This window comes from Comamonas sp. GCA5, assembly GCF_036541385.1.
Classification (GTDB): domain Bacteria; phylum Pseudomonadota; class Gammaproteobacteria; order Burkholderiales; family Burkholderiaceae_C; genus Comamonas; species Comamonas aquatica.
Map to the genome: position 1 here is coordinate 1 of NZ_JAZHFR010000021.1, position 46738 is coordinate 46738.

Sequence of the window (46738 nt, forward strand, 5' to 3'; positions counted from 1 at the left end):
CGACGGGTCTTGTTCTGGGCTTCGGTCATGGTGTCCACCTATCTGGTTTGGTGGACACCATCGTTGCCGCTTACGCCGCCGCCCTCAAGGGTGGGATGACCGTGCGCTTACGTCTAGTTTGCAGCGATTGCGGAGGTTCATGTTGGCTGCCCGAACTGCCGGTTTCAGCCAGATAGCAGTCATCCCGAGTACATCGTCAGCTAATCCTCACTGGCTGGTTTCTGGTGTGTAGCTGACAGTGAGGGCAAGCAGCCAAGATGGAGCTCAAGGTCCGCTCTCATCTGATATGAAGGGGCGTTATCGACCCTCAGGAGCCGTTGGTGCTGTAGTAGAGCGGTCATTCAGGCGTCGAGCTGTTAGCGCGACGCCCGCGGTTGCCATGGGCCCCTGACACATGAGGGCTTGCCGACCTGATGCTCGTCGCTGACGACGCCTGCACCAGTTCGTTCAGGATGCCGCACTTTGCCGCCTCACGAACGCCGGTGCACTGGTCCCGAAGCTTTTTCAATTGCTTCTCCAGCTGCCGAAGTTCGCGGATGCGCTTGGCGACATGACCGATGTGCTCATCGAGCAGCACGTTGACCTCCCCACATTCCGCTTGCGGTTCGTCCTTGAACCGCAGCAGCACACGGATCTCGTCCAGCGTCATGTCCAGCGACCGGCAGTGGCGCACGAAGGCCAGCCGCTCGACATGCTCAGGCCCGTAGATGCGGTAGTTGCCTTCGCTGCGCGGCGCCTGCGGCAGCAGGCCTTCGCGCTCGTAGTAGCGGATGGTCTCGACTTGGGTCTGCGCCGCCAGCGCCAGTTCACCGATCTTCATGCCCGTGTCCTTTCCTCAGCTTGCTGCCCTGGGCTGCAGGGCAATGATCGCCATGCCGACCAGGCAGATGCCTCCACCGACAAGGTCCCATCGCGTCGGGACCACACCGTCGACGCGCCACAGCCAGATCAGGGCCACGACGACATACACACCGCCGTAGGCCGCGTAGGTTCGGCCTGCGGCACTGGGATGCAGCGTCAACAGCCACGCGAACACCGCCAGCGATACGGCCGCCGGCAGCAGCCACCAGACCGGCCGACCTTGCGTGAGCACCAACCAGGGCAGGTAGCACCCGACGATTTCGGCAACAGCGGTGACGAAGAACAGTCCGGTGACGCGAAGGAAGTCGAACATGGATCGAAGCTCTCTACGTTTATGACGGGGGGCGCCCAACACTCGGCAGCATAGCCGCTTGACTCTGGAGCCGCTACAGGGTTTCAAATGCCGGCATCGACATTCGAAAGCCCCTCATGAGCGACTCCTGCGGCAGCCACGGCTGCGCCACCCCTGCGGCCAGCCAGAGCCCGCGCTACCGGCGCGTGCTGTGGGCGGCGCTGATCATCAACCTGGCCATGTTCGGGGTCGAACTGGCCGGCGGCCTGAGCTCGGGATCGGTGTCGCTGCTGGCCGACGCCGTGGACTTCTTCGGCGATGCGGCCAACTACGGCATCTCGCTGCTTGTGCTCGGCATGGCGCTGACCTGGCGGGCTCGGGCTGCGCTCTTCAAGGGCCTGACCATGGGCGCCTTCGGTATGTTCGTTCTCGGACGGGCCGCATGGTCGGCCGCTTCCGGCACCGTGCCCGAGCCGGTGACGATGGGCGCCATCGGCGCCCTGGCGCTGCTGGCCAACGTGTCGGTCGCCGCAATGCTCTACGCCTGGCGCGAGGGCGACGCCAACATGCGCTCGGTGTGGCTGTGCAGCCGCAACGACGCGATCGGCAACGTGGCGGTGATGGCCGCCGCGCTGGGCGTCTTCGGTGCCGGAAGCGGCTGGCCCGACCTTGCGGTCGCCTCAGTCATGGGCGTGCTGGCGCTGACCGCCGCGCGCTCGGTCATTCAGCAGGCAAGGGCTGAGCTTCGCCCCGTGCCGGCGCACGCCTGACAGGAGCGACACCATGTCCGACGCAATGCACACCCTGCTGGCCGCGACCCCGCTGCTGGATGTCCACCACCCCGACATCGAGGCGCTCGTCGCCGCCCGTGGCTGGCGCGCCCTGCGCCCCTACGACCGCATCGGTGCCGCCTACGAATTCGTCCGCAACGAGGTCGCCTTCGGCTACAACGAGGGCGACGAGCTGCCGGCATCCAGCGTGCTGGCCGACGGCATCGGCCAGTGCAACACCAAAAGCACGCTGCTGATGACCTTGCTTCGCGCGGTGGGCATCCCCTGCCGCTTCCACGGTTTCACCATCGACAAGACCTTGCAGAAGGGTGCAATCACGGGACTGGCCTACTGGCTGGCCCCGCAACGCATCATCCACAGCTGGGTCGAGGTCAGCCTCGAAGGCCGCTGGATCGCGCTGGAAGGCTTCATCCTCGATGCGACCTACCTCGCCAGCCTGCAGCGCCGGTTTCCGCAGGCCCGCCGCTTCTGCGGCTACGGTGCTGCCACGGCCGACCTGTCGGCGCCCGGCGTCGAATGGCGCGGCCAGGACACCTACATCCAGAAGGAAGGCATCGCCGACGACTTCGGTGTTTTCGACAGCCCGGATGCCTTTTACGCGCGCCACGGCTCCAATCTCTCCGGCCTCAAACGCTGGCTGTACCGGCGCGTCATCCGCCATGCGATGAACCGCAACGTCGCCCGCATCCGCGAGTCAAAGTGGTGAAACCCCACGACCTGCTCGCCTTGCATGCGCCTGGACAAACCCTGTAGCAGCTATACTCTCGGTGATGCGTCGCTTCCTCGCCATTTTCCTGCTCACCATGCTTCCGCTCCAGTTCAGCTGGGCAGCGGTGGCGACTTATTGCGGGCATGAGAGTCAGGCGAGCACGGGACACTTTGGTCACCATGACCATGACCATGAGCACCACGCCGACGCCGGCAGCGATGCCGGGCCGGCTGTTGATGCGGGTGCAGATCTGACCTCGTCCCCGGACGAGGTCGGTGGCGCGAACGGCGACAAGGCGCCAAGCGCCATGGACCTGGACTGCGGTCACTGCCACGGCACCTGCAGCGCGATGCTGACATTGCCTATGGGTCTGCCGGGTGCGCTTTCGACCGCGCTGCCCAGCGTCACCGTCGACAAAACGGGTGGTGCACACGCACCGACCCGACCCGAACGCCCTCAGTGGCTGCCCCTCGCCTGATCGGCGAGGCGGGTCTCTTCCCTTTCTGACGCCCGTTCGCGCCTGAGTGCGCGCCGCAGCCCGCGGCGCCGTCGGGCACGGCGCGACCTGTTGGTCGCCGCTTGCCGATCTCCCGTGGGTTGTTTTCAACACTGGAGCATTGGATGAGAAATCGAACTCGAACGAAGGTCTGGCTGTTGCGCGCCAGTGTGGCGGGCGCTGCGACCCTGTGCGGCACGGCCGTGGTGGCGCAGGCAGCTGCGGATGCCGCAAATGCCGCTGTGGCGCCCGCAGCAGGCAGCACGGAAGCCGCTGCAAGCCCGTTGAATCTGCGACAGGCATTCGACGCTGCCTGGTCACGCCAGCCTGAGGCGATGGCGCTGCAGGCGCGACGTGACGCCACCCGCGCCAAGCAGACAGCCGCCAAGGCCTGGACGCCGGAGCCGGCGGCACTGGAAGTCTCGAACAGGACCGACCGCCTGGGCAGCAACCAGGGCGCGCGTGAACTCGAAGTTGGCATCGCCGTGCCGCTGTGGCTGCCCGGTGAACGTGGCCGCAGCGCAGCGCTGGCCGACGCCGAGGGTGCAGCCCTCGAAAGCCGGGCCCACGCAGCGCAACTGCGCGTGGCTGCCGCGGTGCGCGATGCATGGTGGCAGTGGCAGCGTGCGCGCATCGAGGTGGCCACGGCCCGCGCGCAGCTCGACAGCACCCGCCTGATCGCCGCCGACGTGGCCCGGCGTGCGAAGGCCGGCGATCTGGCCCGCGCCGATCAGCACCAGGCCGAGGGCGCGGTGGCCAGCGGAGAGGCTGCTGTTGCGCAAGCTGAAGCAGGCCTTGCGGCGGCTCGTCAGCATATGCGAGCACTGGCTGGCGTCGCCCCGGCCTTGTCGGGTGCTGACGACACGCCGGCAGAGCCGGACCCCGGCACCACGGCAACTGAAACCGAAGCGCATGCTGCTCTGCAAGAGCTCAAGGACCGTGCCGCCATGGCGCAGCGTTCCGTCGAACTCACTGCCACCCAGTCTCGCGCCAACCCTGAGCTGACGCTGACGACCACGCGCGACCGCGGTGCGCGCGGAGACGCGTCCCAGCAGACCATCACGCTTGGCATCCGCATCCCTTTCGGCGCCGGCCCGCGTTTCGATGCCCGCAGCGCCAACGCACGCGCCGAAGCTGCCGAGATCCAGGCCCTGCTGGCCCTGGAACGTGAGCGGCTCGCTGCAGAACGGGAAGCGGCGCGCGCGCGGGTCGAGGCCTCGCGCACGCAGCTGATGGCCGCCGAACGGCGCGCGCAACTGGCCCGCGAGTCGCGCGACTTCTTCGACAAGTCCTTCCGGCTGGGCGAAACCGATCTGCCGACACGCCTGCGCATTGAGGCCGAAGCCGCCGAGGCAGAGCGCCAGGCCGCACGCACCCGCATCGAGCTCGCTTCGGCGATCTCTGCGTGGCGCCAGGCCCTGGGCCTTCTGCCCCAGTAACCGCCCGTGACGCCATTCAACGAATCCTTCAGGACATCCCCATGAACTTCCCGAATCTCCCGGCTGCACTGTGTGCTGCGGCCATCCTTGCTGCATCCCCGGCCTGGGCCGGCCCAGGCCACGACCACGGTGACGCGGCGCCCGCGGCCGTCGGCCAGGCGCTGCCGCGCTTCTCGGCCGTGTCCGAGACCTTCGAACTCGTCGGCGTGCTCAGCGGCAAGCAGATCACGCTGTACCTCGATCGCTTTGCCGACAACAGCCCCGTGCGCGGCGCGCAGATCGAGCTCGAGATCGGCGGGGCCAAGTTCAAGGCTGAGAAGCATGGCGACGACGAATACGAGGTCGTGCTGCCCGAGGCCCCCAAAGCCGGCGTTTTGCCGGTGACCGCCACGGTGACCGCCGGCAACGAGGCCGACCTGCTGGCAGGTGAACTCGACCTCCACGAGGCGGCGCACACCGAGGAGGCTGCACACGCGCACTCGTGGACGGAATACGCGGGATGGGCGGCGGCCGGCATCGCCGCACTGGCGTTGCTCGGATGGGGCGGACGTCGTGTGATGAATGCGCGCAGCGCCCGCGCAGGAGCTGCAGCATGAAGCGCACCCTGATCGCCTCCAGCTTGGGGCTGCTGATCGCCCTCACAGGGCTGGGCTCCGCCCATGCCGGCCCAGGCCACGACCACGGCGACGCCCCCGCCGCGCCCAGCGCCAACGGACCGCAGCGACAGCCTGATGGCAGCGTCTTCCTGCCCAAGCCCGCGCAGCGCCAGCTGGGTGTGCGAACCGTCGTCACCGAAGCGGCCGAACTGCCCCGCACGGTGGAACTGGGCGCCAAGGTGCTGATGGACCCGAACGCCGGTGGCAAGGTGCAGCCGCTGAACGCGGGCCGCATCGAACCCGGGCCGCGTGGCTTGCCCAACCCCGGGCAGACGGTGCGCAAGGGCGAGGTGCTCGCCTACGTCGTGCCATCGGCGGCGCCCATCGAGCGCTCCAACCAGACCGCGCAGCTCGCCGAGCTGCGTGCCGCGAAGGCCCTTGTCGACAAGCGCATCGCGCGTCTGCAGGAACTGGCCGACACCGTGCCGCGCAAGGAGATCGAAGCCGCCGAGAGCGAAGCCGCCAGCCTGTCGGCGCGGATCGCAGCGGTGGGTGGTGGCTTGTCCACGCGCGAGGCGCTGCTGGCGCCCGTATCGGGCGTGATCGCCTCGGCCAACGTCGTGGCCGGCCAGGTGGTGGATGCACGCGAACTCGTCTTCGAGATCGTTGATCCCTCGCGCCTGCGCATCGAGGCATTGGCCTTTGATGCCACCATCGCTGCCAACGTCGGCACCGCGACGATGGCCCTGGGCAACCAACGTGTGCCGCTCAGCTTCATCGGGGCCTCGCGCAGCCTGCGTGAGCAGGCGCTGCCCCTGGCCTTCCGCGCCCAAGGCGCTGCACTCAACCAGCTGGCCGTCGGCCAGCCGGTGCGCGTGTTCGTGCAGACGAAGGACAAGGTCAAGGGCATCCCGCTGCCAGTGGCCGCGCTGATGAAGAACCCGGCCAACCAGACGGTGGTCTGGGTGAAGACGGCGCCGGAACGCTTCGAACCCCGAACCGTCACCACCGAGCCCCTGGACGGTGTCAACGCCGCAGTCACCTCCGGGCTCGAACCCGGTGACCGTGTCGCGACACAAGGCGCCACCTTGATCAACCAGGTGCGCTGACATGTTCAAGTGGCTACTCGAAAACAGCCTGGCCAACAGGCTGCTGGTGCTGATCGCGGCCGTCGTGCTAATGGTCTATGGCGCGTTCACGCTGACGCGCACGCCGGTGGACGTGTTCCCCGACCTCAACAAGCCCACGGTCACGATCATGACCGAGGCCGGCGGCATGGCCGCCGAAGAGGTGGAGCAGCTGATCACCTTCCCGCTGGAGACGACGATGAACGGCCTGCCGGGTGTGGAGAGCGTGCGCTCCACCTCGTCGGCTGGCCTGTCCTTCCTCTACGTTACCTTCGACTGGAGCGTGGACATCTATCGCGCCCGCCAGCTGGTCGCCGAGCGCTTGTCGGCGATGGAAGAAGGCCTGCCCGAAGGCCTGGTGCCGCGCATGGGGCCGATCAGCTCGATCATGGGCGAGATCATGCAGATCGCGATACCGGTCGACGAGAAGAAGATCAGCCCGATGGCCGTGCGCGAGTACGCCGACTGGGTGCTTCGGCCCCGGCTGCTGGCGGTGCCCGGCGTCGCGCAGGTCATCCCCATCGGCGGCGAGGTGCGGCAGTTCCAGGTGCAGCCGAACACGGCACGCATGGCCGAACTCGGTATCACGCACGACCAGCTGGCGGCGGCGCTGCGCGGCTTCTCGGCCAACACCTCAGGCGGCTTCCTGGAGCTCAACGGGCGCGAGTACCTCATCCGCCACCTGGGCCGCACCTCGCGGCTGGAAGACCTGAGCAACCTGGCCGTGGGCAGCAACCGTGGTCAAGCGATCCTGCTGCGGCAGATCGCCGAGGTGACTTTCGCCGCGGCCATCAAGCGCGGCGAGGGCGGCTTCGAAGGCAAGCCGGCGGTCATCCTGGGCATCCAGAAGCAGCCCACCGCCGACACCATCGCGCTCACGCGCACCATCGAAGAAGCGCTCACAGGGCTGAAGGCTTCGCTACCCGCGGGCATGGAAGCACCGCGCGTGACGTTCCGGCAGGCCAGCTTCATCGAGGCCTCGATCACCACGCTGCAAGGCAAGCTGATCGGCGCGTCGGTTTTCGTCGCGGTGATCCTGTTCTTCTTCCTCGGCACGGTCCGGCCCACCGTGATCGCGCTGACGGCGATCCCGGTGTCGATCTTCATCACCGCGCTGGTCTTCCGCTACTTCGGCCTGTCGATCAACACGATGACGCTGGGTGGCCTGGCGATCGCCATCGGCGGCCTGGTGGACGACGCCGTGGTGGATGTGGAAAACATCATGCGCCGGCTGAAGGAGGACCGGGCGCGCCACCCACAGCACCGCCTGCACCCGCTGCAGCTGGTGGCCAAGGCCTCCATGGAGGTGCGTTCGGGCATCCTGTACGCCACCGTCATCATCGTGCTGGTGTTCCTGCCGCTGTTCGCGCTGCCAGGCATTGAAGGGCGGCTGTTCGTGCCGCTGGGCGTGGCCTTCATCGCCTCGACGCTGGCGTCGCTGCTGGTGTCGGTGACGGTGACGCCGGTGCTCAGCTACTACCTGCTGCCCCGCCTGAAGACGCTGGACCACGGTGACACGCGCGCCCTGGCCTGGTTGAAGAAGCGCTACCGCGGCGGCCTGCAGGCGGTGCTGAACCGCCCCAAGGCTGCCCTGACAGCCGCCGGCATGGCGGTGCTGGTGGCGGGTGCCGCCGTGCCCTTCTTCCCCACGACCTTCCTGCCGCCCTTCAACGAAGGCACATTGCTGGTGGGCATCCGCCTGAACCCCGGTGTCACGCTCACCGAGAGCTCGGCGTTGGCGCGGCAGGCCGAGGTGCTGATCTCGCAAGTGCCGGAGGTCACGCACGTCGGCCGGCGCAGCGGTCGGGCTGAACTCGACGAACACGCCGAGGGTGTGCACGTCAGCGAGCTCGATGTCGGCATCGTTCCAGCGGAGCAGCTGACGCGCACCATGGACGAGGTCCGGGCCGACATCCGCAGTCGACTGGTCAACCTGCCTGCTGCCATCGAGGTCGGCCAACCAATCTCGCACCGCATCGACCACATGCTCTCGGGTGTGCGCTCGCAGATCGCGATCAAGATCTACGGCGAAGACCTGGACGCCCTGCGCGGCCAGGCTGATGCACTGCGTGCCAAGCTGGCCACCATCCCGGGCATTGCTGACCTGCAGATCGAGAAGCAGGTGCTCGCGCCACAGATCAAGGTGCGCGTGGACTACGCGGCCGCGGCGCAGTATGGCGTGCCGGCGCCGCAGATTCTGGCCACGCTGCAGGGCCTGGTGGAAGGTGAGCGAGTGGCGCAGATCGTCGAGGGCAACCGCCGCTTTGCGCTCGTGGTGCGGCTGCCGGAGTCGGCGCGTTCGATCGAGGGTTTGAGCCAGATCCTCATCGAGACCCCCAGCGGGCGGATCCCGCTGTCGAAGGTGGCGAGCGTCGAAGACAGCGACGGCCCCAACCAGATCAGCCGCGACGACGGCAAACGGCGCATCGTGCTGTCGGCCAACGCCTCGGGCCGGCCGCTGTCGGAGATCGTGGCCGACATCCGCAAGGTGGCCGCCGAGACGAAGCTGCCCGAGGGCATGTTCATCACGCTGGGTGGGCAGTTTCAGGCGCAGGAGGAAGCATCGCGACTGATCGGATTGCTGTCCATCGTGTCGCTGACGCTGATGTTCGTGGTGCTGTACACGCGCTACCAGAGCGCCGTGCTCTCGGCTTTGATCATGGTGAACATCCCGCTGGCACTGGTGGGCGCGGTGATCGGGCTGTGGTTGTCGGGCCAACCGCTCAGCGTGGCCGCCATGGTCGGCTTCGTCACGCTGGCCGGCATCTCGGTGCGCAACGGCATCCTGAAGGTCAGCCACTACATCAACCTGATGCGCTTCGAGGGCGAGCACTTCGACCAGAAGATGATCGTGCGCGGCTCGCTGGAGCGGCTGAGCCCGGTGCTGATGACGGCGCTGGTCACGGCCTTTGCGCTGGCACCGCTGCTGTTCGAGGCCGAACGTCCCGGCACAGAGGTGCTGCACCCGGTAGCCGTGGTGATCTTCTCCGGGCTCATCAGCTCGACCCTGCTCGACACCTTCCTCACGCCCGCCATGTTCTGGCTGTTCGGCCGCAAGCCGGCAGAGAAGCTCATGGATGCCAAGGACGCCGAAGCGCTGTGAGCGCGATCTCAACGATTCCCTGTTCCCACTCCACTGAAAGGAAACTCATGAAAGCCAAGCTCTACGCTGCCGCCGTCATCGCTCTCGCCTTGGCCAGCGCCGCCCATGCCGGAGGCGCACACGATCACAGCCCCAAGCATGGCGGCGTGGTCACCGAGGCCAAGGACATGGACTACGAACTGGTCGCCAAGCCGGCTGCGATCCAGTTGCACCTGCGTGACCACGGCAAGCCGGTCGACGTGTCCAAGGCCAGCGCCAAGCTGACACTGCTCAGCGGCACCGAGAAGCAGGAGGTCGAACTCAAGCCGGCCGGCGACAAGCTGGAGGCCACGGGCAGCTTCAAGGTGGGCCCTGGCACCAAGGTGGTCGCCATCGTCACGATCGCCGGCAAGCCGTCAGGAACCGTGCGGTTTGCGCTGAAGTAGGGCGGGCTCGAACATGAGCAAAGCCCAACTCCCCCAGCGCAGGACCCTGCTGATCGGCCTGGCGGCAGCGGGCCTCGTGCCCCTGTCCGGTTGCATGACGAAGCCCCTCCGCCCGGTCAATGCCGACGGCACCTACTGCTATCGCATCGGCAAGAGCTACCGCCCCAAACTGACCTGCACACCGACGGCGGTTCCGACCGATGCCGTCGAAGCCGATGCCAAGCGCTTCGAGGCCGATCCGGCGTCCCTGACCGTGTACGTGCTGCGCCGCCGCTGGGCGGATGCCAGCCTGATGGTGCCCGTGACGGTGGACGGCGCGGCCAGCATCGCAACCATTCCCGAGTCTCTGGCCCGCCTGCGCCTGAAGCCGGGCGAACACCGCCTGTCGGCGCAATGGGAGGGCCGAAGCGTGGACATCAGTGTCCAGGGACGAGCCGGTGACCTGCGCGTCGTCGAACTCATTGGTTCGGGTTGGACCTGGGGAACGAGCTTCAGCTGGGAGGCCGCTCAGACCGATGAGGTCAAATCGCGGGCGCAGGCGTCGAAACTCGTGGCCGATCTCGACCTCCGGCGTTGACGCGAACGCATCCCGACACCTGACACCACCGTGACCCCCACGATCCGAAGCTCCTTGTTTCATCCGGGTGTCGCCGCAGCGCTGGCGGCTGCGGCGCTGTTTGGCGCCGGCACGCCGATGGCCAAGCAGCTGCTGGGCACCGTGGATCCCTGGCTGCTCGCGGGACTGTTGTACCTGGGCTCCGGCGTCGGGCTGGCGCTGTGGCGCCTTTTCACGCGCGCTGAACCGGTGAAGCTAGCAGCCAATCAACGGGGCTGGCTCGCCTGCGCTGTGGTCGCGGGCGGGGTCGTAGGCCCGCTGTTGCTGATGTTCGGCTTGTCGCGCATGCCCGCGTCGGGCGCATCCTTGCTGTTGAATGCAGAGGGCGTGTTCACGGCCTTGCTGGCGTGGTCTGTCTTCAAGGAGAACTTCGATCGGCGCATTGCACTCGGGATGGTGGCCATCGTCGCCGGCGCGCTGGTGTTGAGCTGGCCCGGCGAGGCGCGCATCGGCGAGGCCTGGCCTGCGCTGGCCGTGCTGGGCGCCTGCGCGGCCTGGGCGGTGGACAATAACCTGACCCGCAAGGTGGCGCTCGCCGAGGCGACGTGGATTGCGTCGATCAAGGGGCTTGTCGCGGGCAGCGTGAACCTGGCACTCGGACTGGCCGTCGGCGCGTCCTTGCCGCCAGTGCCGTGGCTGGCCGGTGCGTTGCTGCTCGGACTCGGGGCCTACGGCATCAGCCTGACCCTGTTCGTGGTGGCGCTGCGGTACCTGGGTACCGCCCGCACGGGAGCGTACTTTTCGGTGGCACCCTTCTTTGGCGCAGCGCTTGCGGTGGCTTGGCTTGGCGAGCCGGTCACGCCGGGTCTGCTGTTGGCGGGTGCCTTGATGGCCGCTGGGGTGTGGCTGCATCTGACCGAGCGTCATGACCACGCGCATGCCCACCATGCCGAGGAGCATGACCATGAGCACGAGCACGACGAGCACCACCAGCACGAGCACGCAGAGGGTACCGTCGCTGGCCGCCACTCACATCCCCATCGGCACGAACCCCTGACCCACGCGCACGCACACTTCCCGGACGCGCACCATCGGCACGGCCACTGAGTCTGCGGGTGCACCAAGCCTGGATCGTGAGGCTTGTGGACTGACTGCTTCAGGTGATCGAGGCCTCCGTCCGCTTCTGGCCGAGAGCGCCATTTCGCTCAAGACCCCGAAAGCAGTCGCTGGTTGGTTTGCTCCTGCCAGTGGTTGACAGCTTTGGGGAGCCACGACGATCACGTGCTTCCGGCCAGAAGCAGTCCTTGCAGGCTTTCCCACAGTCGGCTGAGTCAGGCTGGTTGCCTGACGCCGCTGTCGCTCCAGTCAGGGAGTCGCGATTAGCAGGACCTGCCACTGCCGTAGCCGAGAGACTGTGGCAAGTCTTCCTATGAAATGCCGGTGTGCAGCACAAACAAGATGCGATTGAGTGCGGTTTTATTGCTCACGCCGAGCTTGCGTGAGCCGCCTTTGGCGGAAGGAGTGAAGGGCGAAATCAGGGGCTGCAGTTGTCGCCACAGCTCTTTGCCAACGGTTTGTTTGCCATGAGGGAGCGATGCATAAATGCTTCGCATCGGTCTCAAAGGAAAGTGGTGTTAGGTTCTGAAAACATCGCTTTTGCGGCTAACACCATGCGATGGTCAATAAATTTTAATTTTTTATTCTTTTTTGAGGCCGATTTCCTGGACAAATGGACAAGCCAACTTTGAGAATCATGGGCACAGAAGGAGTCCTTTGATGGCCGCATATTATTTTTCCACTCAGCCATCCGAAACTATTGCCGTGCTACTGGCCAGTCCCCGCGCGCAAGCCGCCATGGCAGTGCGTGGTATACAGCTTGCTGCCCAGCAAGCACCTGCCGTTTTCCTGCGCCCTTGCGTCCGCGATGGCGTTGTGGTCTGCGAAAGCATACAAACGCCGCGCACGGCTTACGACCTCCCTGCTCTGGCCCAGCTAACCACCAATTGGCTGCTGTTGACCGACCAACACACCGAGGTGCCGCTGTCTGGGCAAGCGGTAAAAACGGTGCACATCGATGGGATTGCCGATGCCGATATCGCGCAATTTATCGATTTTTTGCTGCGCCACTACAACTTTGACGTGCAGTCCGTGCTGACCGAAGCCGATCTGGACGACTTCTTTGCGCAGTCGCGCATACGCTACGGCTCTGCCGCGATTCGCTGCGACAGCCCTGAGCAGTTCCAGGCCGATATCGACCAGGCTTTTGCAACCATGGCCCCGCTGTTGCGGACGGCAACGAAATATGCCCATATCGTTTTGGAAGGCGAAAAAGCAAAGTTACGACTTTCCATGGGTAGGTATATTCAACAACGGCTGAAGGACTACCCTATCAGCTCCCCCGCATTTTCCAGCACCTACAGCGAACATACGGCTCCCGCCATCCACTGCCATTTTTTACTGTCCCACTGAAACTGCCCCAATGTCTGTCATCACTCCTGCCCACACGGTTCTAGATATTCTGCAGCCTTGGTTTGCACAGAAATCCCACACCTTGCATGCGTTCAGTGCCAGCACGGCATCGTATGAAGAATGGCTGAACTGGGAGCTGTTTGCTGCTTTTCTGCAGCATGGATACCACTGCGAAGGCCGCCCCAGTTACCAACAACTGGGCGATCACTGTCTGAAATCCTTGAAAGGGGATTTGCTCGCCACCCGCCCAGACACACAAGATAAATATCTGATCGAAGTGGCGTTGGTGGGCGCTGGCACGCAAAACAAATGGCGCGAAAAAATACAGCGCGATCATGAAAAATTGCAGCAACTGCAATTGCGCGATGCCAGCCAAAAACTCCACCGCATTCAGCTGGTGTTCCTGGCCTCTTGCGAAGAGCAGGATTTGGTGCACAGCTGGGATGAATGGCTTCAAGGCATCACGTTTTACCGAGACCACCGCGCCCACTGCGCTGCAACCATTGCCCTGAACCACCCCGGTATGGCAACGCAAGGCGAAGCAGCACTGCTGCTGTGGAATGTATAGCGGCTTAAACAGAGAAAACAGCGGTCCTGACCTAACCACCGCGCCTTAGAGACGACTCTAAACCGCTCACGCGGTAGTCCGGTAAGAAGGCCATGAGCGGCAATATACATCGTGCCTCGCCGGACATGGCCATCGTTGAATATCTGCGCAGCTTCCAGCTCTACTTGGTGGATGCTGGCACCTCCCCGATGCCCCAGGGGGGCTATCTCAAGCTGAGGACAGCCATATGGTGTCCAAGATTTATGCCACATCTCTGGTGTGGGGCAGTTTTGCGTGGAAATCAACAGTGCAAAGAGCGCGTGGAATGTATGCAAGCAACCATCAGCACAACCGCGCTGATGGCCGTCCGCTACTCAACGCGGCCTTTACCTGTTGGCAGAAAACTCAAGCCAGGCTTGGGCCAAAGCATCCATCACCGCCTCCGATACCCACTTGCTTTCCAAGTAGCTGCGCGTTTGTCGCAGTGAAGCCTCTATCGGGAAGCCTTTGTCATGTGTGATGTCATAGGCCAAATCACCCACAGGGTCATCACGGCTGGCCTGCTTTTCCAGCCAGCGATAAAAGCGGCTGCGGCTTGCTGCACTTGCTTTTTGCTCTGCCACCAGTGCGGCCAGCTCGGCGGCAAATAGGTTGTGTGCACTACGGGGCGGTAACTGCGTCGTGCCGTATCAGCGGGCCACTTGGCATACGCCTGCAGCTTTATTTGTAGCTGCTCGGCGTGGTTGCGTCGCAAAGTGGTCTGGGCTGGCAAAAATATCGCACATTGAGCAGTAGTACAGCGTGCGGTCTTCTTCATAGCAGTCGCCATGCGCATACCATCGTACTTGTTTGATGAAGTTTGGAATGATTTTGTAGAGATCGCTACAGCATTGCAGCATTCATGACGGTGCTCTAAGCTGCTGCCATGACTCTCACTTCGGACTCCTGGCTGGCTCTGATCATCAGCCTCCCCGCCTCAAGCGCTACGCCACGCATGCGGATTTGGCGCGCCGTGAAGGCATTAGGCTGTGCTGCCTTGCGCGACGGTGCCTACCTGCTTCCAGCGCAAGTTGAGCAAGCTGCGCAATTGCAAGCCCTTGCCGACGATGCGCTGCAGGAAGGTGGCCAAGCCTGGCTGCTACAGGTGCGAGCGCGCGATATAGCCGAACAAGCCACTTTCCAGGCGCTCTTCGACCGAACGGTCGACTACACCCCCTGGCTGGAAGAACTGGCCCAAGCGCGTCAGACACTTTCTGGCCTGAGCGCGACCGAGTTGGGCCGTGTGCAGCGCAAGCACGCGCGGGCCTATGAAGCCATCCGCAGGATCGACTTCTTCCCTGCAGAAACCTCGATCCGCGCCGAAGCCCAGTGGCGGGACTTCAACAACGCCATCGAAGCCCTGCAGTCGCCGGGCGAACCACAGGCCACTGCTGGACGCATAGCCCGGCGCGATCGCATGCAATACCAAGGACGTCTCTGGGCGACGCGCCGCAATCTCTGGGTAGATCGCGTGGCCAGTGCCTGGCTCATCCAGCGCTTCATCGACCCGCACGCACGCTTCCAGTGGCTGGAGGCACCGGCCGACTGCCCTGCAGATGCGCTGGGCTTCGACTTCGATGGCGCGACCTTCACTCATGTGGGCGAGCGCGTGACCTTCGAGGTGCTGCTCACGAGCTTTGGCTTGGAAGGTGACAGGGGTCTCTCGCGCCTCGCGGAGATGGTTCATGCGCTCGACGTAGGCGGTGCGACCACGCCCGAGGCCTGCGGCTTCGAGGCTGTTCTGGCCGGAGCGCGCAAGCGCTGGCCGGATGACGACGCGCTGCTGGTCGACATCGGCGGCGTACTCGATTCGCTCCACGCCCATTTCTCCAGCCCGCGCAAGCCGTAGGCATCAACAACTGCAAAGACCCATATGAACGACCTCAACACAACAACGGCGCCCGAAGCCAGCGCCTCAAGTTCCCCCGGCTACACGCTCTGGCAGCTCGTGCGCTACATACTGGCCCTGGGCACCTGGGGCTTTGGCGGTCCCGTGGCCCTGGCGGGCTATATGTACCGCGATCTGGTGGAAAAGCGCCGATGGATCACCGAAGCGGACTACAAGGAGGGCTTGGCCCTCGCCCAACTGATGCCAGGGCCGCTAGCCGCACAGCTGGCCATCTACCTGGGCTATGTCCATTACCGGTTTCTGGGCGCGTCCCTCGTAGGGATCGCCTTTGTCGTCCCGTCCTTCTTCATGGTCGTGGCGCTTGGCGCGGCCTATGTCGCCTACGGCGGCATCGGCTGGATGCAGTCGGTGTTCTATGGCGTGGGCGCCGCAGTGATCGGCATCATCGCCATGAGCGCCTACAAGCTGACGACCAAGAGCATCGGCAAGGACAAGCTGCTGTGGCCTATTTTCCTGATCAGCGCAGCCGTCACGGTGATCACCAAGTCGGAAGAGGTCTGGCTGTTCCTCGGTGCTGGCGTGCTGGTGTGGTTCTGGCGTGCACCCCCTGCATGGCTCAAGCGCGGCGGCAATTTGAACGGCGTGGCGGCCCCACTGGTCGGAATGTTCGCGCTCAGCACCATCGACTGGACCAAGCTCAAGCAGATCGGTCTGTACTTCGCTTATGCCGGCAGCTTCGTTTTCGGCAGCGGCCTTGCGATCGTGCCCTTCCTCTACGGCGGTGTCGTCAAGGAGTACGGCTGGCTGACCGACCAGCAGTTCGTGGATGCAGTGGCGGTGGCCATGATCACGCCGGGCCCGGTGGTGATCACTACGGGCTTCATCGGCTACCTGGTCACAGGCTTCTGGGGCGCCGTGGCAGCGGCAGCCGCCACCTTTGTGCCTTGCTATCTGTTCACGGTGATCCCCGCGCCGTACTTCAAGAAATACGGCAAGCGCCCGGATGTCATCGCCTTTGTCGATGGCGTCACGGCCGCCGCCATCGGCTCCATCGCGGGCGCAGTGATCGTCATCGGTCAGCGCTCCATCTCCGACTGGATCACCGCAGCGCTGGCAATCGCGACCGCAGCCATCTTGTGGCGCTTCAAGAAGCTCCCTGAACCCGTCATCGTGGTTGCGGCAGCCCTCATCGGCCTGGTCGTCCACCCGCTGGTTACGCACGGCTGATTGGAGAGTACCATGCAACGCATCTTGATTGGTATCACCGTGGCTGCGCTGGCTTCCAGTGCGAGTGCGCTGGCTCCAGGCTTCGATGGCACTGTCCTTGGCGCATCTCCTCACTATTGGAGCTGCGGCGTCACTGGCGGAGGTACACCCCATTGGGTCATCACTACCGAGCCCGGCTCCACTCACTCTGACAGGGTGTTGCTGCAGGATGGGCGTGGCACCTATCCCTGGTGCGTGAAAGTCGGAACCTCGATCACCGACGGCTTTGTCGAAACACGGTTCAAGCCCCTGGCGGGCCGGGAAGACCAGGCAGGCGGCGTCGTCTGGCGCTGGAAAAACGCCGACAACTATTACGTCGCCCGCGCCAATGCTCTGGAGAACAACGTCTCGCTGTATTACGTCGAGGGTGGCAGTCGCAAGACCATCAAGTACATCGATGCGCCAGTGGCCCCTGCCTCCTGGCACACCCTGCGAGTCGAATTCTCCGGAACGCATATCGCGGTTGCGCTGGACGGCAAGCTCTACATCGAGTTGGACGACAGCCATATCTCCGGCCCTGGCGCTGCTGGCGTCTGGACCAAGGCCGATAGCGTGACCGCCTTCAGTCGCTTTCACGCGGGTTCAAGCAACTAACGACATCCCCACACAGGAGCATCCCATGGATATGCAACCCCGCCCCCTTGCCCTGAACCCGGCGACCCTCAACGGCCTGTCGGAGACTCTGATCGTCAGTCACCACGCGAACAACTACACCGGGGCCGTCAAGCGCCTGGGCGCCATCCGCCAGCAGTTGACCCAACTGGACTGGCCAAGTGCGCCGGTGTTCACGGTCAATGGACTGAAACGCGAGGAGCTGATCGCCGCCAACTCGGCTTGGCTCCATGAGCTGTACTTCGACTCGTTGGGCGGTGACGGCGCCTTGCCAGATTCGGGCCTGACCGTAGCCTTGGCGCGCGACTTTGGCAGCACCGACCGCTGGCGCGCGGAGTTCACCGCACTGGCCAAGGCCATGGGCGGCGGCTCGGGCTGGGCACTGTTGTCCTGGTCTAACCGAGAGTCACGGCTGATCACCCATTGGTCTGCCGACCACACGCATCTGCTCGCCGGGGCTACGCCGATCCTGGCGCTGGACATGTACGAGCACGCCTACCACATGGACTTCGGCGCCAAAGCGGCCTCCTATGTGGATGCCTTCATGCAGAACATCCGCTGGAAGGAAGTTGCGCGGCGCTACGGTACGGCCGTCGAGGCCGACGCGCTGCCCTGGTCGGTGCCTCCCGAGGCCGTTCGAGGCAGCGTGCAGCTCATCGACGTGCGCAGGGCCGCAGGCTACGCAGGGGCCGCCGACCGCGTGGCTGGGGCCACGTGGCACGACCCCGCCCGGTTGGCCGAATGGAGCGCTGAGCTCGATGTATCCCAACCCGTCCTCGTGTACTGCGTGCACGGCCATGAAGTCAGCCAGTCCGTGGCGCTCGCGCTGCGGGCACGTGGCTTCGATGCGCGCTATGTGGCAGGTGGCATCGAGGCCAGTCGCGCTGCCGGTGTGGCGCTGGATGCGAAGGAGTAAACCATGCAATGGATCACCCGCGAACGGCCAAAGATCGACCGCATCGCCTGCCCCTGGCTGATCGCACGTTTCATCGACAAGGCTCCCGAGTTCCTCTATGTGCCTGCCAGCGAGGTGCTGAGCACCGCCAAGGCCACTGCCGCCATCCCCTACGACATCCCGAATGTCGAGTTGAGCCACGTGGGCGAGTTGTGCAGCTTCGACGCCTTCCTGGCGAAGTACAAGCTTGACGACCCGGCGCTGCTCCAATTGGCTTCCATCGTGCGCGGTGCTGATACATCGCAACTCGACCTGACACCGCAATCCGCAGGGCTCTACGCGCTGTCGCTGGGCCTTTCCCACAACTTCAGCGACGACCACGAAATGCTCCAGCACGGCATGGTGATGTACGACGCGCTCTATGCGTGGTGCCGCTCTTGCCAAGCCGAGACGCACAACTGGCCGCCGACCATGACTGCCTAGTCACCTAGACCGAGACCATCAAAATGTTTGCCTTCTCCCTACAACCCCAGGCCCGTCATCGAGCCTTGGTCTCCCGGCTCGTGCTCGCCGTATGTGTTCAGGCTATAAGCCTGACTGCCGCTTCAGCCGCAGTTGGGCATGGCGAGCTCACCGGCTCGCAAATTCACGCCGCAATCGTCGGCAAGTATGTGACCGATGACCACCATTGGGGGCACAAGTATTTCCCTGATGGGCGCGTTGAGCGGCTTGAGAACGAGCGATTGAAATCAGCTCACTGGTCTATCAAGAACGACCGGCTGTGCTTGCTGCAACCAGAGATCAGCAAGGTCGAACCGATCTGCTACCGAGTGGTGCGTGACGGGAAAGAGTTGCAGTACGTGGATGACAGCAACTATGTGGTTTTCCGAGGCCTGGTGAGGCCCATGCCCAAGCGGGGGTAAGGGACGCGAAGGGGCATACATGCGCTCCATGTCTTCCGCTTCATGAACGGTGACTACAAGCTTTGAGCGGCCACAAGGATCACTGTAGCCCTCTCTTTTCTCTCTCAGTTGAGGCCACAGTCAAACTCAGTGCTCGGAGGACTGCTATAGAGTGGTCTCGTTAGAGGAATCTTGACTGAAGCAAATAGTGCTGATGTTCAAGGTGTATGAGTGGAAGCAGGTGTTCTTGCCCAATAGTTAAGACCAATACAGCAAGTCTGAAAGGGCTAGGTCTCAGCGATAAAAACTGATGACGGTACTTTTGACGGTAAGGCCATTTTTCATAGAAACTCTAGTCAGTCCAGCGTAGCGTATTGAAGTGCGAAGAAGACCGACATGTTGTTTCAATTGACAATTGAGTGGGAGTGACGGGCACTGGCTGGCAATGTCTAGCAACGGCAGGCATTTCGGCTGAGGGTAAAAGAACTTTCCGCTAAGCGATAGACTGTATGTAAACACAGTATTGCAAGGACGCGGAACATGCCTCATGTGGCGGCCAGGACGGCCAGCCGGGATCGGGATACTGGTCGTTACCAGAGCCACCGACCCGAGCAAACCCTTCTCTATCAGATCGTTGACGAGTATTACCCGGCATTCGCTGCGCTTATGGCAGAGCAGGGAAAGGAATTGCCGGGCTATGTGCAACGGGAATTTGAAGAATTTCTCCAATGCGGGCGGCTGGAGCATGGCTTTCTACGGGTTCGCTGCGAGTCTTGCCACGCCGAGCACCTGGTCGCTTTCAGCTGTAAGCGTCGCGGTTTCTGCCCGAGCTGTGGGGCGCGGCGGATGGCCGAAAGTGCCGCCTTGCTGGTTGATGAAGTACTGCCTGAACAACCCATGCGTCAGTGGGTGTTGAGCTTCCCGTTTCAGCTGCGTTTCCTGTTTGCCAGCCGGCCCGAGATCATGGGGTGGGTGCTGGGCATCGTTTACCGCGTCATTGCCACGCACCTGGTCAAGAAAGCGGGCCATACCCACCAAGTGGCCAAGACGGGCGCGGTCACCCTGATCCAGCGTTTTGGATCGGCGCTCAATCTGAATGTTCACTTCCACATGCTGTTTCTCGACGGTGTGTATGTCGAGCAATCCCACGGCTCAGCGCGTTTCCGCTGGGTCAAGGCGCCGACCAGCCCAGAGCTCACCCAGCTGACGCACACCATCGCCCACCGGGTGGGTCGCTATCTGGAACGGCAAGGCCTGCTGGAACGGGATGTCGAAAACAGCTATCTGGCCTCGGATGCGGTGGATGACGACCCGATGACACCCCTGCTGGGGCACTCGATCACTTACCGTATCGCTGTCGGTTCACAGGCGGGGCGAAAGGTGTTCACTTTGCAAACTCTGCCGACCAGTGGTGATCCGTTCGGTGACGGGATTGGCAAGGTAGCCGGGTCCAGCCTGCACGCCGGCGTGGCGGCCAGGGCCGATGAACGCAAGAAGCTCGAACGGCTGTGCCGGTACATCAGCCGCCCGGCGGTATCCGAGAAGCGGCTGTCGTTAACACGAGGCGGCAACGTGCGCTACCAGCTCAAGACGCCGTACCGGGACGGCACCACGCACGTCATTTTCGAACCATTGGATTTCATTGCAAGGCTGGCCGCCCTGGTACCGAAGCCCAGAGTCAACCTAACCCGCTTCCACGGGGTGTTCGCACCCAACAGTCGGCACCGGGCGTTGGTCACGCCGGCAAAACGGGGCAGGGGCAACAAGGTCAGGGTGGCTGATGAACCGGCAACACCAGCACAACGGCGAGCGTCGATGACATGGGCGCAACGGCTCAAGCGTGTTTTCAATATCGACATCGAGACCTGCAGCGGCTGCGGCGGCGCCATGAAAGTCATCGCCTGCATTGAAGACCCTATAGTGATCAAGCAGATCCTTGATCACCTGAAGCACAAAGCCGAAACCAGCGGGACCAGGGCGTTACCCGAAAGCCGGGCGCCACCGGCTGAGCTGCTCCTGGGTCTGTTTGACTGACGAGCCTGAAGGCCAACGATACCAATCAAAATGCTGCGTTCACAGCGCCGCGGCAGGGATCCGCCGTGCTGGTTGTCGGAAAAGGAGCCGCTAGTGGGAAAGAGGAGGGTAAATTTTCAGCGTTGCTGGCTCCCCGTCAGCCGGATTGGGTTGCATCGCAGGGGTGTCGAAAGAGTCAACTGCGGTCCAAAGCTGTTGGACTTGGGTGAAAAGGGCGTTTATTCTTCCTATACGTTGTCGGCAGCGGGCCAAAAAGGAATACGTCCATGCCCATCGAGGTGAAACCGGCTGTGAGCGCGGGTTCAAGCATATAGCCCGACAGGCGCGTATCCTTGCCGATCACGACACGATGGCGGTGGTCACCGCGACGAAAGACACGGCCAGCCGCCATGCCGACGCGCAAGGCGGTTTCCGCCGTCATCGCGCCTTCGTTGGCTTTGCCACGAATACCGTCTGTGCCGAAATATTTGCGCACCATAAGGTCGATTATCCTGTCGTCGGGTCGCCCTCAAAGGGGACATGCCTGCTGAACCGCGAATATAGAGAAATATCCCGAATGTGCAGTTAACGAATTCTTGCGGTTTCTTTCAGCGCCGCCAATACCGCCAGCCCGTCGCGCAAGGGGCGCGGCTCGTGTGTGCGGATGAAGTCAGCTCCACCTGCGGCGGCGGCAAGCTCTGCAGCGAGTGTCGCGGCCCCGACATCCCCCGGACCACGGCCTGTGAGCGCGCGCAGAAAGGATTTGCGCGAAACAGACAGAAGCACCGGCAAATCGAAGCGCAGCCGCAATTCATCGAACCGCGCCAGCACCGAGAGCGAGGTTTCGGGAGCAGCCCCCAGAAAAAACCCCATGCCGGGATCAAGGACAAGGCGGTTGCGTTTGATACCGGCACCCGTCAGCGCCGCGATGCGCGCGTCAAAGAACGCCGCAATGTGATCCATGATGTCGCCAGCGGGTGCCTCGCGCCGATCTGCCTGCCCGTCTTGCACCGAATGCATAACGACGAGTTTGGCAGATGATTTCGCCAATTGCGGATAGAACGCAGCGTCTGGAAAACCGCGAATATCATTGAGATAGGCCACACCACGCGACAAGGCATAGGCTTGCGTCGCGGGTTGATAACTGTCGAGCGAGACGGGAATGCCATCTGCCTTGAGCGCGTCCAGCACCGGCGCGATACGCGCGATTTCTGTGTCGGACGAAACAGGCGCGGCGTCGGGATTGCTGGATGCCGGACCGAGGTCGATCACATCTGCCCCCTCGGCCATCAGCTTACGCGCCTGCGCAATGGCTGCGTCTGGCGCCAGATACCGGCCTCCATCGGAGAAACTGTCCGAGGTTATGTTGACGATGCCGAAAATGATGAGCGATTTATTCATGGGGGCTTCTATAATAATAATAATCGAGCATGAGTCTCATACGGATGCTCGGGTCGAAAGGGAATCCCCAGGCGAGTAACCTGTTTGCGGTGATCCATTAGCTGCAGGAGCAGAAGAGCATACATCTGGAAGCAAAGCCAGGAAAGCGGCCTATGGAGCTGTGCGGCAGCGCTCAGTAGGCAATTTTTCAAAATATTGTTAAGCCTTTTCTGAGCATGGTATTTTTCATGGTATTACCAATTAGCAGGAAAATAAGCCATTGAATATAAAAGATAAAAATGTCTTGTTTACAATAGAGTGGGAATGATCCCGCGTCCGGCACTGCCCGGCACGATCTAGCAAAAAATGCCCTGAAGCCCGCGTAATTGCGGGCTTTTGGCTTTTTGGGTTTGGCAAATTCGGGTAGCGTTCTGCATCGCCAAGCACGGTGTTTGTGTGGCATGGTACGGGGTATTGACTGCATCTAATGCCATGCATGACGCTCAATACCATGTCCCTTGCCTCAGTGTTGGCATGGTATCGAGTTGGCCTAAAGGCCCCGGTTTTACTGGGGATGGGCGTTGTTGCATAAAACCAGCGGCAACAGCTGGTAGGCTGACGTCATGAGTGAAAGTAAGCGCCCGCGTGGCAAGTACAAGACGACAAACTGGGCGGACTACAACGCCTCACTCAAGGCCAGAGGTTCGCTGACAGTTTGGCTGGACAAGGACATGCAGTGGTACGCCACTGTCAGCGGCAAACGTGGTCGTCAACGCACCTTCTCCGATGCGGCAATCCAGTTCTGCCTGAGCATCAAATGCTTGTTCGGACTGGCCCTGCGTCAAAGCTTGGGGCTGGTCGAAAGTCTGTTGCGCTTGGCGGGCCTGGACTGGCGGGTGCCAGACTTCAGCACCGTGTGCCGGCGCCAGAAAGACTTGAGCGTTAAGCTGCCTTACCGACCCAGCACAACGGCACTGGATTTGCTGGTCGACAGCACCGGCATCAAGTTCCTGGGTGAAGGCAAATGGAAGTGTAAAAAGCACGGTGCCGAGTACCGGCGCCAGTGGCGCAAAGTACACTTGGCCATCGATGCCCGCACGCTGGACATCCGTGCCATCGAGGTCACTGACAACGGCACGGGCGATGCGCCCATGTTGCCGGAACTTCTCAGCCAGATACCGCCAGATGAACCCATTGCCAGTGTCGGCGGCGATGGTGCTTACGACACCAAGGCATGCCATGCAGCGATAGCGCTGCGCGCTGCGCAATGCGCAAGCCATCATCGCGCCACGCAAGAATGCGCGAGCATGGAAGGGCACGCAAGCCGGGGCGAGCTCACGCAACGAAGCCCTGCGTGCCTGCCAGCGGCTGGGTCGCCGGATTTGGAAGAAGTGGAGCGGGTACCACCGACGCAGCCTGGTGGAGACGAAGATGAATTGCTTCAAACGACTGGGCGAGCGGGTCATGGCCAGGACGTTCGAGCGTCAGGTGACGGAGTTGCACATCCGCGTGGCGCTGCTCAACCGATTCAGTCAACTCGGGCGCCCGGTGACAGTGGTCTTGGGGTAAGCCCGTCTGGGGTTGGGGTCATGCCGTCTCCGACGGGAGTTGTGCAACAAGGCCTGCTCATCCGACAAGTTGTACAGGCGTTTGAGCACCAAGATACGCACCATCACCTCTGTCGGATAGGCCGGGCGACCTCCTTTGCGGCCATCGCTGCGTTCTATCAAGGCATCCGCTAAGCCTGCCAGCTCGCCAAAATCAATGTGGCGGGCAATGACTTGCAAGGGATCGCCTAGCTCATCAAGCGTTCCTTTACGGCTGCTATCTGCAAACAGGTCGAACTTGAGGGCGCTGCGTGGGCTGGACATGCGCTGAATCTACCGCATGCCAGCCTTGAACAGGCTTCGAGGGAGGTTTTGAGAGGTGCCCAGGTGCGGGGCCTTTGAGGTCCGCCCGGGCGCAGCGGTTTTCTACAATACCGGCCTGCGGGGCTACGCCAAGTGGATGCACAGGCGTGGCCCTTTTTCTTGTGGTGCACTTGCCAGTTTTGCGGCGATGCCGTGGTTGGCCAACCTGTTTTCATGCGTTTGTTTGCTTCGATTTCCGAATTTTTCCGCGACAACTACCCTTCTGCCGACCGGCTGGGTGTGCCGGTGGCGCGCTGGCGGCAGAGCATCTACCGCACGGTGTTCGAGAGCAACACCGAGATGGGCAAGCGCTTCGAGCGCCGGCTGACCCTGGCCATCGTGCTGAGCCTGTGCGTGGTGATTGCGCACAGCATCCCGGCGATTGCGCAGGACTGGCGCATGTACTACCTGCTGCGGGGGCTGGAGTGGCTGTTCACCATCGGCTTCACGGTGGAATACGCGCTGCGCCTGATCTCGGTGCGCCGGCCCTGGCGCTACGCGCTGAGCTTTTACGGGCTGGTCGACCTGCTGTCCATCGTGCCCACCTACCTGGCCATCTTCTACCCGGAGGCGCATTTCCTGGCGGCGGTGCGGGCGCTGCGCCTGGTGCGCACCTTCCACATCTTCCCCATCTTCCGCAACTTCCTGAACGAGTACCTGATGCTGGGGCAGGCGCTGCGGGCCAGCGGGCGCAAGATTTTCGTCTTCCTGAGCGTGGTGGCCCTGATCGTCTTCGTGATGGGGGCGATGATCTTCGTGATCGAGGGGCCGGAGCACGGCTTCACCAGCGTGCCCATGGGCATTTACTGGGCGATTTCGACCGTCACCACCGTGGGCTACGGCGATGTGACACCGTCCACGCCGCTGGGGCGGATCTTTGCCTCAATCATGATGCTGCTGGGCTGGGGCGTGCTGGCCGTGCCCACCGGCATTGTGGGGGCCGAGCTGTCGCGCAATGTGGGCACCAAGGCCAGCCTCAAGGGGGTGGACTGCGAGGCCTGCGGGCTGGAGCGGCACGAGGACGATTCGCGCTTTTGCCGCCGTTGCGGCACACGCCTGGTGCTGCCGGGCAGTGCGCCGCGTTCCATGGGCGCGGCCGCGGCGGCCGCCCGGCCGGTGGACGAAGCAGCGGCGTCTGGCGTGGACCGTGCCGAGGCCCAGGCGTGAGTGGGCCGGCGCGCTTCATGGCAACATGTGGTGTGGCCGCCGCAGCAAGTGCCGGCGGGCAAGTTTTTGACATAAGAAGGTGCGTATGAAACAGTGGATAGGGGTGGCCCTGGGGGTCTTGGTGCTGGCCGGTTGTGCCAGCAGTGGCAAAGGCGGCACCGAGGCGGTGGTGCAGGTGCAGGAAGACAAGGCCACGCAGGTGAAAACCGTGGCCTTCGCCCCGCTGCCCATGGACTGTGGGCGCGTGGCGCACTGCCCGACGCTGGGCGTGCGCTGGAGCAGCACCACGCCGAACCGTGCCACCTTGCTGGTGGGCACCTGGGGCGGACAGGCCCAGATCGAGGCGATCGAGTTCAATGCACGGCCACATGCGCCGTTGCGGGTGCGCTCCAAGGCCAAGGATGCGTCGGGCCTGCCCGGCGTGACCGCCTTCGACGTGCCCATGGACACGCTGGAGCGCGTGGCGCTGGGCTCGGCCGCCTGGGTGCGGCTCACCACCACGGGCGCGGTGATCGAGGAGAACCTGTACACCGGCGAACGTTCCAGCCGCGCCGCCGATGCGCTCAAGCGCCTGATGTACGAAGCCTACAAGGGCACGGACAAGGAACTGTCCCTGGGCCTGATCGGTGTCTTCACCGACAAGCCCTACGAGCCCAATTACTACAAATAAGAGCAGCTGGCGCTGATGCTGTCTGTGTTTCAGGTGCCAACGCATCTGAAAAGTAGGAAGATCGCGCGCTGGCTGCCTCGATTTGTGTAGCGCATCGTCGTGCCGACATGCGCTGGCGCCATGGTTTTCACCCGCGTCTTGCGCCTGGGCGGCCGCATTTCAGGCATCATTGCGGGTTAGCCCCAGGCTCGCCGATATAACCAATGCATCTTATTACTGGAGCATTGATTCTTTTGCTGTTTTATATCGGCACGTTACATTCCTCCATTCCAATTTTTTCGGGCATGCCGCAGGCCATGAGCGGGCGCGTGCCGTGGCTAGACTACATGATCGACATTCGGGATCTGACCCTGACTTACCAAGGCTCCAGGGGGCCTGTCGAAGCGCTCAAGCACATCAACCTGCACATCGAGCAGGGCGAAATCTTCGGCATCATCGGGCGCTCCGGCGCGGGCAAGAGCTCGCTGGTGCGCTGCATCAACCTGCTCAACCGTCCCACCTCGGGGCAGATGATCGTTGATGGGCGCGACCTGATGACGCTCGGCGATGCGCAACTGCGCGCCGCGCGCCATGAGATCGGCATGGTGTTCCAGCACTTCAACCTGCTGTCTTCGCGCACCGTGTACGACAACGCCGCGCTGCCGCTGGAGCTGGCGGGCATGAACAAGGCGCAGATTCAGGAGCGCATCAACCCGCTGCTGGAGCTGGTGGGCCTGTCGCACCTGGCGGACCGCTACCCCGCGCAGATCTCTGGGGGCCAGAAGCAGCGCGTGGGCATTGCGCGCGCGCTGGCATCCAACCCCAAGGTGCTGCTGTCGGACGAGGCCACCTCGGCCCTGGACCCCGAAACCACACGCTCCATCCTGGACCTGCTGCGCAAGGTCAACCGCGAGCTGGGCGTGACCGTGGTGCTGATCACGCACCAGATGCAGGTGATCAAGCAGATTGCCGACCGCGTGGCCGTGATCGATGCCGGTGAAATCGCCGAGATGGGCTCGGTCATCGACGTGTTCACCCGTCCCCAGCAGGCCATCACCAAGAGCCTAATCGACGAGATCGTGCCCCAGGAGCTGCCCGACAGCGTGCTGGGCCGCGTGCAGGCGCTGGCTGCGAAGCTGCCTGCCGGGCAAAGCGGCAAGCTGCTGCGCCTGTCGTATGCCGGCGAGAGCGCCTACGAGCCCATCCTGTCGCACCTGATCCGCGAGCTGGGGCTGGACCTGTCCATCCTGCACGGTCAGATCGACGAGATCCAGGAGCAGACGTTCGGCTCGCTGGCGGTGTACGCCAGCGGCGATGCGGCCAAGATTGAATCGGCCATCGCCCACCTGCGTGACAGCGGTGTGGTGGTGCAGGTGGTGGAAGTGAAGGCGTAAGGGGCGAAGCGATGTTCGAGAATTTTTCGGAAATGATGATCGAGTTGTTCATCGACTCGTTCTGGGAGACGCTGATCATGGTCGGCATCTCGGGTCTGCTGGGCGGCCTGATCGGCATCCCGCTGGGCGTGTTCCTGCGCCTGACCGACAAGGGCGGTGTGCTGGAAAACGCACCGCTGAACAACACCGTGGGCTGGATCGTCAATGCCATCCGCTCCACACCCTTCATCATCTTGCTGGTGGCCATCATCCCGTTCACACGCTTGGTGACCGGCTCGTCCATCGGCACCTGGGCGGCCGTGGTGCCGCTGACGATTGCCGCAGCCCCCTTCATCGCACGCCTGGTCGAAACCTCGCTGCGCGAAGTGGACAACGGCCTGGTGGAAGCCGCCCAGTCCATGGGCGCCACCACCAGCCAGATCGTCTGGAAGGTGCTGCTGCCCGAGGCCCTGCCGGGCATCGTCGCCGGCCTGACCATCAGCTTCGTCAGCCTGACGGGCTACTCGGCCATGGCCGGGGCCATCGGCGGCGGCGGCCTGGGTGACCTGGGCATTCGCTACGGTTACCAACGCTTCCTGCCGGACATCATGCTGGCCGTGGTGATCCTGCTGATCTTCTTCGTGCAGGCCATCCAGAGCTTTGGCGACTGGATCGTGCGCCGCATCAGCCACAAGTAAGCCGCTGCTGTGCTACCACTGCAAGCCGTGCCCTGTGCACGGCTTTTTTCATGGCGCACGCAGGCTGCTGGGTGGCGGCTTCCAGTGGGCTGGCCACCGGTCGGGGCCCGGTCTTTGCGGGCGCGCACAGCATAAGCAGATGCGTGTTTACCCTGGGGTGGATTTGCGCTAATTTTGTGCGCACACCTGCTGCCAGGCGCAGCAGGGCACAAGCACCGGGGGCATGCACGGGCGCTGCAGAGCGCCAGCACCTCCTGTGTGATGGAGCGTGGGGGGCTGACTTCCCAAGGAAATGCCATGAGCCGTCCGATACCGTCCGATCTTGAATTTGTTGCCGACTTGGGGGTGCAATGGTTGCGCCGTCCGGTGCCCACCACGCCTGGCCTGGCCGCATTGCTGGCCCAGGATGCGCTGAATCCCGAGGAACAGGCCGCGGTGGTGCAGGCCGTGGGGGCTAGCGTGGCCGATGCATGTGCCACCCATGGCTACCACAGCATGGATCTGGTGGTGCTGCACCCGGCCACGCCGGGGCTGGAGGCGGCACTGCAGCGTTTTGATCAACCCCACACCCATGCCGACGATGAGGTGCGCTACATCCTGGAAGGCGAGGGGATCTTCGGCTTTCAGGACGCGCAGGGCGAGGAGCGCGTGGTCTGCGTGCGGGCTGGCGACTACCTGCGCGTGCCTGCGGGGGTGGAGCACCGCTTCACACTGACCGCAGCACGCCGCATCAAGGCCCTGCGCCTGTTTGCCGACACCGCCGGCTGGGCCGCGCACTACACGCGGCGGACCGTGGGCCCTCTGGCGATGAAGGCGTGAACCTGCTGGGGAGTCGCAGCGCAGATGCACTGGGCACCGGCATGCGCCCCATCTGGCCCCATCCGCTGCCTCGTCAGTTTGATCAACGCCTGGGGGATGTCCACCCCGGGTGCAGCACCAGCTAGGCATGGGCTGCGTGAGGGGCGAGAGAAGGGCATAACGCCTGTGGCAGACATGCCACCCGTGCGTCAAAGCTGAGGTTCGTACTGTGCTGGCTGACAGAGGCAGACCGTCTTGGCTTGCAGGCGGCGGTGGGGCTGGGGCGTACAACCGGGGCTGTGCATGGCGTGTCTGCACGCCAGCCAGGAGGTACCCCATGAAAGACCATCCATCCCAGGGCGTCACGGCCCGTTCCACCGATCCGGATCTGCTGGAGCAGGCCCGGCCAGGCTGCGGTGTGCCATCGCAAGACCCGGACCCTGCGGCCCAGGTGGGCCTGGATGACGCCGAGACGGCGCGCGAGGTGCGTTCGGCACTGACCGGAGGCGGCATGATCGCCGGGGCCGTGCTGGGCTGCGCCCTGGGTGCGTTGATGGCGGGCGGGGTGGGCGTGGTGCTGGGCGGGGTGGCGGGCAGCGTGCTGGGCGCGCTCAGCGCCATGGCCGCGGGGGTGCGTGTGCAGCAGGAAGGCGACCACGTGTTTCTGCACTACTGAGTCTTGGCTTGGGCGTGGCTGGCGGCAAGGCAGGCCACACCAGCCGCGACTGCTGACTGCGGCCTGAGCCCGTGCGGGCGCAGGCAAAAAAAAGCCCGGGTTTTACCCGGGCGTGAATACCTATGACTGTGTCCCGCACATGCCGTCAGCCGCATGCGCGGTGGGGCTGGCTCAGAGTTTCTCCTCGTGCAGTTGGGGGGCCGCCTTGCGGAAGCCCTTGGTCAGCCAGGCCAGGTAGATGATGCCCACGGCGGCCCAGGTGATGCCGGCCTTGAGCGAGGTGTCTTCCACCTCCAGCCACAGCGCGCCGATGGAGATGAAACCCAGCAGCGGCACGACGAAGAAGTTCAGGATGTCCTTGGGCGTCTTCAGGCGGCCATCGCGGAAGCCATAGCTGCAGATCACCGACAGGTTCACGAAGCTGAAGGCCGTCAGGGCGCCAAAGCTGATCAGCGCCACCACGAACTCCAGGCTCAGGAAACCGGCGGTCAGGCAGATCACGCCCGCCAGCCAGATGTTGAAGGCGGGGGTGAAGCTCTTGGGGCTGATGAAGCCAAAGTACTTCTTGGGCAGCACGCCGTCGCGGCCCATCACGTACATCAGGCGCGACACGCCGGCGTGGGCGGAAATGCCCGAGGCCATCACGGTCACGATGGCGAAGCTCAGCACCACGGACTGGAAGAAGGCGCCGCCGACCAGCAGCAGGATTTCAGGCTGGGTTTCGTCGACCAGCTCGAAGTACTGCTCCGGGTTGCCGGGGAAGTACAGCTGCATGAAGTAGGTGGCGGCCACGAAGATCACACCCGAGATCAGCGCCGTCAGGAAGATGGCGCGCGGCAGGGTCTTCTTCACGTCCTTGGTCTCTTCGGCCAGCGAGCTCAGCGAGTCGAAGCCGGTGAACGAGAAGCACAGGATGGTGGCGCCGGTGATCAGGGCGCCGATTTCGGTGCTGGCGCTCCAGAAGGGGTTGAAGCTCCACAGCGCGTCGTGGCCGTGCTGGGCAATGTCGCCCAGGGCGTTCTGGCCGGCGGACAGCTTCTGGTAGATCAGCACGGTGAAGAAGCCGATGATCAGCACCTGCAGCAGCACGATCAGGCTGTTGAAGTTGGCGACGAAGCGCACGCCGCGCAGGTTCACGCCCACCATGATCAGCGACAGGCTGATGATCCAGACCCAGTGGTTGACGTCGGGGAAGAGTTCGGTGAGGTAGATGTTTGCCAGCAGGATGTTGACCATGGGGGACAACAGGTAGTCCAGCAAGGAGGACCAGCCCACCATGAAGCCCGCGTTCGGGTGGATGGACTTTTGCACATAGGTGTACGCAGACCCCGAGGAGGGGTACTTGCGGATCATGTGACCGTAGCTGAGCGAGGTCAGCAGCACGGCGATCAACGCAATCATGTAAGACGTGGGCACGTGCTGCAGGCTGTCTCGCGACACCATACCGAACGTATCCAGCAACGTCATGGGCTGGATGTAAGCCAGGCCGATGATGATGACTTGCCACAGGACAAGTGTCTTTTGGAGTTTGGCGACTCCATGCGAATCATGATGGGTGGTCAATTTATCTACCTCTACAGGAAATCAAGGGGTGGTGAACTCGGGCGGCTTGGCCTGGGGACGTGCAGGCCGCTGGGTCAGCAGCAGCGCGTGGTTGGAAAAACGGTGTGGACTGTCATCAGGCATAAAAAATGGGCCTCTGCGGGCCGGTTTGCTTCGTCAAGATCGGGATGCCAATGCGCCATCGGGCGATGACGCAGTGAAATCACGATGTAAAAGCCCCGCTATGTGGGGCATAGCGGGGCCGTGGGGCCACCTGGCGCCCGCCGCCAGGGCGTGGGCAAGGGTGACGGGGGCGCATTCTAGCACCCCGGGTTACATTCGTAACGTGGCGGCTGGGGCGGTGTTGTCTGGGCCGGGTTGGCTAATTTGATAGCGGTTGGCGCCTGCGTTTGCTGCAAGTTGCACCGCAAAGGGGCTGAAATCCAGGTATGGCAAGCGCTGCAAGCTATGGAATTTGCTGCACCCCACATGAAAAAACCCCTGACCAAGGCCAGGGGCTGGAGGGTGGCAGTGGGGCGCAGGACTAGAAGCCCAGCAGCACCGAGCCCTGGAATTGCTTTTCCACAAACTCGCGGGTCGAAGGCGACTGGTAGGCCTTCACCAGCTTGCTGGCCCAGGCCTGCTTTTCGTCACCGGCGCGCACGACCAGGATGTTGACGTAGGGGCCATCGGCGCGCTCCAGCGCAATCGCGTCCTTCTTGGGGTTCAGGCCGGCCGACATGGCGAAGTTGGTGTTGATGGCCGAGGCATCCAGGTCATCCAGCGAACGCGGCAGCTGGGCGGCGTCCAGCTCCACGAAGCGCAGCTTCTTGGGGTTCTCCACCACGTCCAGCGGCGTGGCCTTCAGGCCTGCGCCGGGCTTGAGCTTGATCAGGCCCTTGTCCTGCAGCAGCAGCAGCACGCGACCGCCGTTGGTGGGGTCGTTGGGGATGCCGAACTTGGCGCCGGTCTTGAGTTCGTCCAGCTTCTTGACCTTCTTGGAGTACAGGCCGATGGGGAAGTTGACGGTGTTGGCCAGCTTCACCAGCTTGTAGCCGCGGTCCTTGACTTGGGCATCTAGGTAGGGGCCGTGCTGGTAGCTGTTGGCCTGCAGGTCGCCTGCGGCCAGGGCGGCATTCGGCTGCACGTAGTCGCTGAATTCGACGATCTGGATCTTCAGGCCGTCTTTCTCGGCGACCTGCTTGACGTGCTCCATGATCTGGGCGTGGGGGCCGGCGGTGACGCCCACCTTGATGGCGTCCTGGGCGTGCACGCTGAAGGCACCGGCAGTTGCAATCGCCAGTGCAGCTTGGATAAATAGGCGTTTGTTCACCATCTCACACTCTCAAAAAATTGATGCTGCACTGTAATATGTCATCCATATTCTTTGTGAGAATTAATTTTTATTTTTATATAACTTTTTGAGATGACTGGCATCGCCCGGTGCATCAGCCCTGGTAATCCGGTGTGGCGGGGCGGGGCAGGGCCATCACCCGGTAGGCCACCACGTCCAGGGCGGGGTAGCTGATGTCCTGGCGGTCGGTCCAGACCTTGGGGGTCAGGGGGCCAACCAGCGACACCACATCGCCTTCCTGCAATTCGCGCAACTGGTTGCAGGGCACGGGGTCGAACGCCACCACGTTCACGAACAGGCTGCTGGGGCCGTCGCCCGTGTTGGCGCGCAGGCCGCCGTCGCCCACGGTGGCACGCATGCGCGCCACCATGAAGGTCTTGCCAAAGCGGTCGGTGCGTTCGCTGGGGTCGGTGGTCAGGCGTCCGGTAATCAAACCTTCGATCATTTTTTTGCTCGGTCGATGCCCAGCTGCTGGGCGAAAAATAGAAATGAATTCGGCATCAAAAAAGGGCTAACAGCATGCTGTTAGCCCTTTTTCTATATCAATGGTCGGCGTGGCGGGATTCGAACTCGCGACCCCTTGCACCCCATGCAAGTGCGCTACCAGGCTGCGCTACACGCCGACAAGACCTAGATTATATGCTGAAAAAAACCGGGTTCCTGAGAATTTGGATTTTTTCGCATGCTGGCCAACGGCCTGAAGCCCAGTTCCTCAGTGTCAACACTGCGGTGCCCGGACACAGGCCAGCCGACGATTTTAGTCCACTGGCGCCTGCGTGCCGTACGCGGAATTGCGTATCAGATGTCGTCCAGCAGGGCGTAGGGCAGGGCTTGCAGCTGCAGGGCCTCGCCGCTGGCGCTGCCCGCGGTCAGTGCTTCGCTGGTGGCGCTGATCTGCATGCTGACGATGGCGGCCCAGCCACCGTCCGGGCGCGGGGCGGTCTGCACCACGGTGCCTGTAGCTTGCTCGGCATCGCTGGCCGCAAACACTTCGGCGCCGGCCGACAGCGGACCGGCAGCATGCACGATGAAGGCGCGGCGCTTGAGCGTGCCGCGGAACTGGCTGCGCGCCACCACTTCCTGGCCGGGGTAGCAGCCCTTTTTGAAGTTCACGCCGCCGACGGACTCATAGTTCAGCATCTGGGGCACGAACTGCTCGAACACCGGCTGCGAGACGGTGGCCACGCCGCTGGCCACTTCGCTCCACAGCCAGGCCTCGGCGCTCAGCGCCGCCCCGGTGGGGGCCGGGGTGGCCACAGGTGCCACCCACAGCGCGCGGGGTTGCTGGGCTGCGGGGTACAGCTGCACGAGGTGAGCGCCGTTGGCCGTGGTCTGCAGGCTCCAGGGCGCCTGCAGGCCGCCGGACACGGCATCGCCGGCCAGACCCAGCAGCTGGAAGTCGGCGCTGGCATCGCTCAATTTCGCCTTGGCGCGCAGCACGAACATGGACAGGCGCTTGAGGGTCGGCGCCAGCAGGTCGCGGCTGCAGACCAGCAGGATGTCGTCCGCCGCGCGCTTGAAGCCGATGAAGCTGGCCTGCATGCGGCCCTTGGCCGAGCAGAAGGCGGCCAGGCGCGCATGCTGCAGATCCAGCAGCGCAAAGTCATTGGTCAGTTGGTTGTGCAGAAACTGGGCAGCGTCTTCACCCTGTACGCGGATGATGCCGAGGTGCGAAATGGGGGCTATGCCTTGAAGAGTCTGGGTCATGGGTGAATTATGATCCCCGATCTTTTTCATGGGACGCAAAAGGTTGTGCGACGCTTACTCATAGTGCTGTTGTTTTTGGCCGGTATGGCGGCGGTGGTGGCCGGTGCGGCAGCTTGGTGGCTGGGGCAGCCCCTGCGCATGGCCAGCCAGAGCATCGAGCTCGAGGTGGAGCCCGGCACCACGCCGCGCGGCGTGGCGCAGGCGGTGGTCCGCGCCGGTGTGCAGACCGATGCACGCCTGCTCTATTACTGGTTCCGCCTGTCGCAGCAGGATCGCCAGATCCGCGCCGGCAACTACGAAATCACCGCCGGGACCACGCCGCGTAGCCTGCTGCAGAAGCTGGTGCGCGGCGAGGAAAGCTTGCGCGCCATCACCTTTGTAGAGGGTTGGACCTTCCGCCAGATGCGCGCGGCGATCGCCCAGGATGAATTCCTCAAGCACGACACCGCGCAGATGAGCGAGGCCGAGATCATGGCCGCGCTGGAGCGACCGGGCGTGGCTGCCGAAGGGCGCTTCTTCCCCGACACCTACACCTACGCCCGGGGCAGCAGCGAGCTGGCGGTGCTGCGCCGCGCCCTGCGCTCCATGGAGCGCCACCTGGAACAGGCCTGGGAGCAGCGCACGCCCGACACCCCGCTGAAGAGCGTGGACGAGGCGCTGATCCTGGCCAGCATCGTGGAAAAGGAAACCGGTCGCGCCAGCGACCGCGGGTTGGTGGCCGGCGTGTTCACCAACCGCCTGCGCATCGGCATGCGGCTGCAGACCGACCCCACGGTGATCTATGGCCTGGGCGAGGCGTTCGATGGCAACCTGCGTCGCCGTGACCTGCAGGCCGACACGCCCTGGAACACCTATACCCGTGCCGGCCTGCCGCCCACGCCGATTGCCATGCCGGGTAAGGCCTCGCTGATGGCCGCCGTGCGGCCCGAGCCCACCAAGGCCTTCTATTTCGTGGCGCGTGGTGACGGCAGCAGCCATTTCAGCCCGACGCTGGACGAGCACAACCGTGCCGTCAACCGCTACATCCGCGGCACCCCCTAAACTGTGGCGTGCCGCTGTGCGGTGGGGCCCGTGCTGGGCCGCCGCACCCTTTTGATCTGTATTGAGACCTTGTTGTGACCCTCGCTGCACCTTCCGGACTTTTCATCACTTTTGAAGGCATCGACGGCGCCGGCAAGTCTTCGCACATCGACGCGCTGGCCCAGGCCTTCCGCCAGGCCGGGCGCACGGTGACCCTGACGCGCGAGCCCGGTGGCACGCCGCTGGCGGAAAAGCTGCGCCAGTTGCTGCTGCACGATGCCATGGACCCGCTGACCGAGGCCCTGGTGGTGTTTGCCGCCCGCCGTGACCACCTGGTCCAGGTGATCGAGCCCGCGCTGGCGCGCGGCGAGGTGGTCATCAGCGACCGTTTCACCGATGCCACCTTCGCCTACCAGGGTGCAGGGCGGGGCTTCGACTGGCAAAAGCTCCTGGTTTTGGAGCGCATGGCGCAGACGGGGTGCGGGCTGGAGGCCAGTTTGATGCGTGAACCCGATCTGACCATCTGGTTCGACCTGCCCGCCGCTGTGGCGGCCGAGCGTCTGGCCACCGCGCGCGTGCCCGACCGTTTTGAAGCCCAGCCCCAGGCGTTCTTTGCCGCGGTGGCGGATGGCTATGCCCGCCGCTGTGCCCAGGCCCCGGGGCGGTTTGCGCGCATCGACGCGCACCAGAGCCGCGAGGCCGTGTGGCAGCAGGTGACCGCGGTGCTGCAGGCGCGCGGCTGGCTGGCGGAGGTGCTGCGTGAGCGACGCCGTCACCCCCCTGGCCCCCTGGCTGCAGGCGCAGCACCAATCCCTGATGGCCCAGCGCGGCCACGCCTGGCTGCTGCAGGGCCCTTCGGGCATGGGGCAGTTCGAGCTGGGCATGGCCCTGGTGCGGGCCTGGCTGTGCGAGCAGCCCGGCGCGCACGGGGCCTGCGGCCACTGCGCCAGCTGCCACAGCATTGATGTGCACGCCCATGCCGACCTGTGCGTGCTGATGCCCGAGGCCGACATGCTGGCGCGTGGCTGGCCGCTGAGCGAAAAGGCCCAGGCCGAGATCGACGACAAGAAGCGCAAGCCCAGCAAGGAAATACGTGTCGACGCCATGCGCGATGCGGTGGAGTTCACGCAGCGCACCAGCGCACGTGGCCGTGGCAAGGCGGTGCTGGTCTACCCGGCCGAGCAGATGAACGCCATCACGGCCAATGCCTTGCTCAAGACGCTGGAGGAGCCCCCGGGGGATGTGCGCTTCGTGCTGGCCACAGAAGCCGCGCACCAGTTGCTGCCCACCATCCGCAGCCGCTGCCTGACCCACACCATGCTGTGGCCGCACGAGGCGCAGATGCTGCAGTGGCTGCAGGCCCAGGGCCTGGCCGAGGGGCCGGCCCAGACCTGGCTGCGTGCCGCCGGCGGCCGCCCGCTGGATGCGTTGGCCATGGCCCAGGCGGGCAAGGGGCTGGAGCTGTTCCAGCGCCTGCCCAAGGCCGTGGCGGCCGGCGACGCAGCCATTTTTGCGGACATGAGCCAGCCCGATGTGGTGCAGTGGCTGCAAAAGCTCTGCCACGACCTGATGTGCGTGGCCCAGGGGGCGGCCCCGCGCTACTTTGCCGCGCAGGACCTGCCGGCGCCGCCATCGGCCATGATCCTGGCGCGCTGGGCCAAGTCCCTGGCCCAGGAGGCGCGCACCGCCGAGCACCCGTTCAACGCCGGTTTGATGACCGAGGCGCTTGTCGCCCAGGCCCGCACGGTTCTACACTCCAAGGCCTGACGCCACTTATTTCAGCCACATGAGCATGCAGCCATCACCACCCCGTCCCAGTGTGTTGCAACTGGCCCTCAAGGAGAAAGGGGCTTTGTACGCGGCCTACATCTCCTTGTTTGCTGAAGGCGGTATCTTCGTCGCCACGCCGCGGGAGTTCCGCCTGGGGGACGATGTCTATGTGCTGCTGACCCTGCCCGAAGACCCCCAGCGCTACCCGATTGCCGGCAAGGTCGGCTGGGTGACGCCCGCGGGTGCCGGGGGCAACCGCACGCAAGGCATTGGCGTGCGCTTCCCCAAGGACGACAAGTCGGCCCAGCTCAAGGTCAAGATCGAGCAGATGCTGGGCACGGCGATTGCTTCGGACCGACCCACGCAGACCCTGTAAGGCCGCACCGCTTTTTCTGCCATGCCGGCTGGGGCGTGCCCCGGTCGGCATTGTTTTTTGTACGATAGCCCGCTGATGTTTACCGATTCCCACTGCCACCTGAATTTTCCGGAACTGTCGGCCCAACTGCCGACCATCCTGGAGGCCATGTCCGCCGCCCAGGTGACGCGCGCGCTGTGCATTTCCTGCACCATGGAAGAGTTTCCCGATGTGCACGCGCTGGCGCTGGCGCATGGCAATCTGTGGTGCACCGTGGGTGTGCACCCCGACACCGAGCACATGACCGAGCCCAGCGTGCAGGACCTGGTCGAGCGGGCCGCGCTGCCGCGCGTGGTGGGCATTGGCGAGACCGGCCTGGACTACTACGGCATGGAAGACCGCAAAGGGGGGCGCACGATCGCCGACATGGAGTGGCAGCGCGCGCGGTTCCGCACCCACATCCGTGCGGCCCAGCAGTGCCGCAAGCCCCTGGTGATCCACACCCGTGCGGCGCAGGAGGACACGCTGCGCATCCTGCGCGAAGAGGGCGAGGACGGCCGCGCAGGCAGTGCCGGTGGGGTGTTCCATTGCTTCACCGAAAGCCTGGAGGTGGCCAAGGCCGCGCTGGACCTGGGCTTTTACATTTCGCTGTCGGGCATCGTCACCTTCAAGAGCGCGCAGTACCTGCGCGATGTGGCGGCCTATGTCCCGGCCGAGCGTTTGCTGATCGAAACCGACAGCCCTTACCTGGCGCCTGTGCCCTTCCGGGGCAAGACCAACACCCCGGCGCTGGTGCCGTATGTGGCCCAGCAGGTGGCGCAGGTGCGGGGTCTGCGTGTGGAGGAGGTGGCCCAGATGACCAGTGACAACTTTGACCGCCTGTTCACCGGCGTGGTGGGCGGATGAAGCGCCGCGCCCTGTTGCAAGCCGCCGGCGCCAGTGCGCTGGTGTGGGCCTGGCCCGCGCAGGCCAGCTTGGCTGCGGATTTCGAGACCGCCATCATCCGCGACGACTTTGTGCGCGTGCGCGAGCTGCTGCAGCGCGGGCTGGACCCGAACACGCTGGACAGCCACGGCAACCCCGGGGTGGTGCGCGCCATGCGCAACGATTCCTGGCGCGTGGCGCAGGTGCTGCTGCAGGCGCCTGGCCTGCGGGTCAACGATGCCAATCCGCAGGGTGAGACCCCGCTGATGCTGGCCTGCATCAAGGGCCAGCTGGATCTGGTGCGCGAACTGCTGTCGCTGGGCGCGCGCATCAACCAGCCCGGCTGGACACCGCTGCACTACGCCGCCAGCGCCGACGCGCCGCACAGCCTGGCGATTGCGCAGCTGCTGCTGGACGAGCACGCCTACATCGATGCCGAGTCGCCCAACGGCAGCACGCCGCTGATGCTGGCGGCGCAATATGGCTCCCAGGCCATGGTGGAGCTGCTGCTGAATGCCGGTGCCGACGTGCAGCTGCGCAACCAGTTGGGCCTGACGGCGGTGGACTTTGCGCGCCGTTCGGACCGCGACTACATGGTGCGCATCCTGCAGACCGCTTACGACGCCACGCGCCGCTCCAAGGCCACGTGGTAATTGGATGCAGCAATAAAAAGAGCGCCTGACACTTGCTTTACCTGGGTTTTCAATGGTTTTGGTATTGAAATCCAGGCTGGGCAAGCGCCAGGCGCTCTATTTTTGTGTCGACTTCGGGCGGTGAACCGCGCCCTGCAGCGCGGGCGCAGAGGGCATGGCCCGTGCCGGCGGCGTTGTCTGCGGGCTCAGTGGCCCGTCACATGCGCCTGCAGGCGGGCGTACAGGCCGTTGAGGGCCAGCAGCTCGGCGTGCGTGCCCTGTTCGGCAATCCGGCCACGCTCCATCACCACCACGCGGTCGGCGTGCTCGATGGTGGACAGGCGGTGGGCAATCACCAGGGTGGTACGGCCCTGCATCAGGGTCTGCAGGGCTTGCTGCACCAGGCGCTCGGATTCGGTGTCCAACGCCGAGGTGGCCTCGTCCAGGATCAGCACCGGCGCGTCCTTGTACAGCGCGCGGGCGATGGCCAGGCGCTGGCGCTGGCCGCCGGACAGCTGGGTGGCGTTGTGGCCCACTTCGGTGTGGATGCCCTGGGGCATCTGGCGCACGTGCTCGGCCAGGTTGGCGGCCTCCAGGCAGGACCAGACGCGGGCCTCGTCCACGTCGGCGCCCAGGGCCACGTTGGCGGCCACGCTGTCGTTGAACATCACCACATCCTGGCTGACCATGGCGAACTGCTTGCGCAGGTAGTGCAGGTCCCAGTCCGGCAGCGCCACGCCATCCATCAGCACCTCGCCGGCCGTGGGGTCCAGAAAGCGGGGCAGCAGGTTGACCAGGGTGGTCTTGCCGGCGCCGGAGGGGCCGACCAGGGCCACCACTTCGCCGGGCTGCACCTGCAGGCTGACCTGTTGCAGGGCGGGGGCCTTGTCATCGCCAAAGGACACGCTGATGTCCCGCAGGGTGATGGCGCCACGCACCTCGGCAGGGCGCTGCGTGCCGCTGGGCTCGGCGCTGCTGCCTTCCATCAGGGCCAGGCCCCGCTCCAGGGCCGCCACGCCGCGTGTGATGGGGTTGGCCACGTCCGCCATGCGACGCAGTGGGGCGATCAGCATCAGCATGGCACTGATGAAGGCCACGAAGCTGCCCACGGTCACGTTCTCGCTGCGGCCCTGCCACAGGGCGATGCAGATCACCGCCGACAGGGCGATGGCCGCCATCAACTGGGTGGTGGGCGTCATCGCGGCTGAGGCGATCGTGGACTTGATGTTGAGCTTGCGCAGCTCGCGGCTCAGGCCTACAAAGCGCTGAGCCTGGGCCTGCTGGGCACCGTGCAGGCGCACCATGCGGTGGGCCAGCACGTTTTCCTCGACCACATAGGCCAGGGCGTCGGTGGCCTGCTGGCTGCTCTTGGTAATGCGGTACAGGCGCTTGGACAGCGTTTTCATGATCCAGCCCACGGCGGGCACGATGAAGGCCACGGCCAGGGTCAGCTGCCAGTTCAGGTACAGCAGATAGCCCAGCAGCGCCACCAGGGTGAAGCCGTCGCGCGAGATGGCCAAAAAGGCCTGGACCAACTGCGTGGCACCGGTCTGCACTTCGTACACCACGGTGTTGGACAGCGCACTGGCCGACTGCTTGGCAAACAGGTCCATCTGCGCGACCTGGATGCGGGTGAACAGGTCTTTGCGCAGGCGCAGCATGCCTTCGTTGGCGATCCGCGAGAGGGCATACTGGCCCGCGAACTGCGCCACGCCACGTACCAGGAACAGTCCGACAATAAACAAGGGCACCATCCACAGATTGAGCGTGCCTTGGGTGAAGCCGCTGTCGAGCAAGGGCTGCAAGAGCGCCGGAATCAAGGGTTCCGTGGCAGCGCCCACCAGCGTGGCCAGGATGGCAATCCCCCAGGCCATGCGCTGCTGACCAAAATAGGGCGCCACCCGCACGAGCCGCTGGCGCAGGGTCAGGTCGCTGGTGGCGGGGGCCACCATGCGAATGTTTTTGTCGGTGTTTTGCATGTGGGCCAGGATTCTACGTGCCCGCTGTACCCACCCTCTTAAACACATTGACACAGCGACTATGTGTCCAGACCCGCACAAGTGTGTGTAACATCCTAGGGAGCACCCGGAGCCTAATCCGGCACATGATGGCTGCGCATGAATACTGAACACCAATCCCCCCTCCATTCCCTGCAGGCGCTCACGCCGCTTGCTTCACGCCGCTCCCTGCTGGCCGCACTGGCCGCATCCCCTGTCCTGCCTGCACTGGCCCAGTTCCGGGTCGAGGTGACCGGCGTGGGCCTGACCCAGTTGCCGATTGCTTTGCCGAGCTTTCGCGGCGAAGAGGGTGCCCCCCAGAAGATTTCGCAAATTGTGCGCGCCGACCTGGAGCGCAGCGGCCAGTTCCGCAACGTCGATGCCAGCAGTGAGCGCCTGGACGAAACCTCGCGCCCCGACATGGCGCAATGGCGCCAGCGCGCCGCCGACGCCCTGGTGACCGGCAGCATCACGCGCATGGCCGACAGCCGCTTTGATGTGCGCTTTCGCCTGTGGGATGTGGTCAAGGGGCAGGATCTGGGCGGCCAGGGCTTTGCTGTCACCCAGGCGGACCTGCGCCTGGTGGCGCACCGCATCTCGGACTTCATCTATGAAAAGCTGACCGGCGAGCGCGGCATTTTCTCGACCCGCATCGCCTACGTGACCAAGGCTGCCAAGCGCTACGTGCTGTGGGTAGCCGATGCCGATGGTGAGAACGCCCAGTCGGCGCTGTCCAGCACCGAGCCCATCATCTCGCCCGCCTGGTCGCCCAACGGTGGCGAGCTGGCCTATGTGTCGTTCGAAGCGCGCAAGCCCGTGGTGTATGTGCATGAGGTCGCCAGCGGCCGACGCCGTCTGGTGGCGAACTTCCGCGGCTCGAACAGTGCCCCGGCCTGGTCGCCCGATGGCGCCTCGCTGGCGGTGACCCTGACGCGCGATGGTTTGTCGCAGCTGTACCGCATCAGCTCGCAAGGTGGCCAGCCCACCCGCCTGACGCAGAGCAATGGCATCGACACCGAGCCCGCATTCTCGGCCGATGGCAAGACCATCTACTTCGTCAGCGACCGTGGCGGCTCCCCCCAGATCTACAAGGTTGGCGCAGGCGGTGGTGCCGCCCAGCGTGTGACCTTCACCGGGAACTACAACATCTCTCCAGCCGTCAGTCCTGATGGCCGCTGGTTGGCCTACATCTCGCGCGTCGGCGGTGCCTTCAAGCTGTACGTGATGGACTTGGATGGTGGCACTGCCACAGCTGTCACAGACACCAGCGATGATGAAAGCCCGAGTTTTGCGCCCAACAGCCGCCTGATCGTGTACGCGACCAAGCAAGGCGGGCGCGAAGCCTTGATGACGACCACCTTGGACGGCAAGATCAAGGCGCGTTTGGCAGGGCAGGGTGGTGAGATTCGGGAACCCGATTGGGGCCCTTATCAAAAATATTGAATTGACGTAAACCTTTGTTAGCGGGTTGCGTTCTATTAATTACCTAGTAATTCCTAGGCAAGGAGAATTTTGATGATTACGTTTAAGCGAGTTTCTATCGCATTGTCCGTGGCCGCCCTGATGGCTGGCTGCTCTTCCGGCGTCAAGCTGGACGAAAACGCCAACGCTGGCAACAACAACGGTGGCGCCAACACTTCCGGCTCCGCCAGCGGTGTGGCCGGTGTGGATCTGACAGGCGGTCAAATCGCTGCTGATGGCGGCCCCAAGGGTGTGGGTCGCGTGGTGTACTTCGACTTCGACAGCTTTGTCGTGAAGTCCGAAGCCCAAGGTCTGGTGGACGCCAATGCGCGCTTCATCAAGGCTGACGCTGCTCGCAAGGTCACCATTGAAGGCCACACCGACGAGCGCGGTGGTCGTGAATACAACCTGGCTCTGGGCCAAAAGCGTGCAGAAGCTGTGCGCCGTTCCCTGAACCTGCTGGGTGTCAGCGACAGCCAAGTGGAAGCCGTGAGCTTTGGTGAAGAAAAGCCTGCTGCCGCTGGCAGCAACGAAGCTGCGTACTCGCAGAACCGTCGCGCTGAAATCTCCTACCGTTAAAGCATGAGCATTCGCAATGGATCTTTGCGGATGAGTGTCCGTGTACTGGCCGCTCTGGGCTTGTGCACGGTCCTGGTTCATCCGGCATACGCCTTCCTGGAAGATGCGGAAGCACGCCGTGCCATTCTGGAATTGCGCCAACGCTTTGACACCAGCACCCAGGAAACGGCCCAGATGCGTCGCAGCCTGCTGGACTTGCAGTCGCAAATTGAATCCATGCGGCGCGAAATCGCCCAGCTCACCGGCGCCAATGAGCAGCTGGAACGCCAGGTGGCGGAGCTGCAAAGCCGCCAGAAAGATCTGGCCAAGGGCTTGGACGATCGTTTGCGCAGGTTTGAGCCCGTGCAGGTGCAGGTCGATGGCCTGGAGTTCTCGGCGGATCCTGCGGAAAAGCGTGACTTCGATGCCGCGCTGGAGCAGTTCCGGGCTGGCGACTTTGCCGGTGCACGCAAAGCCTTTGCGAACTTCGTGAACAGTTACCCCAACAGCGGGTACCTGCCTTCTGCGCGGTTCTGGCTGGGCAACACCCAATACGCCGGCCGTGACTACAAAGAAGCGATTGCCAATTTCCGTTCCATGCTCAAGGCCGCGCCGCAGCACACCCGTGCCGCCGATGCCTCGCTGTCGATTGCGAACTGCCAGCTCGAATTGAAAGACGCCAAGGGGGCGGTCAAAACCCTGCAAGACTTGGTACGCGACTACCCGGCCTCGGAAGCGGCAAGCACCGCCAAAGAGCGCCTGCAACGTTTGAAGTGATGACGGCACCAAACAACCCTGTGCACAACACCATCGCCGGCCCTGCCGGCGATGATTTTTGGGCGCTGCTGATCTGCAGCGTCGCTTTGCCGGGCTGGAGCGCCTGTATGGCGTACCGGGCGCGGCCCGCATCCGGCAGTCCCATGTCGCGGTGATCGGTGTGGGTGGCGTGGGCTCCTGGGCAGCCGAGGCATTGGCGCGCAGTGGTGTGGGCACCTTGACGCTGATTGACCTGGACAACGTGGCGGAGTCCAACATCAATCGCCAGATTCATGCCCTCACCGGCACGGTGGGTCAGGCCAAGGTGGAGGCCATGCGCGACCGGATCGCGCAAATCAACCCGGCGTGCGTGGTGCATGGGATCGAGGAATTCGTGGAGCCGGCAAACTGGCCTGGCATCCTGCCGGATGGGGTCGATGCGGTCATTGATGCCTGTGACCAGGTCAAGGCCAAAGTGGCGATGGCCCAGTGGGCGCGCCGGGCCAAGCGCTGCTTCATCAGTGTGGGTGCAGCAGGCGGCAAGCGCTTGGCGCACAAGGTCGAGGTGGATGACCTGTCCCAGACCACGCACGACCCCTTGCTGGCGCAACTGCGTTACCGCCTACGCAAGGAGTTCAACGCCCCGAAGGAAGGCAAGAAGATGGGCGTGATGACGGTGTTCAGCCGCGAATCGGTGGCCCCTCCGGATGCCTCCTGCCAGCTTTCGGGTGCAGCGGACAGCAGCCTCAACTGCAGTGGCTATGGCTCGGTGGTGGCGGTGACGGCCACCTTCGGGCAGTGCGCGGCAGGCTGGGTGCTCGACGAGATCGTGCGTTCTTCAAAAAATGGTGCAATTTCCCAGAGCGTCTGAAAACTGATGCTACAATCTAGGTCTTCGCTAGCTAAGCAGCTTGTTTTGCAAAGCGACAGGTCGGGTCTTTAGCTCAGTCGGTAGAGCAGCGGACTTTTAATCCGTTGGTCGCGAGTTCGAATCTCGCAGGACCCACCAAAAAATTTGTTAAGAATCAAGCGCTTAGAGCAGAAATGCCTAAGCGCTTTTTTCTTTTTGTGTCTTCATTGCTACTCTATTGCTACCGTCTGGAGTGATGGCCAATGACATGCGTACGCATGTATTGCTACCATGCATGCATGAAGCACGCTGAACCAGAGTTATTCGCGCCTACTGTCCAACTATTGCGCCATGCACTTAGCTTGGATCTGCCGGTGACTTTCTCCCCAGATGGCTTGGCTTCTGTTTCCAAGGGCATTCCGCTCACAAGAGCTATGAATGATTCCTGTGCGACTGCGGAAGATTGGGTTGACGATGAGACCGACGAGGGCTGCATCTTTGAACATGGTTTGCATCTCATCGAGTACTGGGCGAAGTGGAGTGTTGCTGATGACTATCCCTCCCCTGGTGATCAAAACTGGCGAAATTGGGCTTGGGAGTTTCTACGTCGTAATGAGCAATATGCACTGCTTGTGGCATGGATGAATGGTCTGCCGGAAGAAGTAAGGCTTCGGGAGGAGCCCAAAGCAGACGACCTGCTTGAACATGTGCTTTGCGAGCCCGCTCCTTTGGCAGGGCTGCGAACCGTAGGAAACTACACTGAATATTGTCTGGCCAACGATATTAGCAATGTTATTGTTATGCCAATTCAGGTGCTCCGGTATTGTTGGGGTGTCAACTGGCCGTTGGCGCCTAGCGATGAATTTATTAATTTGGGTCCTGATAAGCAGGAGTATTTTTTTCAGTAAATTTAGCAGAAATGCTTGTTCCGGATTACTTGGCTCAGAATGAATTGTTTCCTGAATTTCCATTTCAAGAAGTGCGGCGTATATTTTCAAATAAGGATGTATTTTTTAAATTTGATTTGAATGAGCCGCTTCCTGGTCAGTTAGAAATAGCACGTGAAAAGCTTCAGGAATTGAGGTGTGCCTATTACATGAAATCTCTCATGGCGGTAATTGATCCTGCCAATCTAAATCTTATAGGGTCCGATGATGACCTTAAATCAATTTCGGATTCGAAAAATTACACAAAGGCTCTCTTGCTTCAATTGAGAATTTTTGATGCTGTGAATGTAAATGGTGGTCGCCTGAGTAAAACACTATGCCATGAACTGGTGAAAGTTTTCACGGAAGAGGCTGATGCCAAAAAACAAGACGATGAGCTGGATAGTCTTCCAAAGACAATTTCTGATAAGGAAATAAAAAGATAGCGCCATGAGGCTTCAAAAATTGTTAATGGAAAATACAGAGCGTTGTTGAGATATAAACCCTAGGGTCTGTTGAGATTTGACGTGAATTGATTACGGCATACGCTGATGTGATGACAGCAACGAACCTGCTTTCAGTTGTGGATTCAACTGGTCAATGCCACACAATAACCGCCTCTGGCTGAATGACTGTTGGCATGAAGTGAAGAATGCGGATTTACTACACCGATGCTCAGAAGGGACTGATGTGGGTCGTTGAAAAATTAAAAATAATTTTTATTATACTGACAAAGAAATGAGATTTTTTTAAATTTTCTGGGATGCTCATGGCCAGAAAAAGGAAAACACACATCAATTCACGGATGTTATGGTGTTTATATTTTTAATTTCATGTCTTATTTTAAATTTTGTCTTAATATTAATTCCTGAAAAATATCAATTTTACTCTCCTGAAATATATTGGATTTATATTTGACTGACAGGGTTGCTGATGTTGTTTTTTAATCTTGTTTTTTGCAAAAACTGTTAAACTTGAACCTATAAATATATTTAAACAAATAACGTTTAATATTGGTAATGAATTTATAATTTAACATTTATATTAAATATTTTTTTCAAAAAAGGTAGGCAATCACTACTCGCTATTTTCTGTCAAGTGCCAGCTGTTGATTTCCATCCAGAAGTGACCCACTAGCCCCCGGTTTTTCCATCTCAATCTGACCCACGCATTAACCCTAGCTGTCGGGTCCCGGATGATTACGCACGTTCTTGACGAATAAATCAGGAGCTTTCATCTTCCATTTTT

At 62.9% G+C, this 46738-nt stretch carries 45 protein-coding genes, 2 tRNA genes and 5 pseudogenes; 39 read left to right on the forward strand and 13 right to left on the reverse strand.

Going from position 1 to position 46738, the window contains the following annotated elements:
• Positions 1–337 precede the first annotated feature (337 nt).
• Both cadR and SJH88_RS07290 read right to left on the reverse strand, forming a co-directional pair.
• Positions 338–820: a Cd(II)/Pb(II)-responsive transcriptional regulator gene (gene cadR / locus SJH88_RS07285; protein WP_210931401.1), complete on the reverse strand. Its 483-nt coding sequence runs from the start codon at positions 818–820 to the stop codon at positions 338–340.
• Between the two features lie 15 nt (positions 821–835).
• Positions 836–1174 (reverse strand): YnfA family protein, encoded by a 339-nt coding sequence (locus SJH88_RS07290; protein WP_210931399.1) that lies wholly within the window; start codon positions 1172–1174, stop codon positions 836–838.
• Positions 1175–1290: 116 nt separating this feature from the next.
• On the opposite strand from SJH88_RS07290, the gene SJH88_RS07295 reads away from it, so the two are divergent.
• The 10 genes from SJH88_RS07295 to SJH88_RS07340 all read left to right on the forward strand — a co-directional run bounded on the left by SJH88_RS07295 (position 1291) and on the right by SJH88_RS07340 (position 11502).
• Positions 1291–1923: a cation efflux transmembrane domain-containing protein gene (locus SJH88_RS07295; RefSeq protein ID WP_210931397.1), complete on the forward strand. Its 633-nt coding sequence runs from the start codon at positions 1291–1293 to the stop codon at positions 1921–1923.
• A gap of 13 nt (positions 1924–1936) precedes the next feature.
• Positions 1937–2650 (forward strand): transglutaminase-like domain-containing protein, encoded by a 714-nt coding sequence (locus SJH88_RS07300; RefSeq protein ID WP_210931395.1) that lies wholly within the window; start codon positions 1937–1939, stop codon positions 2648–2650.
• A gap of 64 nt (positions 2651–2714) precedes the next feature.
• Positions 2715–3131 carry a hypothetical protein gene (locus SJH88_RS07305; RefSeq protein WP_243019183.1) on the forward strand — a complete coding sequence of 139 codons (417 nt, stop codon included), beginning with the start codon at positions 2715–2717 and terminating at the stop codon, positions 3129–3131.
• A gap of 143 nt (positions 3132–3274) precedes the next feature.
• On the forward strand, positions 3275–4588 hold the full coding sequence (locus tag SJH88_RS07310; RefSeq protein WP_210931806.1) for a TolC family protein: 1314 nt from the start codon (positions 3275–3277) through the stop codon (positions 4586–4588).
• Between the two features lie 41 nt (positions 4589–4629).
• Positions 4630–5184 carry a hypothetical protein gene (locus SJH88_RS07315; RefSeq protein WP_210931391.1) on the forward strand — a complete coding sequence of 185 codons (555 nt, stop codon included), beginning with the start codon at positions 4630–4632 and terminating at the stop codon, positions 5182–5184.
• The gene (locus tag SJH88_RS07320; protein WP_210931389.1) at positions 5181–6293 is read left to right on the forward strand and encodes an efflux RND transporter periplasmic adaptor subunit; all 1113 of its coding nucleotides are present in this window, start codon (positions 5181–5183) and stop codon (positions 6291–6293) included. Before SJH88_RS07315 ends, SJH88_RS07320 begins: the two co-directional genes overlap by 4 nt.
• Before the next feature lies 1 nt (position 6294).
• Positions 6295–9414 (forward strand): efflux RND transporter permease subunit, encoded by a 3120-nt coding sequence (locus tag SJH88_RS07325; protein WP_210931387.1) that lies wholly within the window; start codon positions 6295–6297, stop codon positions 9412–9414.
• 47 nt (positions 9415–9461) lie between these two features.
• Positions 9462–9839 carry a hypothetical protein gene (locus tag SJH88_RS07330; RefSeq protein ID WP_210931385.1) on the forward strand — a complete coding sequence of 126 codons (378 nt, stop codon included), beginning with the start codon at positions 9462–9464 and terminating at the stop codon, positions 9837–9839.
• 13 nt (positions 9840–9852) lie between these two features.
• Complete coding sequence (locus SJH88_RS07335; RefSeq protein WP_210931383.1) at positions 9853–10416, forward strand: hypothetical protein; 564 nt, start codon at positions 9853–9855, stop codon at positions 10414–10416.
• Between the two features lie 30 nt (positions 10417–10446).
• Complete coding sequence (locus SJH88_RS07340) at positions 10447–11502, forward strand: DMT family transporter (protein WP_274754046.1); 1056 nt, start codon at positions 10447–10449, stop codon at positions 11500–11502.
• Positions 11503–11777: 275 nt separating this feature from the next.
• Here SJH88_RS07340 and SJH88_RS07345 read toward each other — a convergent pair.
• Positions 11778–12008, reverse strand: a pseudogene (locus SJH88_RS07345) (transposase); the annotation flags it as partial.
• A 163-nt stretch (positions 12009–12171) separates the two neighbouring features.
• Here SJH88_RS07345 and SJH88_RS07350 point away from each other — a divergent pair.
• Both SJH88_RS07350 and SJH88_RS07355 read left to right on the forward strand, forming a co-directional pair.
• Positions 12172–12864 (forward strand): hypothetical protein, encoded by a 693-nt coding sequence (locus tag SJH88_RS07350; protein ID WP_003074462.1) that lies wholly within the window; start codon positions 12172–12174, stop codon positions 12862–12864.
• Positions 12865–12874: 10 nt separating this feature from the next.
• Positions 12875–13432, forward strand: coding sequence for a hypothetical protein (locus SJH88_RS07355; RefSeq protein WP_003074459.1), 558 nt, complete (start codon positions 12875–12877; stop codon positions 13430–13432).
• A gap of 365 nt (positions 13433–13797) precedes the next feature.
• Here SJH88_RS07355 and SJH88_RS07360 read toward each other — a convergent pair whose 3' ends face one another.
• Positions 13798–14034 (reverse strand): YozE family protein, encoded by a 237-nt coding sequence (locus SJH88_RS07360; RefSeq protein WP_198462145.1) that lies wholly within the window; start codon positions 14032–14034, stop codon positions 13798–13800.
• Positions 14035–14336: 302 nt separating this feature from the next.
• On the opposite strand from SJH88_RS07360, the gene SJH88_RS07365 reads away from it, so the two are divergent.
• The 7 genes from SJH88_RS07365 (at position 14337) to SJH88_RS07395 (ending at position 21008) form a co-directional block, all read left to right on the forward strand.
• Positions 14337–15299, forward strand: coding sequence for a chromate resistance protein ChrB domain-containing protein (locus tag SJH88_RS07365; RefSeq protein ID WP_198462144.1), 963 nt, complete (start codon positions 14337–14339; stop codon positions 15297–15299).
• 24 nt (positions 15300–15323) lie between these two features.
• Positions 15324–16526, forward strand: coding sequence for a chromate transporter (locus SJH88_RS07370; RefSeq protein ID WP_003074452.1), 1203 nt, complete (start codon positions 15324–15326; stop codon positions 16524–16526).
• A gap of 12 nt (positions 16527–16538) precedes the next feature.
• The gene (locus SJH88_RS07375; RefSeq protein WP_003074450.1) at positions 16539–17159 is read left to right on the forward strand and encodes a hypothetical protein; all 621 of its coding nucleotides are present in this window, start codon (positions 16539–16541) and stop codon (positions 17157–17159) included.
• Positions 17160–17184: 25 nt separating this feature from the next.
• Entirely contained in the window at positions 17185–18093 is a 909-nt protein-coding gene (locus SJH88_RS07380; RefSeq protein WP_274754047.1) for a Fe-Mn family superoxide dismutase, read from the forward strand.
• A gap of 3 nt (positions 18094–18096) precedes the next feature.
• Positions 18097–18555, forward strand: coding sequence for a chromate resistance protein ChrB domain-containing protein (locus SJH88_RS07385; RefSeq protein ID WP_003074445.1), 459 nt, complete (start codon positions 18097–18099; stop codon positions 18553–18555).
• A 23-nt stretch (positions 18556–18578) separates the two neighbouring features.
• Positions 18579–18995 carry a hypothetical protein gene (locus tag SJH88_RS07390; protein ID WP_003074443.1) on the forward strand — a complete coding sequence of 139 codons (417 nt, stop codon included), beginning with the start codon at positions 18579–18581 and terminating at the stop codon, positions 18993–18995.
• Positions 18996–19514: 519 nt separating this feature from the next.
• On the forward strand, positions 19515–21008 hold the full coding sequence (locus SJH88_RS07395; RefSeq protein ID WP_001120888.1) for an IS91-like element ISCR2 family transposase: 1494 nt from the start codon (positions 19515–19517) through the stop codon (positions 21006–21008).
• 235 nt (positions 21009–21243) lie between these two features.
• On the opposite strand, the pseudogene glmM reads toward SJH88_RS07395, so the two are convergent.
• Positions 21244–21486 (reverse strand): annotated as a pseudogene (gene glmM / locus SJH88_RS07400) (phosphoglucosamine mutase); the annotation flags it as partial.
• Between the two features lie 86 nt (positions 21487–21572).
• Positions 21573–22388, reverse strand: a complete 816-nt coding sequence (sul2, locus tag SJH88_RS07405; protein ID WP_001043260.1) for a sulfonamide-resistant dihydropteroate synthase Sul2 — start codon at positions 22386–22388, stop codon at positions 21573–21575.
• Positions 22389–22990: 602 nt separating this feature from the next.
• Here sul2 and SJH88_RS07410 point away from each other — a divergent pair.
• A pseudogene (locus SJH88_RS07410) lies at positions 22991–23936 on the forward strand (IS5 family transposase).
• Positions 23937–23989: 53 nt separating this feature from the next.
• Here SJH88_RS07410 and SJH88_RS07415 read toward each other — a convergent pair.
• A pseudogene (locus tag SJH88_RS07415) lies at positions 23990–24238 on the reverse strand (transposase); the annotation flags it as partial.
• A gap of 213 nt (positions 24239–24451) precedes the next feature.
• Between SJH88_RS07415 and SJH88_RS07420 the strand changes: the two are divergent.
• From SJH88_RS07420 to SJH88_RS07445, 6 genes are all read left to right on the forward strand, one after another.
• Entirely contained in the window at positions 24452–25444 is a 993-nt protein-coding gene (locus SJH88_RS07420) for an ion transporter (protein ID WP_274754048.1), read from the forward strand.
• A gap of 85 nt (positions 25445–25529) precedes the next feature.
• Positions 25530–26114 carry a hypothetical protein gene (locus SJH88_RS07425; protein ID WP_274754049.1) on the forward strand — a complete coding sequence of 195 codons (585 nt, stop codon included), beginning with the start codon at positions 25530–25532 and terminating at the stop codon, positions 26112–26114.
• Positions 26115–26440: 326 nt separating this feature from the next.
• Positions 26441–27487, forward strand: a complete 1047-nt coding sequence (locus tag SJH88_RS07430; protein WP_274754061.1) for a methionine ABC transporter ATP-binding protein — start codon at positions 26441–26443, stop codon at positions 27485–27487.
• An 11-nt stretch (positions 27488–27498) separates the two neighbouring features.
• On the forward strand, positions 27499–28164 hold the full coding sequence (locus SJH88_RS07435; protein WP_042419617.1) for a methionine ABC transporter permease: 666 nt from the start codon (positions 27499–27501) through the stop codon (positions 28162–28164).
• Positions 28165–28461: 297 nt separating this feature from the next.
• Positions 28462–28983 (forward strand): cupin domain-containing protein, encoded by a 522-nt coding sequence (locus tag SJH88_RS07440; protein WP_274754050.1) that lies wholly within the window; start codon positions 28462–28464, stop codon positions 28981–28983.
• A 316-nt stretch (positions 28984–29299) separates the two neighbouring features.
• Complete coding sequence (locus SJH88_RS07445; protein ID WP_274754051.1) at positions 29300–29638, forward strand: hypothetical protein; 339 nt, start codon at positions 29300–29302, stop codon at positions 29636–29638.
• Between the two features lie 171 nt (positions 29639–29809).
• Here SJH88_RS07445 and SJH88_RS07450 read toward each other — a convergent pair whose 3' ends face one another.
• The 5 genes from SJH88_RS07450 to ygfZ all read right to left on the reverse strand — a co-directional run bounded on the left by SJH88_RS07450 (position 29810) and on the right by ygfZ (position 34241).
• Positions 29810–31105: an APC family permease gene (locus tag SJH88_RS07450; protein WP_274754052.1), complete on the reverse strand. Its 1296-nt coding sequence runs from the start codon at positions 31103–31105 to the stop codon at positions 29810–29812.
• A 619-nt stretch (positions 31106–31724) separates the two neighbouring features.
• Entirely contained in the window at positions 31725–32516 is a 792-nt protein-coding gene (locus SJH88_RS07455) for a MetQ/NlpA family ABC transporter substrate-binding protein (protein WP_274754053.1), read from the reverse strand.
• A 112-nt stretch (positions 32517–32628) separates the two neighbouring features.
• A complete protein-coding gene (locus SJH88_RS07460; RefSeq protein ID WP_042420047.1) occupies positions 32629–32979 on the reverse strand; it encodes a single-stranded DNA-binding protein in 351 nt (116 codons plus the stop codon).
• Positions 32980–33080: 101 nt separating this feature from the next.
• A tRNA-Pro gene (locus SJH88_RS07465) sits at positions 33081–33157 on the reverse strand.
• Between the two features lie 175 nt (positions 33158–33332).
• Entirely contained in the window at positions 33333–34241 is a 909-nt protein-coding gene (gene ygfZ / locus SJH88_RS07470; protein WP_274754054.1) for a CAF17-like 4Fe-4S cluster assembly/insertion protein YgfZ, read from the reverse strand.
• 84 nt (positions 34242–34325) lie between these two features.
• Between ygfZ and mltG the strand changes: the two genes are divergently transcribed.
• From mltG to SJH88_RS07500, 6 genes and pseudogenes are all read left to right on the forward strand, one after another.
• A complete protein-coding gene (gene mltG, locus SJH88_RS07475; RefSeq protein ID WP_370513790.1) occupies positions 34326–35282 on the forward strand; it encodes an endolytic transglycosylase MltG in 957 nt (318 codons plus the stop codon).
• A gap of 74 nt (positions 35283–35356) precedes the next feature.
• Positions 35357–36013: pseudogene (gene tmk / locus SJH88_RS07480) on the forward strand (dTMP kinase); the annotation flags it as partial.
• Between the two features lie 7 nt (positions 36014–36020).
• The gene (locus SJH88_RS07485) at positions 36021–37028 is read left to right on the forward strand and encodes a DNA polymerase III subunit delta' (protein ID WP_239224484.1); all 1008 of its coding nucleotides are present in this window, start codon (positions 36021–36023) and stop codon (positions 37026–37028) included.
• Positions 37029–37047: 19 nt separating this feature from the next.
• The gene (locus SJH88_RS07490) at positions 37048–37407 is read left to right on the forward strand and encodes a PilZ domain-containing protein (protein WP_043386360.1); all 360 of its coding nucleotides are present in this window, start codon (positions 37048–37050) and stop codon (positions 37405–37407) included.
• 75 nt (positions 37408–37482) lie between these two features.
• Complete coding sequence (locus tag SJH88_RS07495) at positions 37483–38292, forward strand: TatD family hydrolase (RefSeq protein ID WP_043386357.1); 810 nt, start codon at positions 37483–37485, stop codon at positions 38290–38292.
• Positions 38289–38963 (forward strand): ankyrin repeat domain-containing protein, encoded by a 675-nt coding sequence (locus SJH88_RS07500; RefSeq protein WP_274754055.1) that lies wholly within the window; start codon positions 38289–38291, stop codon positions 38961–38963. Before SJH88_RS07495 ends, SJH88_RS07500 begins: the two co-directional genes overlap by 4 nt.
• Positions 38964–39148: 185 nt before the next feature.
• Here SJH88_RS07500 and msbA read toward each other — a convergent pair whose 3' ends face one another.
• Complete coding sequence (msbA, locus tag SJH88_RS07505) at positions 39149–40921, reverse strand: lipid A export permease/ATP-binding protein MsbA (protein WP_274754056.1); 1773 nt, start codon at positions 40919–40921, stop codon at positions 39149–39151.
• 138 nt (positions 40922–41059) lie between these two features.
• Here msbA and tolB point away from each other — a divergent pair, with 138 nt between their 5' ends.
• The 7 genes from tolB (at position 41060) to SJH88_RS07540 (ending at position 45936) form a co-directional block, all read left to right on the forward strand.
• Complete coding sequence (tolB, locus tag SJH88_RS07510) at positions 41060–42382, forward strand: Tol-Pal system beta propeller repeat protein TolB (protein WP_420921726.1); 1323 nt, start codon at positions 41060–41062, stop codon at positions 42380–42382.
• A 72-nt stretch (positions 42383–42454) separates the two neighbouring features.
• A complete protein-coding gene (gene pal, locus SJH88_RS07515; RefSeq protein WP_043386342.1) occupies positions 42455–42979 on the forward strand; it encodes a peptidoglycan-associated lipoprotein Pal in 525 nt (174 codons plus the stop codon).
• A 30-nt stretch (positions 42980–43009) separates the two neighbouring features.
• A complete protein-coding gene (gene ybgF / locus SJH88_RS07520) occupies positions 43010–43735 on the forward strand; it encodes a tol-pal system protein YbgF (protein ID WP_274754057.1) in 726 nt (241 codons plus the stop codon).
• 58 nt (positions 43736–43793) lie between these two features.
• Positions 43794–44585: a tRNA threonylcarbamoyladenosine dehydratase gene (locus SJH88_RS07525; RefSeq protein ID WP_274754058.1), complete on the forward strand. Its 792-nt coding sequence runs from the start codon at positions 43794–43796 to the stop codon at positions 44583–44585.
• A gap of 62 nt (positions 44586–44647) precedes the next feature.
• Positions 44648–44723: transfer RNA gene (locus SJH88_RS07530), tRNA-Lys, on the forward strand.
• 140 nt (positions 44724–44863) lie between these two features.
• Complete coding sequence (locus tag SJH88_RS07535; RefSeq protein WP_274754059.1) at positions 44864–45472, forward strand: hypothetical protein; 609 nt, start codon at positions 44864–44866, stop codon at positions 45470–45472.
• 11 nt (positions 45473–45483) lie between these two features.
• The gene (locus tag SJH88_RS07540; RefSeq protein ID WP_274754060.1) at positions 45484–45936 is read left to right on the forward strand and encodes a hypothetical protein; all 453 of its coding nucleotides are present in this window, start codon (positions 45484–45486) and stop codon (positions 45934–45936) included.
• The last annotated feature ends 802 nt before the right edge of the window (positions 45937–46738 follow it).

Coding starts and splice junctions, on each gene's coding strand:
- cadR (WP_210931401.1), bottom strand. CDS start 820: ATGAAGATCGGTGAACTGGCGCTGGCGGCGCAGACCCAAGTCGAGACC.
- SJH88_RS07310 (WP_210931806.1), top strand. CDS start 3,275: ATGAGAAATCGAACTCGAACGAAGGTCTGGCTGTTGCGCGCCAGTGTG.
- SJH88_RS07490 (WP_043386360.1), top strand. CDS start 37,048: ATGAGCATGCAGCCATCACCACCCCGTCCCAGTGTGTTGCAACTGGCC.
- ygfZ (WP_274754054.1), bottom strand. CDS start 34,241: ATGACCCAGACTCTTCAAGGCATAGCCCCCATTTCGCACCTCGGCATC.
- SJH88_RS07365 (WP_198462144.1), top strand. CDS start 14,337: ATGACTCTCACTTCGGACTCCTGGCTGGCTCTGATCATCAGCCTCCCC.
- SJH88_RS07320 (WP_210931389.1), top strand. CDS start 5,181: ATGAAGCGCACCCTGATCGCCTCCAGCTTGGGGCTGCTGATCGCCCTC.
- SJH88_RS07435 (WP_042419617.1), top strand. CDS start 27,499: ATGTTCGAGAATTTTTCGGAAATGATGATCGAGTTGTTCATCGACTCG.
- SJH88_RS07355 (WP_003074459.1), top strand. CDS start 12,875: ATGTCTGTCATCACTCCTGCCCACACGGTTCTAGATATTCTGCAGCCT.
- SJH88_RS07535 (WP_274754059.1), top strand. CDS start 44,864: ATGAAGCACGCTGAACCAGAGTTATTCGCGCCTACTGTCCAACTATTG.
- SJH88_RS07390 (WP_003074443.1), top strand. CDS start 18,579: ATGTTTGCCTTCTCCCTACAACCCCAGGCCCGTCATCGAGCCTTGGTC.
- SJH88_RS07500 (WP_274754055.1), top strand. CDS start 38,289: ATGAAGCGCCGCGCCCTGTTGCAAGCCGCCGGCGCCAGTGCGCTGGTG.
- SJH88_RS07455 (WP_274754053.1), bottom strand. CDS start 32,516: ATGGTGAACAAACGCCTATTTATCCAAGCTGCACTGGCGATTGCAACT.
- ybgF (WP_274754057.1), top strand. CDS start 43,010: ATGAGTGTCCGTGTACTGGCCGCTCTGGGCTTGTGCACGGTCCTGGTT.
- SJH88_RS07380 (WP_274754047.1), top strand. CDS start 17,185: ATGGATATGCAACCCCGCCCCCTTGCCCTGAACCCGGCGACCCTCAAC.
- SJH88_RS07300 (WP_210931395.1), top strand. CDS start 1,937: ATGTCCGACGCAATGCACACCCTGCTGGCCGCGACCCCGCTGCTGGAT.
- SJH88_RS07290 (WP_210931399.1), bottom strand. CDS start 1,174: ATGTTCGACTTCCTTCGCGTCACCGGACTGTTCTTCGTCACCGCTGTT.
- msbA (WP_274754056.1), bottom strand. CDS start 40,921: ATGCAAAACACCGACAAAAACATTCGCATGGTGGCCCCCGCCACCAGC.
- SJH88_RS07315 (WP_210931391.1), top strand. CDS start 4,630: ATGAACTTCCCGAATCTCCCGGCTGCACTGTGTGCTGCGGCCATCCTT.
- SJH88_RS07460 (WP_042420047.1), bottom strand. CDS start 32,979: ATGATCGAAGGTTTGATTACCGGACGCCTGACCACCGACCCCAGCGAA.
- SJH88_RS07370 (WP_003074452.1), top strand. CDS start 15,324: ATGAACGACCTCAACACAACAACGGCGCCCGAAGCCAGCGCCTCAAGT.
- SJH88_RS07450 (WP_274754052.1), bottom strand. CDS start 31,105: ATGACGTTGCTGGATACGTTCGGTATGGTGTCGCGAGACAGCCTGCAG.
- sul2 (WP_001043260.1), bottom strand. CDS start 22,388: ATGAATAAATCGCTCATCATTTTCGGCATCGTCAACATAACCTCGGAC.
- pal (WP_043386342.1), top strand. CDS start 42,455: ATGATTACGTTTAAGCGAGTTTCTATCGCATTGTCCGTGGCCGCCCTG.
- mltG (WP_370513790.1), top strand. CDS start 34,326: ATGGCGGCGGTGGTGGCCGGTGCGGCAGCTTGGTGGCTGGGGCAGCCC.
- SJH88_RS07375 (WP_003074450.1), top strand. CDS start 16,539: ATGCAACGCATCTTGATTGGTATCACCGTGGCTGCGCTGGCTTCCAGT.
- SJH88_RS07540 (WP_274754060.1), top strand. CDS start 45,484: ATGCTTGTTCCGGATTACTTGGCTCAGAATGAATTGTTTCCTGAATTT.
- SJH88_RS07445 (WP_274754051.1), top strand. CDS start 29,300: ATGAAAGACCATCCATCCCAGGGCGTCACGGCCCGTTCCACCGATCCG.
- SJH88_RS07495 (WP_043386357.1), top strand. CDS start 37,483: ATGTTTACCGATTCCCACTGCCACCTGAATTTTCCGGAACTGTCGGCC.
- SJH88_RS07295 (WP_210931397.1), top strand. CDS start 1,291: ATGAGCGACTCCTGCGGCAGCCACGGCTGCGCCACCCCTGCGGCCAGC.
- SJH88_RS07305 (WP_243019183.1), top strand. CDS start 2,715: ATGCGTCGCTTCCTCGCCATTTTCCTGCTCACCATGCTTCCGCTCCAG.
- SJH88_RS07335 (WP_210931383.1), top strand. CDS start 9,853: ATGAGCAAAGCCCAACTCCCCCAGCGCAGGACCCTGCTGATCGGCCTG.
- SJH88_RS07430 (WP_274754061.1), top strand. CDS start 26,441: ATGATCGACATTCGGGATCTGACCCTGACTTACCAAGGCTCCAGGGGG.
- SJH88_RS07325 (WP_210931387.1), top strand. CDS start 6,295: ATGTTCAAGTGGCTACTCGAAAACAGCCTGGCCAACAGGCTGCTGGTG.
- SJH88_RS07420 (WP_274754048.1), top strand. CDS start 24,452: ATGCGTTTGTTTGCTTCGATTTCCGAATTTTTCCGCGACAACTACCCT.
- tolB (WP_420921726.1), top strand. CDS start 41,060: ATGAATACTGAACACCAATCCCCCCTCCATTCCCTGCAGGCGCTCACG.
- SJH88_RS07425 (WP_274754049.1), top strand. CDS start 25,530: ATGAAACAGTGGATAGGGGTGGCCCTGGGGGTCTTGGTGCTGGCCGGT.
- SJH88_RS07350 (WP_003074462.1), top strand. CDS start 12,172: ATGGCCGCATATTATTTTTCCACTCAGCCATCCGAAACTATTGCCGTG.
- SJH88_RS07440 (WP_274754050.1), top strand. CDS start 28,462: ATGAGCCGTCCGATACCGTCCGATCTTGAATTTGTTGCCGACTTGGGG.
- SJH88_RS07395 (WP_001120888.1), top strand. CDS start 19,515: ATGCCTCATGTGGCGGCCAGGACGGCCAGCCGGGATCGGGATACTGGT.
- SJH88_RS07385 (WP_003074445.1), top strand. CDS start 18,097: ATGCAATGGATCACCCGCGAACGGCCAAAGATCGACCGCATCGCCTGC.
- SJH88_RS07330 (WP_210931385.1), top strand. CDS start 9,462: ATGAAAGCCAAGCTCTACGCTGCCGCCGTCATCGCTCTCGCCTTGGCC.